The sequence below is a fragment of the Pseudalkalibacillus sp. NRS-1564 genome (assembly GCF_050467905.1).
In the GTDB taxonomy this organism is placed as follows: Bacteria; Bacillota; Bacilli; order Bacillales; family Guptibacillaceae; genus Guptibacillus; species Guptibacillus hwajinpoensis_B.
Genome location: NZ_JBITPM010000015.1, coordinates 1 through 57,671, shown reverse-complemented (window position 1 = coordinate 57,671; position 57,671 = coordinate 1). Strand labels below are relative to the sequence as shown.

51 protein-coding genes and 2 pseudogenes (1 of these 53 running past the window's edge) are annotated in these 57,671 nt (G+C 41.1%); 10 read left to right on the top strand and 43 right to left on the bottom strand.

Features of this window, described 5'->3' with window-relative positions; genetic code table 11:
- From ACIFPW_RS07765 to ACIFPW_RS07755, 3 genes are all read right to left on the bottom strand, one after another.
- Window positions 1-195 carry the beginning of an MgtC/SapB family protein gene (locus tag ACIFPW_RS07765; protein WP_194218586.1) on the bottom strand. It extends 480 nt beyond the left edge of the window, so only the first 195 of its 675 coding nucleotides appear in the window; it begins with the start codon at window positions 193-195; its stop codon lies off the left edge, out of view.
- A gap of 174 nt (window positions 196-369) precedes the next feature.
- A complete protein-coding gene (locus tag ACIFPW_RS07760) occupies window positions 370-1,182 on the bottom strand; it encodes a YitT family protein (protein ID WP_430243454.1) in 813 nt (270 codons plus the stop codon).
- A 349-nt stretch (window positions 1,183-1,531) separates the two neighbouring features.
- Window positions 1,532-1,867, bottom strand: coding sequence for a hypothetical protein (locus ACIFPW_RS07755; protein WP_430243274.1), 336 nt, complete (start codon window positions 1,865-1,867; stop codon window positions 1,532-1,534).
- A 314-nt stretch (window positions 1,868-2,181) separates the two neighbouring features.
- On the opposite strand from ACIFPW_RS07755, the gene asnB reads away from it, so the two are divergent.
- Window positions 2,182-4,002 carry an asparagine synthase (glutamine-hydrolyzing) gene (gene asnB, locus ACIFPW_RS07750; RefSeq protein ID WP_430243272.1) on the top strand — a complete coding sequence of 607 codons (1,821 nt, stop codon included), beginning with the start codon at window positions 2,182-2,184 and terminating at the stop codon, window positions 4,000-4,002.
- A gap of 302 nt (window positions 4,003-4,304) precedes the next feature.
- Window positions 4,305-5,726, top strand: coding sequence for a peptide MFS transporter (locus ACIFPW_RS07745; RefSeq protein ID WP_194218583.1), 1,422 nt, complete (start codon window positions 4,305-4,307; stop codon window positions 5,724-5,726).
- A 120-nt stretch (window positions 5,727-5,846) separates the two neighbouring features.
- Here the strand turns inward: ACIFPW_RS07745 and ACIFPW_RS07740 are convergent, their stop codons facing one another.
- Complete coding sequence (locus ACIFPW_RS07740; RefSeq protein ID WP_430243270.1) at window positions 5,847-6,581, bottom strand: GntR family transcriptional regulator; 735 nt, start codon at window positions 6,579-6,581, stop codon at window positions 5,847-5,849.
- A gap of 163 nt (window positions 6,582-6,744) precedes the next feature.
- Window positions 6,745-8,235: a plasmid pRiA4b ORF-3 family protein gene (locus ACIFPW_RS07735; protein ID WP_430243268.1), complete on the bottom strand. Its 1,491-nt coding sequence runs from the start codon at window positions 8,233-8,235 to the stop codon at window positions 6,745-6,747.
- Window positions 8,236-8,393: 158 nt separating this feature from the next.
- Here ACIFPW_RS07735 and ACIFPW_RS07730 point away from each other — a divergent pair, with 158 nt between their 5' ends.
- Entirely contained in the window at window positions 8,394-9,116 is a 723-nt protein-coding gene (locus ACIFPW_RS07730) for a hypothetical protein (RefSeq protein ID WP_430243266.1), read from the top strand.
- Window positions 9,117-9,229: 113 nt separating this feature from the next.
- Here the strand turns inward: ACIFPW_RS07730 and ACIFPW_RS07725 are convergent, their stop codons facing one another.
- The 7 genes and pseudogenes from ACIFPW_RS07725 to ACIFPW_RS07695 all read right to left on the bottom strand — a co-directional run bounded on the left by ACIFPW_RS07725 (window position 9,230) and on the right by ACIFPW_RS07695 (window position 15,309).
- The gene (locus tag ACIFPW_RS07725; RefSeq protein WP_430243265.1) at window positions 9,230-9,745 is read right to left on the bottom strand and encodes a hypothetical protein; all 516 of its coding nucleotides are present in this window, start codon (window positions 9,743-9,745) and stop codon (window positions 9,230-9,232) included.
- Entirely contained in the window at window positions 9,670-10,392 is a 723-nt protein-coding gene (locus ACIFPW_RS07720; RefSeq protein WP_430243263.1) for an FAD-dependent oxidoreductase, read from the bottom strand. Before ACIFPW_RS07720 ends, ACIFPW_RS07725 begins: the two co-directional genes overlap by 76 nt.
- An 11-nt stretch (window positions 10,393-10,403) precedes the next feature.
- A complete protein-coding gene (locus tag ACIFPW_RS07715) occupies window positions 10,404-11,006 on the bottom strand; it encodes a TetR/AcrR family transcriptional regulator (RefSeq protein WP_430243262.1) in 603 nt (200 codons plus the stop codon).
- Window positions 11,007-11,237: 231 nt separating this feature from the next.
- Window positions 11,238-11,768: a chromate transporter gene (locus ACIFPW_RS07710; RefSeq protein ID WP_159785525.1), complete on the bottom strand. Its 531-nt coding sequence runs from the start codon at window positions 11,766-11,768 to the stop codon at window positions 11,238-11,240.
- On the bottom strand, window positions 11,765-12,346 hold the full coding sequence (locus ACIFPW_RS07705) for a chromate transporter (protein WP_430243260.1): 582 nt from the start codon (window positions 12,344-12,346) through the stop codon (window positions 11,765-11,767). Before ACIFPW_RS07705 ends, ACIFPW_RS07710 begins: the two co-directional genes overlap by 4 nt.
- A gap of 32 nt (window positions 12,347-12,378) precedes the next feature.
- A complete protein-coding gene (locus tag ACIFPW_RS07700) occupies window positions 12,379-13,989 on the bottom strand; it encodes a gamma-glutamyltransferase family protein (protein WP_430243259.1) in 1,611 nt (536 codons plus the stop codon).
- Between the two features lie 205 nt (window positions 13,990-14,194).
- Window positions 14,195-15,309: pseudogene (locus tag ACIFPW_RS07695) on the bottom strand (NAD(P)/FAD-dependent oxidoreductase).
- Window positions 15,310-15,492: 183 nt separating this feature from the next.
- Here ACIFPW_RS07695 and ACIFPW_RS07690 point away from each other — a divergent pair.
- Both ACIFPW_RS07690 and ACIFPW_RS07685 read left to right on the top strand, forming a co-directional pair.
- Window positions 15,493-16,143: a cyclase family protein gene (locus ACIFPW_RS07690; protein WP_430243257.1), complete on the top strand. Its 651-nt coding sequence runs from the start codon at window positions 15,493-15,495 to the stop codon at window positions 16,141-16,143.
- Between the two features lie 117 nt (window positions 16,144-16,260).
- Window positions 16,261-16,911 (top strand): DUF1796 family putative cysteine peptidase, encoded by a 651-nt coding sequence (locus ACIFPW_RS07685; RefSeq protein WP_430243255.1) that lies wholly within the window; start codon window positions 16,261-16,263, stop codon window positions 16,909-16,911.
- Between the two features lie 111 nt (window positions 16,912-17,022).
- Here ACIFPW_RS07685 and ACIFPW_RS07680 read toward each other — a convergent pair whose 3' ends face one another.
- Both ACIFPW_RS07680 and ACIFPW_RS07675 read right to left on the bottom strand, forming a co-directional pair.
- Window positions 17,023-17,400 carry a hypothetical protein gene (locus ACIFPW_RS07680; protein WP_430243254.1) on the bottom strand — a complete coding sequence of 126 codons (378 nt, stop codon included), beginning with the start codon at window positions 17,398-17,400 and terminating at the stop codon, window positions 17,023-17,025.
- Window positions 17,401-17,610: 210 nt separating this feature from the next.
- Window positions 17,611-18,426, bottom strand: a complete 816-nt coding sequence (locus ACIFPW_RS07675) for an alpha/beta fold hydrolase (RefSeq protein WP_430243252.1) — start codon at window positions 18,424-18,426, stop codon at window positions 17,611-17,613.
- 290 nt (window positions 18,427-18,716) lie between these two features.
- On the opposite strand from ACIFPW_RS07675, the pseudogene ACIFPW_RS07670 reads away from it, so the two are divergent.
- Window positions 18,717-20,058: pseudogene (locus ACIFPW_RS07670) on the top strand (AMP-binding protein).
- 107 nt (window positions 20,059-20,165) lie between these two features.
- Here the strand turns inward: ACIFPW_RS07670 and ACIFPW_RS07665 are convergent.
- The 19 genes from ACIFPW_RS07665 to ACIFPW_RS07575 all read right to left on the bottom strand — a co-directional run bounded on the left by ACIFPW_RS07665 (window position 20,166) and on the right by ACIFPW_RS07575 (window position 42,978).
- Window positions 20,166-21,209 (bottom strand): Gfo/Idh/MocA family protein, encoded by a 1,044-nt coding sequence (locus tag ACIFPW_RS07665; protein ID WP_430243250.1) that lies wholly within the window; start codon window positions 21,207-21,209, stop codon window positions 20,166-20,168.
- A 3-nt stretch (window positions 21,210-21,212) separates the two neighbouring features.
- The gene (locus ACIFPW_RS07660; protein ID WP_430243248.1) at window positions 21,213-22,316 is read right to left on the bottom strand and encodes a Gfo/Idh/MocA family protein; all 1,104 of its coding nucleotides are present in this window, start codon (window positions 22,314-22,316) and stop codon (window positions 21,213-21,215) included.
- A gap of 25 nt (window positions 22,317-22,341) precedes the next feature.
- Window positions 22,342-23,163 (bottom strand): carbohydrate ABC transporter permease, encoded by an 822-nt coding sequence (locus tag ACIFPW_RS07655; protein WP_283153465.1) that lies wholly within the window; start codon window positions 23,161-23,163, stop codon window positions 22,342-22,344.
- On the bottom strand, window positions 23,163-24,101 hold the full coding sequence (locus ACIFPW_RS07650) for a carbohydrate ABC transporter permease (protein ID WP_430243246.1): 939 nt from the start codon (window positions 24,099-24,101) through the stop codon (window positions 23,163-23,165). Before ACIFPW_RS07650 ends, ACIFPW_RS07655 begins: the two co-directional genes overlap by 1 nt.
- A 55-nt stretch (window positions 24,102-24,156) precedes the next feature.
- Window positions 24,157-25,437, bottom strand: coding sequence for an extracellular solute-binding protein (locus tag ACIFPW_RS07645; protein ID WP_430243245.1), 1,281 nt, complete (start codon window positions 25,435-25,437; stop codon window positions 24,157-24,159).
- A gap of 42 nt (window positions 25,438-25,479) precedes the next feature.
- Complete coding sequence (locus ACIFPW_RS07640) at window positions 25,480-26,235, bottom strand: sugar phosphate isomerase/epimerase family protein (protein WP_430243243.1); 756 nt, start codon at window positions 26,233-26,235, stop codon at window positions 25,480-25,482.
- A gap of 200 nt (window positions 26,236-26,435) precedes the next feature.
- Window positions 26,436-27,440 carry a LacI family DNA-binding transcriptional regulator gene (locus tag ACIFPW_RS07635; RefSeq protein WP_430243241.1) on the bottom strand — a complete coding sequence of 335 codons (1,005 nt, stop codon included), beginning with the start codon at window positions 27,438-27,440 and terminating at the stop codon, window positions 26,436-26,438.
- A 301-nt stretch (window positions 27,441-27,741) separates the two neighbouring features.
- Complete coding sequence (locus ACIFPW_RS07630) at window positions 27,742-30,690, bottom strand: CDP-glycerol glycerophosphotransferase family protein (RefSeq protein ID WP_430243239.1); 2,949 nt, start codon at window positions 30,688-30,690, stop codon at window positions 27,742-27,744.
- A 502-nt stretch (window positions 30,691-31,192) separates the two neighbouring features.
- Window positions 31,193-32,251 (bottom strand): acyltransferase family protein, encoded by a 1,059-nt coding sequence (locus ACIFPW_RS07625; protein ID WP_430243237.1) that lies wholly within the window; start codon window positions 32,249-32,251, stop codon window positions 31,193-31,195.
- A gap of 280 nt (window positions 32,252-32,531) precedes the next feature.
- Entirely contained in the window at window positions 32,532-33,770 is a 1,239-nt protein-coding gene (locus ACIFPW_RS07620; protein WP_430243235.1) for a multidrug effflux MFS transporter, read from the bottom strand.
- Window positions 33,771-33,984: 214 nt separating this feature from the next.
- On the bottom strand, window positions 33,985-34,239 hold the full coding sequence (locus ACIFPW_RS07615; protein ID WP_430243234.1) for a hypothetical protein: 255 nt from the start codon (window positions 34,237-34,239) through the stop codon (window positions 33,985-33,987).
- A gap of 167 nt (window positions 34,240-34,406) precedes the next feature.
- On the bottom strand, window positions 34,407-35,492 hold the full coding sequence (locus ACIFPW_RS07610) for a plasmid pRiA4b ORF-3 family protein (RefSeq protein ID WP_430243232.1): 1,086 nt from the start codon (window positions 35,490-35,492) through the stop codon (window positions 34,407-34,409).
- 239 nt (window positions 35,493-35,731) lie between these two features.
- Window positions 35,732-35,923, bottom strand: a complete 192-nt coding sequence (locus ACIFPW_RS07605) for a hypothetical protein (protein WP_430243230.1) — start codon at window positions 35,921-35,923, stop codon at window positions 35,732-35,734.
- 24 nt (window positions 35,924-35,947) lie between these two features.
- On the bottom strand, window positions 35,948-36,484 hold the full coding sequence (locus ACIFPW_RS07600) for a DUF6241 domain-containing protein (protein ID WP_430243228.1): 537 nt from the start codon (window positions 36,482-36,484) through the stop codon (window positions 35,948-35,950).
- A gap of 15 nt (window positions 36,485-36,499) precedes the next feature.
- On the bottom strand, window positions 36,500-37,450 hold the full coding sequence (locus ACIFPW_RS07595) for a hypothetical protein (RefSeq protein WP_430243226.1): 951 nt from the start codon (window positions 37,448-37,450) through the stop codon (window positions 36,500-36,502).
- Complete coding sequence (locus tag ACIFPW_RS07590) at window positions 37,451-37,924, bottom strand: sigma-70 family RNA polymerase sigma factor (RefSeq protein WP_430243224.1); 474 nt, start codon at window positions 37,922-37,924, stop codon at window positions 37,451-37,453.
- A 316-nt stretch (window positions 37,925-38,240) separates the two neighbouring features.
- The gene (locus ACIFPW_RS07585; protein WP_430243223.1) at window positions 38,241-39,506 is read right to left on the bottom strand and encodes a LysM peptidoglycan-binding domain-containing protein; all 1,266 of its coding nucleotides are present in this window, start codon (window positions 39,504-39,506) and stop codon (window positions 38,241-38,243) included.
- A 127-nt stretch (window positions 39,507-39,633) separates the two neighbouring features.
- Window positions 39,634-41,085, bottom strand: a complete 1,452-nt coding sequence (locus ACIFPW_RS07580; protein WP_430243221.1) for a cell wall-binding repeat-containing protein — start codon at window positions 41,083-41,085, stop codon at window positions 39,634-39,636.
- A gap of 240 nt (window positions 41,086-41,325) precedes the next feature.
- On the bottom strand, window positions 41,326-42,978 hold the full coding sequence (locus tag ACIFPW_RS07575; RefSeq protein WP_430243452.1) for an alpha-keto acid decarboxylase family protein: 1,653 nt from the start codon (window positions 42,976-42,978) through the stop codon (window positions 41,326-41,328).
- Window positions 42,979-43,144: 166 nt separating this feature from the next.
- Here ACIFPW_RS07575 and ACIFPW_RS07570 point away from each other — a divergent pair, with 166 nt between their 5' ends.
- Window positions 43,145-43,630 (top strand): MarR family winged helix-turn-helix transcriptional regulator, encoded by a 486-nt coding sequence (locus ACIFPW_RS07570; protein ID WP_226615566.1) that lies wholly within the window; start codon window positions 43,145-43,147, stop codon window positions 43,628-43,630.
- A gap of 214 nt (window positions 43,631-43,844) precedes the next feature.
- Here ACIFPW_RS07570 and ACIFPW_RS07565 read toward each other — a convergent pair whose 3' ends face one another.
- Window positions 43,845-44,165 (bottom strand): hypothetical protein, encoded by a 321-nt coding sequence (locus tag ACIFPW_RS07565; RefSeq protein ID WP_226615567.1) that lies wholly within the window; start codon window positions 44,163-44,165, stop codon window positions 43,845-43,847.
- Between the two features lie 295 nt (window positions 44,166-44,460).
- Here ACIFPW_RS07565 and ACIFPW_RS07560 point away from each other — a divergent pair, with 295 nt between their 5' ends.
- Together ACIFPW_RS07560 and ACIFPW_RS07555 are read left to right on the top strand one after the other, a co-directional pair.
- Window positions 44,461-45,060 (top strand): hypothetical protein, encoded by a 600-nt coding sequence (locus ACIFPW_RS07560; RefSeq protein ID WP_430243218.1) that lies wholly within the window; start codon window positions 44,461-44,463, stop codon window positions 45,058-45,060.
- A 125-nt stretch (window positions 45,061-45,185) separates the two neighbouring features.
- Complete coding sequence (locus ACIFPW_RS07555; RefSeq protein WP_430243216.1) at window positions 45,186-45,524, top strand: hypothetical protein; 339 nt, start codon at window positions 45,186-45,188, stop codon at window positions 45,522-45,524.
- A 64-nt stretch (window positions 45,525-45,588) separates the two neighbouring features.
- Here the strand turns inward: ACIFPW_RS07555 and ACIFPW_RS07550 are convergent, their stop codons facing one another.
- From ACIFPW_RS07550 to ACIFPW_RS07510, 9 genes are all read right to left on the bottom strand, one after another.
- Entirely contained in the window at window positions 45,589-46,305 is a 717-nt protein-coding gene (locus tag ACIFPW_RS07550; RefSeq protein WP_283153450.1) for a MurR/RpiR family transcriptional regulator, read from the bottom strand.
- 323 nt (window positions 46,306-46,628) lie between these two features.
- The gene (locus ACIFPW_RS07545; RefSeq protein WP_430243215.1) at window positions 46,629-47,927 is read right to left on the bottom strand and encodes an MFS transporter; all 1,299 of its coding nucleotides are present in this window, start codon (window positions 47,925-47,927) and stop codon (window positions 46,629-46,631) included.
- A gap of 16 nt (window positions 47,928-47,943) precedes the next feature.
- Window positions 47,944-49,377: an FGGY-family carbohydrate kinase gene (locus ACIFPW_RS07540; RefSeq protein WP_430243213.1), complete on the bottom strand. Its 1,434-nt coding sequence runs from the start codon at window positions 49,375-49,377 to the stop codon at window positions 47,944-47,946.
- Between the two features lie 10 nt (window positions 49,378-49,387).
- Window positions 49,388-50,860 (bottom strand): FAD-binding oxidoreductase, encoded by a 1,473-nt coding sequence (locus tag ACIFPW_RS07535; RefSeq protein WP_226615572.1) that lies wholly within the window; start codon window positions 50,858-50,860, stop codon window positions 49,388-49,390.
- Between the two features lie 39 nt (window positions 50,861-50,899).
- The gene (locus ACIFPW_RS07530) at window positions 50,900-51,694 is read right to left on the bottom strand and encodes an SDR family oxidoreductase (protein ID WP_430243212.1); all 795 of its coding nucleotides are present in this window, start codon (window positions 51,692-51,694) and stop codon (window positions 50,900-50,902) included.
- Window positions 51,695-51,970: 276 nt separating this feature from the next.
- A complete protein-coding gene (locus ACIFPW_RS07525; protein WP_430243210.1) occupies window positions 51,971-53,023 on the bottom strand; it encodes a M14 family metallopeptidase in 1,053 nt (350 codons plus the stop codon).
- A 68-nt stretch (window positions 53,024-53,091) separates the two neighbouring features.
- The gene (locus tag ACIFPW_RS07520) at window positions 53,092-54,279 is read right to left on the bottom strand and encodes a M14 family zinc carboxypeptidase (protein ID WP_430243209.1); all 1,188 of its coding nucleotides are present in this window, start codon (window positions 54,277-54,279) and stop codon (window positions 53,092-53,094) included.
- Window positions 54,280-54,766: 487 nt separating this feature from the next.
- Entirely contained in the window at window positions 54,767-56,137 is a 1,371-nt protein-coding gene (locus tag ACIFPW_RS07515) for a DUF2207 family protein (RefSeq protein ID WP_430243207.1), read from the bottom strand.
- Window positions 56,100-56,399, bottom strand: a complete 300-nt coding sequence (locus ACIFPW_RS07510; protein ID WP_430243205.1) for a DUF2207 domain-containing protein — start codon at window positions 56,397-56,399, stop codon at window positions 56,100-56,102. Before ACIFPW_RS07510 ends, ACIFPW_RS07515 begins: the two co-directional genes overlap by 38 nt.
- 392 nt (window positions 56,400-56,791) lie before the next feature.
- On the opposite strand from ACIFPW_RS07510, the gene ACIFPW_RS07505 reads away from it, so the two are divergent.
- Window positions 56,792-57,634, top strand: coding sequence for an MFS transporter (locus ACIFPW_RS07505; RefSeq protein ID WP_430243203.1), 843 nt, complete (start codon window positions 56,792-56,794; stop codon window positions 57,632-57,634).
- The last annotated feature ends 37 nt before the right edge of the window (window positions 57,635-57,671 follow it).

Below are 57,671 nucleotides of genomic sequence, written 5' to 3'. Positions count from 1 at the left end.
ATCTGTTCGGATGTTGTCAGATATCTGAGAGTACGTTTCAGCGGATTCAATGGAAACAATCGTTAATAAGCAGCTGCTCACTGCAATAACCATACACGTTTTTAAACCTAGAGGCTTATGCTTTAACTCGCGTTCAATTCCAATCATGAGTCCTAGACAAGCTGATATACAAAGTTTAACGACGATAACTACCACGCGACACACCTGCCTTCAATAGATATTTCTATTATTTTACCAATAAAAGGAGCAAAGGATCAAAAGGAATTTACACTCACCCACGAAATAAACCAAATGCGTGAATCACACCACATAAAAAAGAGTCGCTAGAGGATCATCCCCTGCAACTCTCAAACGACTTTTATATCATCACTAATGTATATCTTTTTTCTTAAAGCGACCGCCTCTTACTTCTGCAATATCGGCCATCGCAAGGAAAGCCGAATCATCATGGTCAGCGACAATGTCTTTTAATTTCGCTTCTTCTAGTCGAGTGATCACACAGAAAATCACTTTCTTATCATCACCAGAAAAAGCACCCTCGCCGTGCAAATAGGTTACCCCTCTGCCTAAGCGGCTTAAAATAGCATCGCCGAGTTCTTTATGGTTATCACTAATAATCCAAACGGACTTTGATTCATCAAGACCTTTGATCGTAATATCGATCATTTTATAAGCAACATAGTAGGCGAGCAATGAATACATCGCGCGATCAAAGCTGAATACGAATCCTGCGCTACCAAGAATGAACAGGTTCGCGAACATGATAATTTCTCCAACAGAGAACGGAAGCTTTTTACTCGCAAGAATCGCAAGAATTTCTGTTCCATCAAGTGATCCACCAAAACGAATGACCATTCCGACCCCAATTCCGAGGACAACTCCGCCAAACAATGTGGCTAAGAGAGTGTCATCAGTAAAAGCCGGGACAGGATGCAATAGCGCAGTCGATATGGATAAAATCACGATACCGTACAGCGTTGAGAAAGCGAACGTCTTGCCAATTTGTTTGTAGCCTATATAAATAAACGGAAGGTTAAGAACGAATAAGAAAATTCCTAAGCTAATACCACTTAAATGGGAGAGCATAATGGAAATACCAACAATCCCTCCGTCAATAACCTGATTGGGTACTAGAAAAACTTCTAAACCAACAGCCATAATAACGGCACCTAATGTAATCATAAACGTTCTTCTCGCTTTTTCTTGAAGCGGTGTTTTTTTATGAATTTTCGTTTCATTAATTAACTCTTCTAACGGTTTACTTTCACTCAAAATATTGCCTCCTCTTTATCTATCAAAACATTGTACTTATTTAAAATAAGATAACACTAACTGCAGTACACGATGACTAGACAGTTTCGCTGAGAGCTTAATCCTCCCCATAATTGGGAGGGTTAAAAGAACAGCCCATCCGAAACGTTCAAGCTTGCTTTGCCATCATTATTTCGCTCAACTATGGGCATTCATCATTTTAAACTTATCAAGAAAATGACATAGTAGTTCGGCATCATTGCTATTAGTGAATGATTGTTTATAGAAGGTTGATGAGGTAATTAGAGTGAACAGCATATACATTCAGGAAGCCTCTCGCATCAGGAAAAGCTTCTATTTGCATCATGTTTTTTTGAGGATATGTAAGATGATCCTGAAAGTTCTGCTCACTCGTAAACGGAACAAAAGGGCCAACGACCTTTTGTTTCTGAAGAGAAACTGATGTCGGGGGAGGAATCAACTTTGCATCTGGGAGATAAGCAAATTCACTGATCGTCGGTTTGTCAGCAGAATGATAATCATATTGATTTAATTGCTGTGCTGGATATATAAACACGAGAAAACCAAATAACATCAGCAGTAGCACCTGTCTCATCTCAAACCCTCCTCTCCCTGTCATACTTATCCACATCTTATTAATTTTATCACTGCTTGAAATTAATTGTCCACAAGTAGACAACGCACGGTAGAAGTACTCGACAAAACTTGAGTTTATTCGGGCGGTGACAGGCACCATTATTTCCCACCTCTTCCTAAAGAGCAAGACTATTAAACCACTTATTTTCCAACTAAGGAAAATAAAACCATTTTTGCAGGCTCTTTCACATGTTGACCCTCCACAAATAAGAGGAATACGATTGGAAAGTACTTTAGAAATTCAAGCAATCTATTAAGAAAGAAGGAATTGTTATGTGTGGCATTACAGGTTGGATTAATTGGTCTGGTGACCTCTCAACGGAGCAAGATACGCTAAAGAAAATGGCAGATTCTATTGCTCACCGTGGACCTGATGAAGAAGGATTCTGGCTATCAGAACAGGCGGCACTCGCTCATCGTCGTTTGATCGTTATTGATCCTCGCGGCGGTAAACAGCCGATGACGTCATCAGATCAACAACTTGTTCTTACGTATAACGGGGAACTCTACAATTATCGAGAATTAACACAGGAACTACAGCAGAAAGGACATACGTTCACTTCTAATTCAGATACAGAAGTAGTCCTACACGCTTACATGGAATGGAAAGAAGAATGCGTGAAACATTTTAACGGCATCTTCGCATTTGCGATCTGGGATAAAAAGGAACAACAGCTTTTCCTTGGCCGTGACCACCTCGGTGTCAAGCCGCTTTTCTATTCAAAACAGGGCGATTCGCTCTTCTATGGCTCTGAAATGAAAGCGATTATCGCGCACCCATCCGTGCAGCCACAAGTCGACCGTAATGGCCTTGCTGAAGTTTTCGGAATGGGACCTATGCGAACACCTGGACAGGCTATTTTCAAAGGGATTGATGAAGTTCGTCCTGGGCATTACGTGATCGCAACAGCCGATTCCATCGAAGAGCACCGCTATTGGAAGTTAGAATCAAAGCCTCATACAGATGATGTTGATAAAACTACTGAAACAATTCGTGAGCTTTTAACAGATACTGTTCAACGTCAGCTCATCTCTGATATGCCTATTGTTTCAATGCTTTCAGGAGGACTTGATTCTAGTGCCCTAACAAGTCTTGCCGCTCAAGAATTCAAACAATCAGACAAAACGCTAGGAACCTATTCAATCGATTTCGACCAAAACGAAGATCACTTCCAAAAGGATTTCCTCAGACATGATATGGACGAGCCGTGGGTCAAACGGGTGTCTGACCATGTTGGAACAGACCATCATTCTGTCACGTTCGGAGCGGACCAGCTGCTTTCAAATCTCCTTGAACCAATGAGAGGACGAGATCTGCCCGGCGTCGGTGAAATCGAAACATCGCTCTATCTCCTTTTCACAGAAATGAAAAAGGATGCTACCGTGGCGCTTTCTGGTGAGTCTGCCGATGAGGTATTCTCAGGTTATCCATGGTTCCATCAGGAAAAATATCTGGATGCTGAAGTATATCCATGGCTCGTGAACCTAAAAGGCATTTCTTCCGTGCTTTCTGAAGAAACGAAAAAACAAATTCAGCCTGAGCAATACCAGAAAGAGCGTTTTGCAGAAGCTTATGAAGAAATTCCATTTCTTGAAGGCGAAAGTGAGTTTGAAGCGAAACAGCGTCAAATGTCTTACTTTTTCATCACACGATTCCTACCGTTTATGCTTGATCGCAAAGACCGAGCAAGTATGAAAACAGGCTTTGAAGTACGCGTACCTTTCTGTGATTATCGGATCGTTGAATACCTGTGGAACGTTCCAATTGATTACAAAAACGTCGATGACATCGAGAAAGGAATCCTACGTCGCGCTCTAAAAGGAACGCTTCCAGATGATGTCCTTTATCGTAAGAAAAGTGCGTATCCAAGTGATAAAGACCCAGTTTATCTTGAGGGCGTACAAAATTGGATGATCGACATTCTCGACAATCCAGATTCCCCTATTCTTTCATTAATTGATACGAAAAAAGTTCGTGCGATTGCTTCGAATGAGGCAGAAGGATTGAATACCGATCAAGTGAAAGGTCTCCTCGACTACTTGATTCAAATCAACGCATGGCTTGATGAATACGATATTGAGCTCGTCAGCTAACCAAATATCACCGGAGAACGACTAGGTCGTTCTCCTTATTTTTTTAATTCAACTGTAATCGTTAGAATGCTTCGTCTATTTTTCATAAGTCTTTACATTCCTTCTTAAATGCAATCAAATTAACGGTTTAAAGGCATTATTGAATCAAAAAACCTCCAATTATCGACAATGAATCCGTGATACCTTCTTCTGTTTTTTACAAATTTGCAAAGATTTCAAAAAGGTGCACTTTTTCATTAACGCTTTAAATTGACAAATAATTTGCTAAAATGGGGAAGTTATAAAAAATTGGAGGTTTGATTATGGACACCACCATAGACGAGAAGCCAACGAAAAAAGGGAAGCTAAAACACCCTCCTGGCTTGTATCTTTTGTTTATCACAGAAATGTGGGAACGCTATAGCTTTTATGGTATGCGTTCAATTCTCATTCTTTATTTAACCGCTGAGTTAATTAGCGGAGGACTGGGGATGGATCAAGATAAAGCACTACTGCTTTACGGTATGTACACTGGTCTTGTTTATTTCACACCATTAATTGGTGGTTATTTAACCGATAAATTCATCGGATTAAGAACGGCCATTACCATTGGTGGTATTACAATGGCCATCGGTGATTTTACACTGTTTGCTGTCCAAGAACAATGGGGCCTCTATACCGGGTTATTGTTACTGATTATCGGTAATGGGTTTTTCAAACCTAATATTTCCACTCTTGTTGGAGAGCTATACAGTAAGAACGATAAGCGAAAAGATTCAGCGTTCACCATTTTCTATATGGGAATTAACCTTGGTGGCTTGATTTCACCATTAATTGCCGGTCTTTTATACGCTAATGTTTTCTATACAAATACAGGCGGCGTTGAAACATTTGGATTTAAATATGCATTTCTAGCATCATCAATTGGGATGATTATCGGACAAATTACTTTTAATCTACTTTCTAAAAAATATCTTGGTAATATTGGAAGAACACCATCCAGTAACCGTGTAACACCAACGATTGAAGGAAAAGCTAAGCCGCTTACAAAAATCGAAAAGCAGCGTACTTCAGTCATTCTAATCCTAGCCATTTTCACCGTTACATTCTGGGCAGGATTCGAACAAGCAGGTGCTTCCTTTACGCTTTATACAAGGGATTTCATAGATAGAACGGTCTTTGGCTACGAAGTACCAGTATCCTTCTTCCAATCACTGAACCCCATGTTTGTATTATTGCTAGCACCAATCATTTCAGCCATTTGGCTAAAACTAGCAAAATCAAAACGCGGTGATTTTGCCATTCCTACAAAAATGGCATTCGGTTTAATCCTACTTGGTGTCGGATTCATGGTAATGGTTCCGGCGGTTATGATGACCGGTAGTGATGAAGGAAACATTGCAGTGAAAGCTAGCATGCTATTTATGGTTGTGACGTACTTCTTCCATACACTTGGCGAACTATCGCTTTCACCAATCGGACTTTCTCTAGTTAGTAAAATGTCTCCAGTGAAAATCGCTTCACTATTGATGGGTGTTTGGTTCCTAAGTAACGCTGCTGCTAACTACCTTGCAGGTTACATCGCTTCACTCACAACATCAGCGGGCTATCTTGAAATCTTCATTTATTTAGGTGTCGCTGCTCTAAGTTTAGGTGTGATCCTGCTCTTGCTTTCTAAGAAGCTACAAAAACTCATGCATCTTGAAGAATTTAATGAGGATCATGTTGCTAAGCAGATGAACTAAACCAATAAAATAGGCTAGTCAAAAAAGGGTTTGCTCTCCAAATGGAGAGCAAACCCTTTTTCATTTATCGTTCACAGTTATTACTATCAATAAGTGATGTATTTATTTCCTGACCTCACTCTACCTCTCAAGCTCAATATTATAGTGATATTGATCGCTCCGGTACTTCGTTCTCGTATATTCGATCGGATGATCATTTATACCAAGACTTAGACGCGTCATTTCCAGGAGCGCTTCACCAGGGCGAATACCAAGTGCGTCTGCTTCGTTGATCGTGGCGTTAATGGCCGTGATTCGCTCACTCGCTTTTTTGAGATAATAGTGATGTTGTTCAAGTACTTCATAATACATCGCCTGATTAAGATCAAATTTAATTAAAATCTCGCCAATTTCCTTTGGCCAGCACGTTCGTTCAAGAGCTATCGGCACCTCGTCTGCAAAACGAATACGTTCCACAAGAAGGATTGGCTCACCTTCCGTTACCTTCAGCATATCGTTCTCATGGTAAAGGTCATCACGAAATTCTGCTCTCAGCACCTTTGAATGGGGAGTTTGTCCACGTTCCAACACTTCTTCAGCGAAGCCCCTAAGCTTCCCAAGATTTCCGATCAAATTCTGTGGTTTGACTACTGTTCCGCGCCCCTGCTTTTTCTCTAACAAGCCATTCTGCACAAGAATCGAAATCGCCTGCCTGATTGTCGTTCGACTTACATCAAATTCTTTGATGAGATCCTGTTCAGTAGGAATCAACGTATTCGGCTTCCAGGCACCGGTTTGAATTCGTTTGATCAGAACATCTTTTATTTGAAGGTATAGTGCTTCACCTTTATTATGATTGAGTTTATCTGATGACATATAAGCCTCTCCTCTTGAGCCGCCAACTGTTTGGCTCGGTTCATACATTCATTATAGCTAAAAAGGAGCTCGCTTTAAAAGAGTAGTACCATTCTTGAGGCTAGGATCCCTTTCTGATATACCACCCGTTCGACAAAGAAGGACAAACATCGGGCGGTGCCTGTCACCGCCTAACCTCTTCCACATTAAGTAGACGATTAACACGCACTAATCTAATACCGAGTTTGGTTGTCAGAGCTGAGATCTTGAGTGCAATTCGTTCTGAATCCACACAGATTTCAGCTGGCAAGAAACCGAGTTTATTAAGCATTTCTACTAGTGCAGCCTGTAGCTGTTTTCCATAATCTACTCTCTCAAACACCTGATAATAAACGATCATAGCCCCTTCATCTTCAACCCCAAGAACAACATTCGGAAAAAACGGACGTTCTCCATCTCTTTCCTGAATCGCTTCTTCTTCAAAGTATGATGCAAACTCAAGACGCATTTTCACCTGTCTATATTTCTGAATCCGCCTCATTTCAATCTCGGAAATCAGCACCGCCTCTTCCTCTTCAGGTTGTATAACAGCATTCATCACGCCATTTACCCACTGACCTGATTCCAGCAACCGTGCACGCCACCGCCCATCATAACCTTCTAACAAGTAGGCGTCATTCTTCTCCGTCTCTTCTACCACGTGAATCGCCTGCTTTAAGATCTCACAAAACGTCCGTACTTCCTTTCGAGAGAAATGCCACGGATAATATCCGGATGACATACTTCTAAAAACCGGCCATTCCTGCCGACCACGAAAACGAAGCCCCAGCTTTTTAATCCACCGAAGATCCTCTGTCTTTAACTCATCGCGAGCCTGAAACGCCAGCAATAAGCTACGCTCATATTCAATTACAGTCTGAATATCATCACGGCCATCCCTTACCGCCATTTTATAAGCAAGACCGTCATTACCAAGGTGGACGCCAAGCCCAAAGTGCTGCCCATTCATCCCGAGCACCGAACAATAAGCAACTTCACCCGTTCCCGGTATTTCTACAATGAACATCTCGTTGCTATGAATCCACTTCCAAGGTTGAAGCTTTCTATAGGCCATCGTAAGTTCAAAAAGCTCTTTCCACAGATCATGCTCACCTACCTCACTCTCCCTAAAAACAGCAAGTTGCTCATTAATACGCTTCATCTCACCTGCAGAAAGCATTTTTCCTTGCTCATACTGATCTCGCTTCCCTTCTTCAGGTGCGCCTTTATAGACCATTAAACATGTTGGAAAAGTTGCACCCTTCCGACCGCTAAACGCTTTTTCCAGAAAAATCTCATGCCGCCAGTTCTCCTCCGAACCATAAACGTATGTTAATGAAACCTGCTCCTCATTTAAAACATCCGAAATCCGAACTTTACGTTCATCACGCATTTCCATTCCAGCGTTTTGAGAATCTACTTGTGTGGGACCAATGAATAATTCACTTTCTTCATCACTTAATGTAAATAAATCGCGATGATCCATAATAAAATAATGATGATGTGCGTTCGACCAATTAAAAGCAATTTGTATGTATTCATGTAGCTCACTAAGAAAGATCGAATCATCTACCTCAAGTCGTCTCCAAATCTTTGATTTCATCTCAACTAGGCTTACTTTTATTTGGAAAATCACCATCTCTCATCCTTTCCTTACACTCTTGTAAAATGACTTTTTTCACAGTATAGCATGTCCCTCCGAAACACAGACTCGCCATTTTATGTGATAAATGACCTATCCCAGCAATATACATAGGATAGTAGCTTACTAAGACATGTTCGGAGGAATGTGTGTTGAAAAAAGGCCTAATCCTTACCCTCTCCATTGGAGGCGTAATCGCAACCATCCTTGTCAGCGTTTTAATCGGAGTGTTAATTGGGAACGCGGATCTTGAAGAAAACTACACCGAGGATTTGAAGAAAATCAAAGCAGAGATTACTGAATCTGAAATGGCAGCGAAAGAAGAAGGTGAGAAGCTTCTATCGATTCAAAATGAAATGAGCAGTACAGAAGAGAAGCTTGCGACTGAAACTCAGAATCTAGAAGAAGCTAAAGTAAAAGCTGAGGAAGTAAAAAAGTTACTCGATGAGAAGGAAAATGTCTCTGCAGATATTGAAAAGCTAAAAAAAGAAAAAGAAAGCACGAAAAAAGAAATGAGCAAGCTTGAAGATGACATTAAAACGAAAAAGGATAAAGTGAGCACACTAGATAACACAATCAAAGCAAAGAAAAAGGATATTGATCAACTCGAAGAAACCATTGTAAAGAAAAACGAAGAACCTATTAAACTCAGCGCCGGCCAATATATTGTTGGCAGCGATATCCCAGAAGGTCGGTATCAAGTAACGAACGTTGGAGAAGGCACAAACTTCTTCGTTTATAACCCAAGTGGATTACCAACAGTAAACACCATACTAGGAGACAGCATTGTTGGAACGGGGGATTTCGTCTTCTTCACCAGTGATGGGGATGTGATCGAAACCCTGGGACCGGTGAAGTTAATTCCAGTCGAATAAACCACCACACAACCAAAAGGCCGCGCTCACATGAGCGCGGCCTTTTAGTTTCGACAATATGTGTGTTAATTCGGGCGGTGACAGGCACTCGCGACTTGCGAACTCTCGCGAACTCACTTCGGCAGCCGCACCGTACTAAAATTCACTAACTTCCTCACTCCCGGCCATACCGATACTCTCGTCAATACATCCCTTACAAAAATCCCCCACCAGGAAGAAGGCAAGAAGAAGCTCGCAAACCTTCTAGCCGACTTCTGAAGCTTATCGATATCCGGATAGAGAGACCGTTCATAATCCGTAAGCGCAGCTTCCAAATTATTGGGATGTTGATCAAGCGATTTTGCAAGCGTATATGCCCCCGCCATCGCCATGGAAGCACCCTGCCCGGCTAGTAATAAAATGCACTGACAGGAATCACCCACAAAAGTAATCCTGCCGTTTCGCCACTGAGGTAATCCTACTTGCGACACCTCATCGAAGTAAAAATCCTGTGCTTCTTTGCCTGCTTCGAGCAAATCAGGAACAATCCAATTCATATGATCAAAATATTCATTCAGTTGCTCCAGTGCTTTTTCCTTTTGCACATGCCCCTGTTGTTCTGGATAGCGATATAAGAAAAACGTCGCCACTTTATTGCCTCGAATCGGGTAGACAGAAACCTGGCGATTCGGTTCCGAATACGTATAAAAATTCTTATCAATTTTTCAAGAAAAGCAGGGTCTTCAACAATATAAGCCGCTGTATAATAACCCATATAGCGAATTGGCTCCTTCTCTTTCTTAAACGAAAGTGAGCGCACTTTCGATCGCATACCGTCCGCACCTACAACTAAATCACATGTAAGCTTTATACCATCTGAGAGAATCACATGTGCCTTTTCCGCATCCTGTTCAATTCGCTCTGGAGATACACCAAACCGAAACGTAACCTGTTCTCGAACCTTCTCATAAAGCACTGTCTCAAGGTCTCCCCGCATAAAATTGAAGTGCTTTTGGTTTAATAACTCACGTAGAGATTGATAGGAAATCCTGTATTTCTCCGAGCCATTTCCCTTCAAAAAAGAAAGAGAATCAATTGGATAATGAATATGGCTTAAATCATCGAGCATGCCCAGCTTTTCAGCCACGTCATAACCTGCTCCAAAGAAATCAATCATATAGCCTTCCGTTCGTATCGAAGGAGATTTCTCAACAATCGTGACTTGATCTCCTCTTTCACTCAAACAATAAGCAAGGGTTAATCCTGCAATACCGCCACCCACAATACATACGTCCATCACGATTCACCTCACTTTAAAATAAATGTAAGCTTACGACCCGTTTGCTCTAACACTTCTTCAAGACTGCGCTCCTCCTGGTAAAGGTAAATAAGCGTTTCAAACATCACTGAGCTATAAATAAGCTCAGCGGCAATTTCTACTTCGAAATGATCCCGAAGCTTACCTAGTCGCCTTATTTCCTTAAGAAGTTCAACCAGCTCTTCAATAAACATAAAATCGAGCTGCATCAAGCTCTGAAGGAATTCTGGTTTACTTTGATAAGCATTCAATGATGCCACAATCAATTCTCGAAAAAGTTTCTTCTCTAGCAAACTGAAGCCTTCCAAACGCTTCGTTAAATAATTTCGAACGGTAGCTTCAGCTGTCTCCTGAACTTCAAAACTTAGATCCTTCCTCTCTTCCATACCTGTAAATTCCGCTCGCATCACTTCAACGAGAAGCTCTGCTTTAGAAGGAAAGTAATTAAATAACGTTCCTGAACCGATCCCGGCCCTCCTAGCTACAAGCTCTGTTGATGTCGCTTCATATCCTTTTTCAAGAAAAAGACCTTTCGCTACCTCCATGATCGTCTTTCTCGTTGCCTGCTTCTTTTGTTCACGTAGTCCGCTCATCATAACCTCCTAACAGCCCAGTTAATTTATGACTGCGCTCATTTATGAGTACACTCATATTTTAAACCTACTCGTATGAAACTGCAACCTTGCATGGCAAGACTTCCTTCTTCTTAAATCCACATTAAAAAATGCGTTAGAACGATCCCTTCTAAAAAGGAATCGTTCTAACGCAAAACTCGACTTTATTCGCGCTAATTCGGGCGGTGACAGGCACTCGCGAACTCACCTCTACCCCAGAAACACTGCCCCATACGCCAGTGCCCCGACAATCACAAACGCCGGATGCACTTTCATCTTCTCCATCAGTACAAAACTAGCCACAATCAGAAAGATCGTTTGAACCAGCCCCGCACCTTCATACGAACTGGCAAAGAACTGAAACGCCATCACGCCAAGCAAGATCGCAATCGTCGGGCGAATGAGGGCCGTCATTTTCTTCACTTTTGGTGAGTTCTTAAACCGATTTAATAAACTCAGTAGGACAATCATCAGAACGAGCGAAGGTGCCACTGTCGCAAACACACCTACAAATGCGCCAAGAACCCCTCCCTGCTGAAACCCTATGTAACCTGCCATTTTCGTCGCAATTGGTCCAGGTAGGGCATTTGCCATCGCTAGCATTTCACTAAATTCATTCACACTCATCCAGCCGAATCGACCAACAACTTCATTTTCTACAAGCGGGATAGACGCAGGTCCGCCTCCGTAACCAACAATTCCAGGTATGAAAAACGCCACAAAGATATCCCAGTAAATCATGAGGACGGCCCCTTTCTCACCTGATCATCATCGGACTTCCCAGCATTACGAGTCGGCTTAAGTAACGCATAAAGCAGCAAACATCCTATTACAATCCCCGGATGTATCCCCGCAATTTCAATAAATAAAAAGGAAGCAACCGTCAACGCAATGGTTAAAATCCACCCTAAGTTGCCCTGTGCTTTTCTGAAAAAATCATACGTTAACACGGCTAGCATAACACCAACCACTGGAACAACGGCCTGCGTCATCCCCTGTACCCATACTTTTTCTCGAAACGTGGATAGAAACGTTAGTAAGAAAATCATAATTGCGATCGTCGGCACAATCGTTGCCAGCACGGCATTCAGCATCCCCGTAATTCCTGCCACTCGATGGCCAATATACCCCGCCATTTTCGTCGCAATTGGTCCTGGAAGTGAATTCCCCAATGCCAAAACATCTGCAAATTCATCATCGTTCATCCATTTGTATTTCTCAACTACCTCTTTATGTACCAGTGGAATAGAAGAAGGTCCTCCTCCGTACCCAAGCATTCCCACTCTAAAAAAAGCGAGAAAAAGATGCCACTGTTGCATGACCCACCACCTTCCGAAACCTCCCGCCCCTTTTAATAAGCGGCGATCGTTCCGTCTGTTCTTGATTCTGTGCCTCCAAATAAGGTCCCTGACTGCTGATCACGCCAGATAATTTGTCCGCGGCCGAACGCACCCTTTTCCAACTGAACTTCGATTTGATGACCTTTTCGGCTAAGCGCCTCGGCAAGATGAGGCGGGAAAGTCGACTCCACCCACACGCGCTTCCCTTCAACCCACTGCCACCTCGGCGCATCAAGGGCAGACTGCGGATTTAAATGAAAATCAATTAGATTCGTAATCACCTGTAAATGCCCCTGCGGCTGCATAAAGCCTCCCATCACGCCAAACGGGCCAACCGCGTTACCATCTTTACTGAGAAATCCAGGAATGATCGTGTGATACGTCCGCTTTCCACCTTTTAGCGCATTGTCATGCTCAGGATCCATCGAAAAATTATGCCCGCGATTTTGGAGCGCAATCCCGGTGCCAGGCACCACGAGTCCTGAACCAAAGCCCATATAATTACTCTGAATAAACGAGACCATGTTTCCTTCATCATCAGCCGTCGCTAAATAGACGGTACCGCCTTTTGGAGGCTGGCCAGGAGAGGGCAAAAGCGCTTCATCACCAATTAACTGACGGCGACTTTCACCGTAAGCAGGCGAGAGCAAATCCTGAAACGCGACTGACATTTCCTCTTCGTCAGTAATGTACTTCTGTCCATCCGCAAAAGCGAGCTTCATCGCTTCAATTTGCTTATGATAGGTATCGACGGAATCTTTATGATCAAAATCAAACCCATTTACGATATTCAGCGCAGACAACGCAATCAGTCCTTGCCCATTTGGCGGGATCTCCCAAACGTCATACCCGCGATATTGAACTGAGATCGGATCGACCCACTCAGGCGCAAATGACGAAAGATCTTTCTTCGTCAAATACCCATTATACGCTTTCGAAAAAGCATCAATCTTATCTGCAATTTCTCCCTGATAAAAAGAAGCGGCATCGGTTTCTGCGATTTGCCTTAACGTCTCCGCGTGACCCTTCGACTTCCAAACCTCGCCTACTTCAGGCGGACGACCGTCCGGCGCAAACGTTTCAAACCAGTGCTGAAACTCTTCTTTCTTTAACTCTTTTTCAAAATGCGCATAAGCATCCTTCCAAAACTTACTTAAAATTGGAGAAACCGGAAAACCTTCCTCAGCATAGTGAATCGCCGGCGCAAGTGCCTCTTTTAAGGAAAGCTTCCCAAATCGTTTCGACAAAGCAGCCCACGATGCCGGAACGCCTGGCACAGTAACAGGGATCCAACCGTATTTCGGAATTTCATTATACCCACGTTCTTTGACTGAATCAATGGAGATCGATTGTGGCGATGGTCCACTTCCATTCAAACCGTGCAATTCACCCTTCGTCCAAACAAGAGCAAACGCATCTCCGCCGATCCCGTTCGACGTCGGCTCCACTACCGTCAATACTGCCGCAGTCGCAATCGCCGCATCAATCGCATTCCCTCCCTTTTTCAACAGATCTAGTCCTGCCTGTGCCGCTAGCGGCTGGGAGGTGGCCACCATTCCATTGTTCGCTACTGTTGTCATGCGCTGAGAAGCATAGGGATAATGTAAGTAGTCAGTTGTCATTGTTATAAAAGCTCCTTTCGATTTATGTAGAGATGAATAAGCTAAGCACTATTTCCGAATCTCAAAAAATCCATAAAAAAAGAAACCTCTTCATACCTCAGAGATTTTCCCATTATATAAGAAGCTCCCTTGGATGAAAAGGTTTTCTTTAGAATATTTTTATTTTTCGGTCATTTATCAAATTCTTCTCCACAAACGAGACAGCTCACCCAAACGCACTCCCAGGATGATACTCTCCTAGATCCAACTCATTCCTCTCCCCAAGCGCCAACCGCGCAAGCTCAGCGCCAAGAAACGGTCCACTCGTTAATCCCGAAGCTCCAAGACCATTCGCCACCAGCAGTCCTCTCACGCTAGGAACCGCTCCTGCAATCGGAACATTCCCTGGCGTAAACGGCCTGAAGCCTACCTTCGTCTCCACATACGTACTATCCGATAGACCCGGAGCTACTTTCAACGCACGATCAATAATATGCTGAACCCCCCCATTGTAACGCGCAGATCAAAGCCAGCCTGATCTTCCTGTGTGGACCCGATGACAATTCGCCCATTTTCAAACGGAAGGAAATATTGAATAAAAGGCGGCATGACGATTGGCCATTTTCCTGTATCCGTTTCAGGCAGATCGAGATGCACAATCTGGGCTTTTTGAGGTGAAACGAGGAACTTCCTCCCAAGTGGCTGAAGCAGTTCACGCGCCCAAGCACCTCCAGTGACAATCACATTGTTCGCAAAATAGTTCTCGCCATTCACCTCGACTCCGTTGACCTTCGCATCATCCCATAAAAGTGAGGCATCCCCATGAATCACCTTCGCACCGTGATTTTTTGCTCCTCGAATGAGTGCATTTCGTAATGCTCCGCCATTCACACGTGCTGCCCCACTCACATGAACAGCGGCGTAATGATCTGAAAGCGGAGGAAACAGCGCATTTGTTTCAGCAGCTGAAAGCCGTGACACCTCTCCCATTTCAGGCGTATCCTTCCGTCGCTCCATCGCAAGCGCAAGCTTTCTCTCAAGCTTCGCCTCACCTGAATAAATGTTAATCGCGCCAACGCGAGCGTAGCCCGTATCTATTTCGCCATCTTTTCTCAACTCTTCAATTAATTCCGGATAATAACGCGCCCCAGCTTCAACGAGACGATAGAAAGCCCCTCCACGTCGATTCGTTAGCCATGGACATACAATCCCAGCCGCCGCTTCTGTCGCCTGTCCTGCATCTTTCCGATCAACGAGCATCACATCCGCTCCCTGCTTAGCCAGATGATAAGCCGTTGACGCTCCTAAAATACCAGATCCAATTACAATCATTGATTTCATATCTTACACCTTTTCGTCGTTTGTCTGATTAGGTATTTTACAGGAATGTCGGAGGAGACTCAAACATGGCATAACTTGTGATCAAACAAACTTCATGACAAACTGAAGAAAAGGAAAGACTGTAGACGTATCCTGCTATTCTCACCTTTAATCAAACGTTTGTTTAAGAAGGAGGAGTCCCAAATGAATTTCAAAAAAATCATTGATCTCTCGATTCCAGTTCATAACGATACGCCTGTTTTCCCAGGTGATCCGAAACCGAACATCTATCCTGTAGCGGAGCATGACAAAGACGGATATCAGGTGACCCAAATGAATATCGGCACACATACCGGCACACACCTTGATGCCCCTTTCCACTTCCAGAAAGATGGCGATCCCATCGATCAATCAAGTTTAACGAAGGTGATGGGACCCGGCCACGTCATTGATGTAACAGGCAAAGAGCCAGGCGAACAAATCACATTAAACGATGTAGCACACCAAATCGATAGCATCGTTCCAGGAACGATCGCTCTTTTCCATACAGGTTGGTCTAAACATATAGGAACACAGACTTATTTTAACTACCCTTACCTATCCGTCGACATTATTAATACACTACTAGAAAAAGGCGTCACCACTTTCTTTGTTGATGCGCTTAATGTTGATCAACCAGGTGGTTCAACATTTCCAGTTCATGAAGCCATAACCTCCAACAACGGTATTATCGGAGAGAATTTATGTAACCTCGACCAGATCGATTTTGAAAATCCGCTCATCATTGCGCTGCCGTTAAAACTTGAAGGATTGGATGGATCACCTGTGAGGGCAGTTGCGGTGGAAATGGAATAGAAATCTTCCTTTACTTCGATTTCAACATCCACTTATCAACATTTTAGGTACCAACACAAACCAACTCGATCAATAAAGCATCTACTAGTAGTAATTCATTTTATAGGAGGTGCTTTATTGAATTTAGACGAGGTTAAAAAACCGTATGATCTTATTGTGAGTTTGGGTAGTTCATGCAGTCCTGCAGGTCATCTTAGAAGAAATCACTTAAGGAAATTTTCAATGCCTTTTGACTGGATTGTTACTCCGAAACTATCTGACATTAATCGAGTGATTCAAAATCAGTTTAAGGATTTCATGTTACTAGAAAATTTACAACGCATAGATGGACAAGCAAACTTCCTCGACGATAACGAAGTTGCTCAAAATTCAAAAGCTTATTTTGTTCAAGATACGCATAATAATATGCTGTCTGTTCATGATTTCCCCATTCTTCCTAATAAAGAATGGAGCGATACCTATCCGGCCTATCGACAGAAGCTAGAGCGACGGATTGAACGATTTCTTCTGCGATTACAACAGGCTTCCTCCATTCTATTTATCAGATGGTCTGGTAACTATGCAGAAGCGATCGAAATGCAACAAACGTTAAAGAAATGCGTCAACGGATCATTTCATATTCTCTTGCTGACCCCTGATCCAAACCTCGAAATCGTTCAGGATACACACGTTCCAATGGAGGATATTTGTATTCTAAAAGTCCCTAACCAACCAGATAACACGTTAATGTGGGACAAGATATTAGATGGCATCTTATTAAAGCCATAACTTATTCTCGCAATAGGTCGATCATACACAAACAGAGCCCTTCTCTCCCCGAGAGCGGGCTCTGTTTCATTCGACAAATAGTTGTACAGTTCGGGCGGTGACAGGCACCTCTTAATCTAAATCGAACTCCTCAGCAATCTCCGCCATATGATAAGGCATCACTTCATCGTTCATAACGTTTTTAGCGTTTTTGAAGCGAGTGGGGTTTACTTTACGAACCTTCTCCGCACCCTTTCGGTCGTTTAATCCTCGATTCGCTTCATAACCTACATACGAAGGATATCGTGGCACTTCGATATCCTCTTTTCCACGTTCACTTCTCATAGTCGTTTTAGAAGCCTTCCCTCTCCATTGATCCGTTAAGTCAATTGCTGAGTCCGCCCCTTTAAGAATTGCTTTTCTAGCTCCTCTTCTTGATCTCGTAGAAAAAGTAAGCAATAGGAGAGCAGCAGTCACTATACTCCAAAAACCGTTTCTTTTCTTCCACATCACTAAGAACCTCCCAACAAATGGTATACCTACCTAATTATTTTGCTACAAATACCATCACATTATTCCCCTATCTTCCGATCACATCTTAATGGTTTCTACCCCAAATAAAAAGAGAGCCTCGATCAAACCGAGGCTCTCAAAATCATTCTATGAAATAAAATTCTTCCAAACATTAGATAGAGAATTCTCTCCATTAAGTATAAATATTTAAGTTCCCTGACGAACCTTCAATCTTACAAGATGCTTCTCCAACACTTTATTCACTTCCGGAGACTTCTCAAGCGCTACTGAATGACCCGTTCTCCCTATAACCTCGCATCGTCCATTCTCAACTGCTTTCGCAATGTTCTCGGACAGTTTAATCGTATACGCATGATCTTGCTCGCCTGCAACAGCAAGAACCGGCACGGTTACGCCTTCCAGCTCCTCAAGCACACTCTTTCGATGAATAACCTGGTGAGCCGCATCCCCTATGGATGGCTCAAGTTTTTTCATATAATCTCTCCAGTAGTTACGCTCTCTTTCGAATTCCATCGACCCAAGCGATGCATCACCAAACATGATGTACATCAGCGTATCCACAACTTCCTCCGCCCCATTCTTCTGAAGCTGTGTAACAAGCGGCTGGAACTCCTCTTTCTTGTACTCTGCTTCACCAGAACTTCCAAGAACAACGCACGAATGAAGAAGATCCGGCCTTCTAGCCGCAAGTCTTAGGGCTATGAAACCACCCATCGAATTACCGATAAAATGACACTTCTCAATCCCAAGACTTTCAATCAACGCAGCAGCATCATTTGTAAGCGTATCCATATCGAGGTTTGCTAAAGAAGACCTCCCGCTATTCCCTTGACCGCGGTGGTCATAGCAAATGACTCTATAATCTTTCGAAAAATGCTCCACCTGATGTTGAAACATATCAGAGTTAAAGAATAACGAATGACTAAATATCAAAACCGGTGCATCCTTTGGACCATAATCTTCATAATAGAGCGGTGTTTCGTTCACTTCGATAAACGACACGGTAAACCATCTCCTTTAATATGAATTTTGTTATGGTATAACTCCTACAAAGTTCGCTACTAAACAGCATATCCCTCTTTTATAACTGCCTAATATCAAAACAATAGTGAAGAGAGAAACATTCGACAAATTCTTTCATATATCGGGCAGTGACAGGCACCGTCCTCCACACCACGACCAAAGACACAATTCCGCTAATTCTCATTGACCACGCTTCCATAAAAAGGTACCTTTAATATGACACTTATCCTCGCTGTCGTTTTTTTTGTATCATACAAGGAGGCTACCGTATGGCAATTTATTCTGAACGAGAAACTTGGAGCACCGCTCAAATGCACGCCCATCAATTAGAAGGATTAAATCGAACAATCAGACACGCCTACCATAACATCCCTTTCTACCACGAGACTTTTAAGAACATACATATAACCCCAGATGATATCCAGTCACTCGACGATCTGCAACGACTTCCATTTACAAAGAAACATCACCTAAGAGAAAATTACCCTTTCAAGATGCTCGCCTGTCCTATGGACGAAGTTGTCCGCATCCATGCTTCATCTGGGACGAGCGGTAAACCAACCGTAGTCGCCTATACAAATAATGATATTCAAAATTGGGCTGATATTGTTGCAAGATCGATCACACTCGCAGGCGGACAAAAGGGAGACATCCTTCATAACGCCTACGGATATGGACTGTTCACAGGTGGCCTCGGTCTCCATGCAGGCTCAGAGCGACTTGGCTGCGCAACAGTCCCGATATCAGGCGGAAATACAGCTAATCAAATTACCCTAATTCAAGATTTTAAGCCCAGAATCATTTGCTCCACTCCATCCTATCTCCTTAACATTGGAGAAGCGATGATGATGCAAGGCATTGATCCAGCTTCAACCTCATTACAATTCGCCATTCTTGGCGCTGAGCCTTGGTCGGAAGAAATGAGATTTCAGATCGAAAAATTATTTCACCTGAAAGCAACGGACATTTATGGATTAAGTGAAGTAATGGGACCGGGCATTGCAATGGAATGTGCAGAATGTCAGAATGGCCTCCACATCGCAGACGATCATTTTATCGCTGAAATCATTAACCCTGATACTCTCGATCAAGTCGACGAGGGACAATACGGCGAACTGGTTTTCACTAGCCTTACAAAAGAAGCTCTTCCAATAATAAGATACCGAACAGGCGACATTGCATCCATTACGAGAGAAAAGTGTCTTTGCGGCAGAACAACCACAAGAATGAGCCGTGTAAAAGGACGTATTGATGATATGCTCATTATCAGAGGAGTTAACGTTTTTCCTTCTGAAATCGAACGGTATATTTGTAATCTAGAAGAACTCGTCCCGCACTATCAAATCCACTTGCAGAAAAAAAGGCCACTTAGATCACGTAACCTTGCATGTCGAAGTAGAGCAGGAGTTTTATAAAAAGCTAGAAATGAATTTTAACCATCCTATGGCGGTGAAGCTTGTTGAGAGTCTTGGAAAAACTCTTAAAATCAAAACGCTTATATCAGTGGATATCCAATTGAAAGAGCCACACTCAATACCTCGCTCCGAAGGAAAAGCAAAGCGAGTGCTAGATGCCCGTACAAAAATTATTCCTAAAACTTCTATCCATTAATTCAAAACAGGCTGACAATTCCTCTCGTCAGCCTGTTCGACATTTAGCGACATAGTTCGGGTGGTGACAGGCACCGCGCAACCGCGCACCAACATACCACCTACCCCCTAAATAACCGCCCGCTCACCCTCTACCTCAACCACTCGCTTCGTTTCATTCGCTTCCAGTGCAGCTAGAATCACCTGCAACGATTTCATTCCTTCTTCACCACTGACGGCTGGTACAGTATCGTTCGCAATGCAATCCACGAAATTCTCAACCACGTGCGTCGTTTGCTGTCCCCCCGCTTCATTCGTTTGGATTTTCTGAAGCTCATAATTCACGACATCACCGTTTTTGTACTGAACAACCAGTGAATGCTCCGGATCATCCTCTAGGCGAAGCACCGCATTTTCCCCATAGATTATGGTTGAATTATCACCGCCAGAAACGTAAGACCAGCTTGCTGTGAGTGTGCCAATCACTCCCGTCTCCATTTTAAGAATGCGCACCGCGTTATCATCCACATCCGTGTTATCCTTCGCCTTTGTTTCTACAAACGCGCCTACCTCCACAATTTCTCCAAGCAAATAGCGCATCAGATCTGATTTATGTACGCCAAGGTCTCCCATCGCTCCGATAAACGCTCGCTCTTTATCGAAGAACCAGCTACCCGCTCCATCAATACTCCACCGTTCAGGTCCAGGATGACCGAACGTTGTGCGGAAGCTGTAGACCTTTCCAATCTCGCCGCCTTCGATCAATTCCTTCGCTTTCACGTGTGACGCGACGAATCGCTGATTATGAGCAATCATTAGCTTTTTTCCATTTATCTCCGCTGCCTCATTCATTGCTTTCGCTTCCTCAATTGAAGTCGCCATCGGCTTTTCACAAAGAACGTGCTTACCTGCTTTCAAGGCCGCAATCGATACAGGTGCGTGCAACGCGTTTGGTAAACACACGCTCACTGCATCTATTTCATCATCTTCAAGTAACGTGAGATAATCAGTATATGCTGTGCCGCCATACACGCTCACCATTTCCTCTGCGCGCTCTTTCACCACATCACAAACCGCTACAATTCCCACATTTTCCTCTGCATTGTACTCCGGCAAATGACGCCGTCTCGCAATACTTCCACAACCGATAACCGCTACTTTCATTTTTTTCATTCCCTATCCCTCCATCGTCTCAGATAAACTGTCACTTGGCATTGCATCAGGTTGCTTGCACTTACTCGTCATCTCATAATGCTTACCTTTCACTGAGGATTCATGTATACCATGCATCGTTTCTAGTACATGATAAGCAAGTTCACCATTTGCCCGTGGTTTCCGCTCTTCTCGCAAAGCGTTCACCATGTCCACCACTCCAAGCCCACGGCTATTTTCAATCGATCCATGCGTAAGCGAAACTTCCTTCCATTCAACTTCTCCCGCATTTCTTACTAGTACCGGACCGCCGAATGTATTCGGATCAGGTACACTTAACGATCCATTCGTACCGTAGATTTCTAGAAAAGGAGTTTTCGCTCCCCATACATCAAAGCTCGTGATGATCGTACCGATCGCACCATTTTCAAAATCCAAAATGCCTGCAACGTGCGTCGGCGTTTCAACCTTAATCGTCTCTCCAGACTTCGGTTCGCTTATAATCACCCGTTCAGGCGAAGTGATCCGCGCTGATCCTGTAAGTCGACGAATCGGGCCAATTAAATGTATGAGAGCAGTTAAGTAATAAGGACCCATATCAAACATCGGCCCCGCTCCCTCTCGATAGAAAAAGGCTGGATCAGGGTGCCAGCTTTCCGGTCCATGACCCAGCATGAAGGCGGTCGCAGCAACTGGTTCCCCGATTGCGCCATCCTCGATTAGTTTCTTGCACGTCTGAAGTCCACCACCGAGAAATGTATCAGGCGCAACACTTACTAAAAGACCTTTTTCCCTCGCCTTCGCTAGCACCTTTTGCCCGTCTTCAAGCTTTATCGCTAGCGGTTTCTCAGAATACACATGCTTTCCTGCTTCTAATATGCGTAAACTAACTTCCGCGTGTGCCGCAGGAATCGTTAAATTAAGAACAAGCTCTATGGTCGGATCTTCCAAAAGGACATCCACATCCAGAACACGAGGAATCTCATATTTCTCTGCTTTCTCAACTGCTTTTTCGTGATTCAGATCAGCTACTGCAACCACTTCAAGATTCGCATACTCGCGAAGATTCGTTAAATAAATGTCGCTAATGTTGCCACAGCCGATGACACCAATTTTCATTTTCTCCATACTCTCCCACTCCTTTCCAAGTTCCCTAACCTTTCACTGCACCACCCGTTAGTCCTTTTACTACTTTTTCTTGTGAGAACAAGTACACAACGAGCATTGGAAGACTCGCAAGTGTTAATGCCGCCATCAAACCAGGGACATTTACTGAAAACTCTCCATAGAAATCTTGCAATCCTAATGGTAGGGTCATGTTCTCAGGGCTAGACACGAGAACGAGCGCAAAGATAAATTCATTCCACAAATGAATAAAATTATAAATAAAAACCGTCATAAGAGCCGGCGTTAACATCGGCAGAATTATGCGCCAAAAAATACCGAAATGAGAACAACCATCAATCTTAGCAGCTTCTTCTAATGACTTCGGAATTTCTTGCATAAATTGCGTTAAAATAAAGATCGAAATGGGTAAACTGAAAGCAATATAAGGTCCAAGTAAAGCTAGCAATGAATCATACAACCCCATATTTTGAGACAGCTTAAAGATCGGGATAAGCGTGGCATGAATTGGTAGCATCATTCCAGATATGAAAAGAAGAAACAAACCACGGTTAAACTTGAAATTCATTCTACTTAATGGATAACTTGCTAGAGCAGCAATTAACATAACCGCCACAACTGCCACAACCGAAACTAGGATACTGTTTAAAAAATAACGAGTTAGCCCCATCTGGAATACATCCGCGTAGTTACCCCACTCGATCGAGGTAAAAATGGCAAATGGTCTTTCAAAGAAAGTGCTCTGATCTTTTAATGAGGTCGAAATCATATAAACAAATGGATAACCTGTGAAAACCAAAAGTAATAATCCGATTAGATACAAAGGCATCTTCCTGAGTGATTGCACCATTAGAAAGCCCCTTTCTTCTTGCGGTTATAATCAACGATTTGGATAAGTACAGTAACAACGAGCGCAATGAGAAACATTAGAAACGCAATCGCACTTGCATAGCCCATGTTGAAGTTAATAAAAGCCTGCTTGAACATATAAGTGCCCATCAGCTCTGTTGCGTGATTCGGTCCACCACCAGTCATAATATAGAAAATATCAAAAGCCTTTAAGGATCCAACAATCGCTAGAATAGACGAACTCACAATGGTTGGCATAAGCAAAGGTAACGTGATGTGGAAGAACTTCTGCCAGGAATTCGCTCCATCGATTTGGGCAGATTCATAGAGTTCCTCTCCTATCCCGACCATAGCTGCCTTAAATAGGATCATATAAAAAGGTGAGAACTGCCAAACGACTACTAATAAGATCGCAATCAACGATGTGTTTTCATCACTAAGCCATGCTACATTTTCAAAGCCAAGTAAATTCACAATCTGATTAATAATCCCGTTGATTGGGTCAAACATATACACCCATAAGAGGCCGATCGCAACCGTAGACATTAAGAATGGAAGAAAATAAACGCTACTAAACAAGCGAATGCCTCGTATAGGCGCAAAAAGCATCAGCGCCATGATCATGCCGAGTGGAATTTGGACAAAGACAGACGTCAGAACAACCCATGCATTGTTCGTAAGCGAAGTCCAAAAGACGGCATCGTGAAATAATTGAACGTAATTATCGAGGCCAATAAACGTTTTGTCATTCGTTCCATCCCAGCTGTAGAAGCTATAACCTAATGTCGATAAAATGGGGTAAATCACATAGACAAGATAAACAATAAGGGCTGGCGCTGTGAATAAACCAATTGTGACCGCTTTTCTCATATTGCGCTTCTTCGTTCCGTGAGCCACTCTCGCCGTCTCGCTTCTTCTCGCCACTTCAGCTGTTTCCATATGTAAAGCTCTCCCTTCTGTAGATAAGAAAGAGGGGACTCATCCCCTCCTTCACTTATTCAAGAAGCTCTTCTGCCTTGGCTTCCATTTTGTTAGCTGCTTCTTCTGGCGTCATTGATAGACCGAATAGTGCCTGCGTCGTATCTTTATGAAGTTCAGCAAGCTCTGGAGGAAGTGTCTGGTCATAAGGCATTTGAATATGAGAAGCATTCTGAGCTACATCATAGAACTGCTTTACAAATTCATCCTCAGGAACAACATCTTTTACAGCTGACAGCGTTCCCGTGCGATCCGTGAATTTCTGTGCTGTTTCTTTACTCGTTAACGCTTGAATAAACTCAGTTGCTAAATCAGGATTTTTAGATTCTTTTGCAACTGACCAAACCGGTCCAGTGGCACCACCGACTTGCGTTTCATTTCCTTCCCCACCTGAAATCGTCGGGAATACGAAGAAACCAAGTTTCTCCTCGAACTGTGGAGCTTCTTCTCTCACGTTATTTAAGAAAGAAATCGTCATATCCATCATCGCAGCTTGCCCTGAGTACATGAGCTGTCGACCGCGACCTTCATCGTAAGGAATACCGTTAAATCCAGCATTAAATGCATCCATCTTTACGAGATCTTGAATATACTCACCCGCTTCAACATAAGCAGGGTCATCAAAACCGCGTCCTTCGCGATTAAATGCGCTCTCGAATAAATCTGGTCCACCAATTCGACTGGCAAAATTCATTAAATAGTACGCTCCTGGCCATTTCGTTTTATTCGTTAACGCAAGTGGCGTCACATCATTCTTTTTCAGCGTCTTAATCACTTCAGTAAATTCCTCATACGTCTTTGGTTCTTCAAGGTCATACTCTTCAAAGATTTCTTTGTTGTAAAAAATCACATCGAGAGATAAACCTAATGGAACCCCGTACACCTTTTCATCGAATGTCCCGTTATTTAATGCCATTTCTAAGTAATGATCTTGATCGATATTTCCAGTAATATCCTGCACGTTTCCCTGATCAACGAAATGCTTCAACCAGCCGCCACCCCAGCTCTGAAAGATATCTGGAGGATTTCCACCTGACATCGAGACAGCTAATTTCTGTTTGTAAGCATCGTTTGGTGTTTGAAGCAACTTCACCTTCACACCATCATGTTCTTCTTCAAACTGCTTCGCTACTTCCTGAAAAAGCTTTTCCCGTTCACCCGTTTCAATGTGCCAAACTTCAATTACCTTCTCATCCCCGTTGCCAGAATCAGAACTTCCTGATGCTCCCTGGTTCCCCCCACACGCCGCTAACAGCAACAACATCAAAACCGATAATAAAGCCGTTACTTTCTTCATGCTTTACCCCCTAATTTGTAGTAATGACTAGATAGCAACTGATCAAGAATGCTTACTAAGGAAATAGTTCATACTCATTTCAATACTTTCCAGAGGAGAGCGCTTACATTTATCTTGTTCAACAATCCACCAGTCAACGTTAGACACATCGCCTTGATTGAGGACTCCATTAAGGTCAACCCCTCCTGTGCCGAGCTCAGCGAAGAATTGCTCCCCATCCGTGGTCATGTCTTTCAAATGAACAAGAGGCGTGCGATCTTGATATCGCTTCATCCACTCTACAGGATTTTCCGCAGCCCGAGTGAGCCAATAAATATCAAACTCCGCCTTCACCCATTCTGGGTTCGTTTCATCTAAAATGGTCTCAAGCGCCGTTTTACCATTCGACAGCCTCTCTAATTCAAAATCATGATTGTGATAACATAACGTGATCCCTTCTTTCGAGCACTCTCGTCCAATGTCATTCAAGCTTCGAATGAGCTCCGAATATCCTTCCTCGGTTCGCATTTCAGGTGCAATAAACGGACAAACAAGCTTGGTACTTCCAATTTCATGCTGATACGCAATCACACTACTTAAATCTTCCAATAGTTTATCGAGAGGAATGTGGCTAGAAGCTGCCATCAATCCAAGCTCATCCATTACTTTCTTCAATTCTTTTGCAGACATATCGTAATACCCTGCGAACTCCACACCTTGATAACCGATGTCCGAAACCTTTTTCAAAGTACCAATAAAGTCCTTTTCACTTTCCTCTCGTAACGTATACATCTGTACTGCAACAGGTATATTTGCCATTTACTATCTCTCCTTTAATAGTTGATTAGTTTAAATCAGCCGATAGTCAGTTCTTCACCTCCTGGAAATAGTAGACTTCACAAATGTAATGGATTACATTTGTGAATATAATTGTTTGCTGAAGAGCTTATAAATAAGGGTTTCTCCACCTCTTATAAAGTAAACGATTACATTTCAGTGAAACAGAATAGTCATCAAGACTAAACCTGCTTTTTATAACCGCATGACTCTCTGATAATAAGTTTCGTATCAAGTACGTGCTGCTTTTTCGTTAAGGTTTCACCATTAATTTGCTTCAAAAGGAGTTCCATAGATCTTTGTCCCATTTCCATAAAAGGTTGCGCTACTGTCGTAAGCGACGGCTCAAAGATATCTGAGAACTGAATGTTATCAAAACCAACAACTGCAATGTCTTCCGGTACTCGAAGCCCGTGAGCTTTTACCGCTTTAACGGCCCCCATCGCCATGCTATCATTTGCAGCAAATATAGCTGTAGGAGGGGTTTCCAATGCAAGAAACTTATTCATCTGATTGTAACCAGAATCGTACTTATGATCTCCCTCTTGAATAAGTACACCATCGACTCCTATGCCGTGCTCAAGAAGCGCCTGTCGATAACCTTTTAACCGATCCCGACTTAACGAAATATCTAACGGACCTGTAATCATTCCAACTCGTTGATGGCCAAGCTGCAGTAAATGCTCCACAGCATTACGTGCACTACTAATATTATCAATGGCTACAGTAGGAACGTTGAGACCTGCAATAAAGTCAGATGTAAGCACAACAGGATATTTGTCAGCAATGTCGGTAATAACGTTGTTATCCAACCTCGTTGTTAATAATATCACCCCATCTACCTGTTTCTGCTTCAACTCTTCAAGATAACTGTAAGCTTTATCCGGATCTTGATAGGTATTTCCAAGAAGCACTTTGTAACCCGATTGATGGGCGATCAAGTCAATTCCGGCAATCATTTGCGGAAAAACATTATTCTCAATAGAAGGAACCATCACGAGGATCGTCTTTGTTTCAGTCCTTCTAAAATAACGAGCCAGAACATTTGGCTGATAGTTTAATTCTTCAATTGCCTGAAGCACCTTCATTCGCGTTTTTTCTTTTACAGCATCAGGATTTTGAATTACCCTGGACACAGTAGCTGTTGATACATTCGCAAGCTTTGCTACATCTGTCATATTCGCCATTTCAATTATCTCCCTAGTGTTTAAAATAGTATCTTTATTTTAAACTATAAATGGCTGATAGTGAGAATTCAAGCAAAATGTAATGGATTACATTTAGTGAACGGATTATCCATTACCTGCAACTGATGTTTATTATAGAGAATAAATAGGCAAACTTCAATAGATTTCAGAAAATTTATTTAATTAAATTAATTAGAATGCACTTACGATACTTAGATCCCCCTCTCCTCGGATCTAAAATTCATTCTAAACAAATCCACAAAAAAGAGCCCAACGTAACCTAACCATTGGACTCTCAAAATTAATGTGACCTTAACGTTGCGAGAAGTTTGCCACCTACTTGATTAACAATAGGGTATTTTTTATACCTTCTCCACATTGCGGAGACAGCATCGCTGCTCTTCAACACTTCTTTGAGCGTTTTTCTTCTTGTTACTTCTTTCTCTTTTTTCTTAATTTCAGAAAAGATCCTTGAGCTGTTACCATCATCAATATAGTTAAAGTACTCAAATCGCTTGCTGCTAATTTCAGGTTTTTCAGCGAAATTCGTGCTCGCATACTCTTCGAATTTTGAAACTAACGCTGCGGAAGAGTATGCGACATCTCCAAATAATTCTTTGTTAAGATCCATATAACTTCCCTGCAATTCATTATACTTACTCAAATCAAAATGGAAAAATAGCACTGGCTTCTTTTGATAATACATTTCCCAGGCGACACTGGAATAATCCGTAATTAACATACTGGAGCGCATCAGGAGATCATTAATCTTTTCCTCACCGAATTGAATGACTCTTACATGCTCATTTTCACTAGTAAAATGGGCGACATAGGGCATGAATTTAGGATGAACATAGAAATTGAGAAGCAAATTATTTTTCCTTAGCGTGTCATGTAGCTCATTAGAGTTTAGCAGAGCATTATAAGCTTTATAGTAATCGGATAGCACAAATTCGCCTTCTTCTACTTCATCAAGCCAATTCCGCCAGGTCGGCATAAGAAAGACCTCTTTTTTCCCGCTATCGGTTGGCTCTTGGGAACGGTCTTCTACTACATCCCATCTTGATAAGCCCGTCACAATAATGTTCTTCGCTTTATATCCAAAGTGGTCCATGACGATTTGCTTTTCAAAATCGGAGGACACAACGAATAAATCAGCTGAATTCGCTGAACCAACCTTAAACGTATTTTCTACCTTCTTCAGTCCCAACACACCGTGCTGTAGAAAGACGTAGCGCTTACTATTCACATAATCACGAATCGGTCCACGAGCCACCCTCCAGGCATAACCGTGTCCCTTCGCTTCAGATGAAACAATCACTTTGGAAGATAGGATTAAAAAAAGGTGTTTAATGCTCATGAAATAAACGACTCGTTCCTTATAAGGAATTAAATTGCGTTCATCTTCAGACCCTTTTTTAATAACATAGTAAACCTTCTTACCTTTATGTTCTTCAAAGCAATATTTAAAGAAGTAATAGGCATTATCTTGCGCTGTTTCTGAATATTTCTCATGAATTAACCAGGTAGGTTTCCAAAACGCATTCCAGTAGAAAAGGATATACAAATAGTACGCAATGTACTCATTCATTTTGTACTTTATGCTCTCATATTCGCCTTTATAGCGATAAGTGATACTAACCCCACCATTAATCGTGATATAGGGATAGATCATGTAGCCATTGGATTGATTTAAAGTGTATTTCCCCATCCGATGTTTCAATTGCTTATGAATAAGTAAATTATCACTAACTACTCTAATTAATCTCGTCTCGTGATTATTTACTTTTACTGAAATAAAAAAGTCCCAATAAAACTGTTCAAATTCAACTTCATTTAATTGAATGCGGAAACTTACTTTTTGTTTATTAGCGGACGTTTCCACCACTTTATGATAAGGTACACTTACTCGTTTACTCTTATCACTACGTAGCCTTAGGACGAGCTCCTCCACTTCGAAGCTTTTTATTCTCTTCATTGAAACCGTAGCCGTCAACTGCAGTTCACCATTTTGTTTAAGATTCAAACGATGAAGAGAAACGTTACCAGGATACTTACTTTTTAAATATTGCTCCTCAGTACTAACGTAAAATGAAAATTCATGATCATTTGTTAAATAAGGTGAAAGATAAAGATCATCCGTTATAGGAAGATGACCGACATGCCGTTCGAGGTGGTTGAGAGGGTTATTATACTCACCGACTCTTCTTACCTCAACTAGGTTAGCGTGCCGAATTTCAACAAAAAGATCCCAGCGGCTTGTGTTAGTAAATAATTCATTGAATTGGCTTATAGACACGCCGATTTCTTCCACCGAACCATGTAAATGACGGGACACCTCCAAATTCACGATCTCATCTCTTTTACGTTTCTTCAAATAAAATTGAATTTCATTCGCATATTCGATGAAATTCGTAGAAACATCAAATAAGATGCGATCGTGCGTAACACGTAAGTTCTGAGCATGAAGCTGCCCCTTCACTATTTTTGTAGATGAAGGTTGCACGATTGGGGTCACTTGACTATTCTCAAAAATTAACGAATAAACTTCAAGAGTGTTTCCACGCTTAAAATGAAGTTGAAGCTCACCTTCTCCATTCACATAGTCATTCTTGTTTTCATTATGAATTGTTAAAGATTTATCTTCTGGATGATAAGATGAAGGGATCTTTCGAGAAGTTAAATCGTTCGTGTGAACCATTACTGGTGAAGAAGGAAAGTACTGATCGATATGTAGAATGAGGCGGTTGTCTTCTTCTTCCATGGAGATGACCTGACTTTGGAAGTCAACAACTTCATAACTAACTTTTTCTAGCTCACTTATACTCCCTATATGCAAGGAAAGTTCATTCCGATCCGTAAGATAAGGAATCCAAGAGTGCTGCTCCATTTCAACAATCGGTTTCAAATACCTGTGTGGTCTAGAAGCTATGGGAGCTTGATAGACACCAATTCTCTTTCTATCCATGCTTTTACTTCGACCATTTATTACAAAGAAATCCCATTTTCCTGAGTTTAATCCACTTAAATCCTCTTTAAATAACCTGAAATTGATAAAAGAACCTACTCTTTCTTGTTTAAAGTCCGGCCATATATATTCTTCATTTTTACGATTTATTAGACATAGATTGAGAGATTCTAGATCAAGAATTTCTTCATTTTTTATCTGGAAGCTTAACATCTCTCCATCCCATCGCACATCGTTCACTGCAATATTTCTTCTCTCAACTTGATGACGTTTAACAAGCATTTATCTCTTCCTTTGTACCATTAATTTTCCTTTTAATTAGGCAAAAACAGCTATTTATTTTCACACTCAACTAGACGCATCATAGATCTTTATCCATAACAATAGCCTGAACGTAATTTACAAATTCTTTACAAAGAATAAATCAAAAAATACCTCGTTTTCTATTTTCAAAACAAAAGATCGTTTGATTGAAATAACGGTAAAAAACTCTACTCCCTTAAAAGAGATGTAAAGTCGAATGATTGGATAGTCGTTTTCGGATTCCATTTATACCCATTGAAAACCAATGATAACCAACACATAACGTTAATATTACCACTTATAGATTCGTTTTCAAGCATATCTGACTAAAAACTAGTCAATTAGTCATGCATGTGTCTATTCTCATAGATTGAGATCCGCTTCTTATCACACTAATTTTAACGGAGATATTGATACAAAAAAACCCATCACCTAAATATGATGGGTTCTTTACGTTCATTGGAATGGATTAATCAAACGTTTAATTAATTCCAAGTTCCTGTTGATTCAGCATCTTTGTTTTAACAACAGGGCCTTTTATCCCCTCGATGTTGATGACAATTAACCTTACTAGCTTACTAATGAAAACCGACGTTCCAAGCACTAGGGTGAAGATAAGTACAATATATTCTTTTTGCCATACTGCATCTGGCAAAATACTTGAATACGCGAAAATCATGAATGGAAAGATAAAATAGAGGCCTATTGTGTTTTCCCCAATGGAGTGCAAGAAAATATCCAACAGCACCACTTTTCTAACTGATCGATAAATCCCCACCAAGGTTATCGTTATCACAGGCACCGTTATCATAAGAAACCATTCTGCCTGATAGATAGAGCCATTCATCAAATAGTAGGTAACCTCGAAAAGAATTAATCCAATCAATGGTACAAGTCCGAATCGATTGAATTTCTCTAGAAAGTTCTGTACAGAATCCCAGTGCCGAGCTAAGTAACCTCCAAGAACAAAGAAGAAAAGCCATTTCAAAAGCAAACCGTCTTGGGCCAGAAATGCATTACCTTCCGTTAAGACTGGAGATACGAAATAGTAATGAACCAGTCCAGTAATAACTAATAGAATCGACCAACCAGCTTTAGTTTGAACAAGCTTCAGTAAAGGGAGAAATAGAAGAAATTGTAGAACGACTGAAATAAAAGACAAGTGATAGAATGAATCCCCCATGGCAAAAGTAAGAATAGAATCTTTCCAACCGGTAAACATCTCTACGTTCATGGCTACTTTTGCAAGAACAAGATAGAAAAGGCTCCAGAGAACGAATAGAAGAATAACCTTAGAAACTTCAAAAGCACCTAATCGCTTCTCCTTCTTCGGCGATGGTTTAAATAGATATAAGCTAACGATCACTGCAAACATCGCAATCCCAAATTGACTGAGTTGATAAGTAATAGAGCTAACCTCATTCAATGACTGTCCTTCTCCAAAGAAAAGCATTTCCAAAACATGAACGAGTATTAGAAATAAACAAGTAATCGCACTTAGAAAAATGATTTCGCTTTGACCTTGATTCGTTCTCTGCATGAGCTCACATCCCGTTGTGGTTTGACTTGATACCTCTATTATAAGGATGTGACTCTCGCTGTGGAGGGATAATGGCTATTCTTTACAAAACATTAATAGAGCTGACATGATCCTTACAATGCCTTCATCCGCACTAAATAATATTCTCGAAAGAGCAAGAATAGCCTTCGACAAATATCGGGGAGTGACAGGCACCGCGAGCCGACCGCGAGCCGCAACCGCACCACCGACAGCAAAAATAAGACTGCTAAGCTACGCTTAGCAGTCTTACCCCATTCCATCAACTTGCTTCTTTCGCAACAAGATACACTTTCTTGTTCCTTTTAACAAGAAAGACATATGCTCCTACGGCAATCAGTTCACATGCTGCAATCACAAGAGCCATTGATAAACCACCTTCCCCTAATCCTACAATTGGGGCAACAATAGCACCGAGAAGAAATGGTAATAAACCAAGTAATGCTGAAGCACTTCCGGCATGCTCAGCTTGATTTTCAAGTGCTAGTGAAAATACGGATGTATTCACCACACCTACACTTGAGACGGTGAAAAACAAAAGAATGCAAACATAGATAACAGGTGCATCCATTGCAATCACCATTAGCAATAAAATACTGCTGATCATAGCTTGCGATAGACCGTAAACAAGCAGGCGACTCTCCCCAATTTTTCCGGCGAGTCTTCCTGTAGTTTGGGTCGCGATGATTAGTCCAACGCCGTTCAACGCAAAAACAAGACTAAACATTTGAGCAGATAGTCCATACACTTCTTGAAGCACGAATGTGGAACCTGAAATGTACGCAAACATCGCACTCATCACAAATCCTTGTACGAGCACATAACCGAAAAAGACTTTATCTTTAAAAAGAAGTCCGTACGTCTGAAGAACCTCTTTGAACCCTCCTGTTTTTCGCTTATTAACAGGCAGTGTTTCTTTTAATCCAAATAGAACCGCAAAAAACATAATGGCGCCGATTACAGTTAATACGCCAAAAACACCACGCCATGATAAAAATTGGAGAAGCTGTCCGCCTGCAACTGGCGCAGCTATTGGTGCAATTCCATTCACAAGCATAAGTAGCGCAAAGTACTTCGTCATCTCTGTTCCTGAGAACTTATCACGTAGACTCGCTCTTGAAATCACCATTCCGGCTGCACCTGAAAGTCCCTGAAGTAAACGAAGGGCAATGAATGGCCAGATCGACGTCACAAACAGACAAAGTAACGAAGCGATCGTATAAATAGTTAGTGAAATGATGAGTGGCTTACGCCTTCCCTGTATATCACTAAATGGTCCAACCACGATTTGCCCCAGCGCTAAACCAATTAAACAAGCTGTTAAACTTAGCTGTGCCATAGACGCATTGGTTTGCAAATCATCAGCCAACGTAGGAAGTGCCGGTAAATACATATCAATTGTTAAAGGACCAAACGCACTAAGAGCACCAAGTATAAAAATAAAGAAATAAATGGATTTCTTTGAGCCGCTTGAGGTCGCTGTTAATTCTTCTTGTTTCATAATTGCTCTCCCCTCAATATCTTATAACAGAACAATCATAAACCCTCCAGTAACTGGAGGGTCAAGTTTTTTATTATCTTGAAGAAGAATTTAGTGGGAAGAGTAACTGAAAAGAGCTAATGAATTTGTGAGTTCAGCGTATCCTTAACCCCTACTTATTTAGAACCGACTCACTCCTTTTACCCCTTAGCACTCATATATGAACTAACCTTCTTCATTCTCGCCGATCTTTTATCATACGTTTTAGTTCTTCTGTTTCACTTAGCTGTTGCTCCTGGTAAGTCATGATCTGAGACAGTCCAAGCAGAATAACCCCAAAGAATAAGCTACTCCCAATAACGTTCAAACCACCAAACCAGGATTGAGATACATTCCACACAATGATGCCAGTGATTACTCCAAAAATAAGAATCATCCAACCCACTAAGAAGGCGGCCACTTTAATCCCACTGTCTCTCTTTGTATTCATGATAGCACCTCTTTTTTGTTATTATTTTAACACGAACTGGTAATTAACTGGATGTGAATAACAACCTTCTAACACGAAAGAAGGCACTAAGGACTCGTTTCTATCAAACTAAAAAGCACCCCTGGAAGTGACCCAGAGATGCTTTAATATACCTTTTCGAATTGTCATTATTTCTTCAACAACCGATTAATAACATCTTTATCAAACGACTTATACCCCTGGGATATAGCCCAGTCCATCATATCCTTACGATCAGGATGATTCACATCATTAACAATTTGGAGGAATTCTTCAAATCCACCTTCTCCACCTACATCTTCAGGAGGAGCATTCCCTTCCCCATCAAGGCAGACAGAATAATTTAAATCTGAATTTTGAATGATTCGTTCTACCTCAATTTCATGCACCCAGTAATCTCCATAATCGTAGGTATACACCATGCTAGCAGGCAGATAATCCGAAAGTTTCTTTCCTCCCTCTAATGCCATTGGCGTTTCTCCTTGAAAGTCAAAAGCATGCTTACTACTGACTAAGTTCATCAGTGGACGATTATTATGTTTATCTGCTTCCAAAGGATAAATCATGAAATCATGAAGATGAGCATTCATCCACCCAAAAGTGGTTTGTAAAATTCTATGGAAACTCGAAAAGGTTGTATTCGTCGGTACTCTTAACCTTCGCCATACATTATAATCCCTGAGTTGCAGCGTTACCTTCAGAACTACCGCCTCTATACTAAAAATCTCCCCACCTGAAAGCTCTTCTAAGTCTTTGTACAATTCCTCATTTGGTACAATGTAGCTATTCTTTCCGTTTCCATACAACGTATTGCTAACCCATTGACTCAATTCTTCTTGGATAATTGTATCAGGGTCAATCATATCTTCACCGAATTCCACGTTTTCACAAGCTTTGTTTAATCTCGCAACCGTCGTGGGATTTTTAGTTTTGGCATAAGTCGTCTGTCCTGCGTTCTGAACGACTTGATTAATAATCTCTTTCTTAATCCCTTCTGCCGCATACACTCGTTCAATTCCTTTAAGCAATAGCTGATCCAATTGCTTAAAGTCTTTCGCTTTTACACCATATAGTACAATTGCATAGCGATTTTGATCATTAACGAGAACCACTACCTTTTTCCGTCCAAGCTTAATGACGTTAGCATGCCAAGAATGTAAAGGTTCCTCATCTACATCTATCGCTACGTCGCCTTTCACTTCATCTAATAGTTTTTTGGTGCATTGAATTAGCATGTAAGAGCTCCTTTTTAAAGTTCATTTAGAAAAAGACCCACTCAGTCAGTAAATCTCGCTTCATGTATTCATTCTCTAACTCCAGAAGTGTTTCGTCAAATGGCGAATGACTTATATCGTTATGAATGAAACTAGTATTCCGCTCTAACTCCCCCTGTAACTCAAACCAGTCCACTGCTTTACATAAAATAAAACAGCGGGAGTTAAACAAACGTTTGTTTAACTCCCGCACCATTCATTTAATCGTCTTCTGAAACCCTCTTAACCTCTTGAAGCAACGGCTCATACAGGTCTGAACCTTTTTTTACATAATGAAGTTCCTTCACCCCAGGTACCTTTAGGTGTATTGCTCCACTTTCCTTGTTGTACCACAACCTTAATCCATCGAGAAAAACGGACTTTTCTGTTTCGGAAACTTCTAGTTTCATCATTTATCTCTCAATCCTTTCTTTAGTTTAGTAGTGCTCATCAACAAATACCTGCTCTTCATCAGCAGACAATAACCGACTCGCCTTTCCGACTGACCCGTTATTCAAGCTCCAGAGCTCGTTATGAACGTAGACCGCATTTTCAAAATTTCCGTTTTTCCATTTCATTAACGCTTGCTCATATAAATCGTAATGTTCATATTCTCCCTTACCTTCGACTTGATCCAGAATGGCGAGCATGTCGTCAATACGCTCATCGGTCATTTCAACAAGCGTCCATTTTTCATCAGCAAAAACTTTCTGATGTGTCATGCCGTGAAGAGTGTTCATAAAATGTTGTTCACTCGGTATATCATTATTCGCTGTTGAATCCGATCCATCATCAATATAGCGTTCATGATCAATCTCATCTGCCGCTTCTGCTGAGCCCTCATCAGATGCTTCAGTTACGCCTTTGTCTTCTAGTAAAGTTGTATTCATATCTGAGATAAACCAATAGCCAAGTCCAAGAGCCAAAAGGACGATTGATACGATTGAAATCAGTATTGTTTTAGTGGATGGCATGTTTGGGACAACTCCTTAGTATGATTGTTCGTTCAATTTATCTTTTCGTGCTAGATCTATGATTCCAGCCAGGTTAACGATACTTTGCTTAAGGACGACATATTGTTGTTCAATTTCTCTCGCTTTCTCAATGCTATCGTCTTCAAGAGATGCGGAGTCGTTTGCAAGAGTGTCCGCTTTTGTATAGATTTTATCTATCTCGCTTTTTAATGCCGGAAGTTCATCCGAATAGTTCATCGCTAGTTCCATCCGATCTCTCACTAACGCACTCCGATCATGGATTTCTTTAATACCATCAACGTTCACAACCCACCTAAAATCAACTTCATTATTATAGACTCCCACGACAGGAGGCGATAAAAGTTCGACTTCTATGTCAGCTGCCTTTTCATTGATATATCCCATAACGACGCCCATATATTGATCTTCTGTCGGAAGAGGTTGATCGTCAACTTCAGGGTCTCTTTGCCCCCAATTAATACTCGAAATATATCCAGTATCTTTCGAAAAACTATAACCATTCTCGTATTCAATATTGGACGGAATTTCTGAATCCTCCAATGAAATGCGATTTTCTTCTGGCAACTCCCATTTCAATAAATAGTCATAAATTTTTTGGTAATGCTCATCAGGAAATTTCCTTTTATCAAATTCAGCTTGTTCATTCTCCATTTTTTTCTCTACTTCATCATCACCAACAGATAAATCTGGTTGTTCTTGTTCTTCTTTTTCCAGCCCTTGTTCTGTTCCAAAATAATTAGCAACTCCATTAGACCCAAGAATAAATACCAAAAGTAAACAAGTAACGAAAGATAGAGCTGGGACCAATCGTCTTGGTTTCCGCTTGGAAGAACGACTATGAATTACGGTGTAATAAATCCGCTCCTTCTCCCTCTCACTCACCTCGCCCTTCTTCAATACCGTTCCATCCATATCCTTACGAAGATTTTTCAGCTTGTCTTCCATCTAATCAACCTCCTTATAAAGCTCACGAAGTTGCAATTTAGCACGCCTTAATCTTGTTTTAACCGTCTCTGTTTTAATACCTGTTAATTCTTCTATTTCCTGAAGACTTAAATCCTCATAATAGAACAATATAACCACTTCTCGATATTTCACCGAAAGCGAAAGAACCTTCTGAGAAATCTCTTCCCCTTCGCTCTTTTGAACGAGTATCTCATCAAGACCAGCCGCCACCTCCACCTTTTCATCCCCACGAAAAGGAACCATCGACCTGAACCACTTACTCTTCAAATAATCTTTGCATCGATTGACCGTAATTTTAAACAACCAGGTTTTATAGCTACTTTCTCCCCTGAAATGATCTATATTTTTAAAACAAGAAATAAATACTTCTTGCGTAATATCATCCGCTACCGCCCAATTTTTCACATATGTATAAGCAAGCCGCTTAATCTGCTCGGCAAAGTCATCAATCAACTCCCTAACGATTTCATTTCTCTCAAACTCATTGTCTGTTTTTTTCTCCCCCCAACTAGCTCCCCCCTGGATTCACCTGTATGATAGACGACTTACCTTTCGTTATCGGTTCAAAAATATACCATCTTTAGCAGTTTACGACCAGAATTAATATCAAATTTTATCTAGCTAAAGATATTCAACACAAAAAAGAACCGCAGGAAGTTCGGGGGTTCCTGGGGTTCTTGAGTTGATATTTCGTTTTCAAGTACTGACATTCTTTCAACCAAATGATCAGCTCTTCAAAGAACGAATGATACAATTTTGAATAGCTCTTTTATTTTCGCACAAGCATATTCTTCTTCACATACGCCCAGTTCTGCGGAAACGAAAAGCGAAGCCTCCAGTAAGTCGTACCCAGCAAACCATAAACTTGCATTTGTTTGTATTTGGCTGTGACGCTTTGGATATCTTCATACCAAACTGAGTGCGACGTATTTGCAAAGGTGTAGCGGTAGTTTGGCGCCTGTGCGGTTTGGTTGTATTGAATGGGAATCCACGCATTGACTGCTCGATTCTGGGCTATTTGCGCAGAAATCATTTGAGCTGGTTTAGACTGAATCGGCACCGTCCAATCATATCCATACAGGCTCATCGCCATCATCACTTTACGAGCATCGATCTCCCCAGTGGCGTAAGTTAATACCTGTTCGATCCACCACACAGGTGAGATCGGGTCAGCTGGACCAATCGCATATCCGTAGTCAATCGTCATAATGGAAACTATGTCCACAACCTCACCAACCGCCCTGTAGTCAAGAAAACCGACTAAACGGTTTGTAGGTATGTCGCTGCTTTTGGCATGCGCATTGAGCTGGAGTGTTAGATTGCCCAGCCCTTTCTTTAACTCCATTAAAAAGGAGGTAAAATCATTTCTTCTCTCAGGTGGAACGAATTCGAAATCAATACTAATTCCTGCATAGCCTTTTTCTTTTACTTTCGCAACGAGATTTCGAACGAGTGTTGCTCTTCTTTCTTTATTTTGAAGAACCGTAGCGGCTAACTCCGCACTAAACATTTGCACGTCATAATTACTGATGACAAGTAATGGCTTAATGTTCAACTGTTTCGCTTGCCGCAAGATTAGATCATCATCGATTGTAATAAGCTCGCCTTCAGCCGTGAATGAGTAAGTGAAGATAGCTAAATAGGTTATAGAATCTGCTAATTCATTCAACGTTTCTAAGTAAGGTGAGCTTTCTATTGCATCAAAGAAGACGAGGGTTTCCATAGGATATTTCTGCATAGTAGGAATCTGAATTCTTGCTCCAATTGGAATCGTTGTCGGATTAATCGTAGGATTAGCAGAAACGATCGCTTGCACGGATGTTTTATATTTTTGAGAAAGGTTCCAAAACGTATCTCCTTCTTTAATTTGATAATATCGCTCTGGTAACTCCTGATCGGGGATATACAAGTTCAAGCCAGGTACAAGCCGATCAGAAACGAGACCGTTCACTGTCTTCAAAGTGGAGATTGGGACACCATAGGTCATTGAAATACGCCATAGATTATCCCCCATTATTACTGTGTGGATCGCCATTGAATCTCCTCCCAATTATGCAGCAGACTATACTGTTAGTGTATTTTGGGAAGGAGAAGTTCATGAATCATCCTATATTTCGACATAACTTTTCATACTTCGGGCGGTGACAGGCACCATTCAACCATCAATCCAACGAAAGAATATCATCCTCTACACCAGGTCCAACAGCACTTGTTCCACCTAAAATAATATAATCAGTCGTTTGCTCTTCTTTGAAGAATTTATAAGTAGACTCTGGTAGTTGATTTTTCTTAGTTAGAATCGTAGGTGCACCAAACTTGGCTGCTAAGACAGACCCAGTCAAAGCATCAGCAAATCCTTCACCCGTCGCTACAAAGACGCCGTATGTTGGTAGTTTCAGCTTCTTCGTAACAGCTATTGATGTTTCATAACGATCATTTCCTTGTATCCTTGTTGGCGATGGAAGTTGTTTTTTCACTTTCTCACTAATCGCATTCGGGCCGCCAATCACGTACGTTTTCGTATAACTTGCCATCGCATCCTTTGTTGCTTTTGATAATTCATTTGTATCCGTTAGAAAGATTGGGTGACCGTACATAGCTGCATATGGAGCCATGGAAAGAGCATCAGGGAAGTTCCCACCATCGACTACGACTGCCGTTCGATTTGGTAGAAGCGTATCTGCGATCGCCGCTGCCGTTTCGTAACGATTCTCTCCTTGAATTCGATTAACGGTTAACTTCATATCTTTTTTTAATTCATTTTCTACTGCTGACGATATAGCATTCGGTCCACCAAGTATCGTAACCTTTTTCACGCCGAACTCTTTCATTAAATTCCTTACGCGCTTATCAAGCTTGGCTTTTGGAGTTAGAAGGATCGGTGCATCCATTTGGAATGCTAGAGGAGCCCCTGCTAGTGCATCTGGAAAAGTAGAACCGGTAGCAAGAACCACATTATCTGCTCCATTTGGCCACCCTGCTCTAGCAATCTCAATCGCCGTTTCATAGCGATCGTCACCTGAGATGCGATCAATATACTCCATATTCATGGCAGATAAAGCATACATGCTATCTGAACCACCGCCATTTAAATCAAGAGCTCCTATATAATAAGTTCCTTCTGGAATCACGTATAGTTGAACTTGAACGCCGTCGTAAATCTCATAAGCATCTGGAGTCAACCCGTCCCCATTTCCATCGACAAGAAGAAAGCCGAGGTCAATCCCACGCTGTGAAGCGCCTGAAACAACCAATTCTATCGGATTTTTCACTTCAAGTTGATAGATGTCAACATCATCCCATTCAAACGTGCCATACACCGTATCATCGAGATTTAATAGATTCGCTCGATCGAAAGTATCATTCGGTTCATTCTCCCAATAATCCGTTAGTGTTTTCACCTTGTTAGGATCACTCGTTAGCTTGTCTTTTACCTGTGATTCAATTTTCTTTAAATCTTCTTTCGAAAAAGCAGTTCCTTTGTCCTGTTCCAGCTTCTTAATTTCATTCTTCCACTCATTATGACTATAACTAGCTGCATAACCTTTTCCCGGCAACGTTAATCCGCTTAATACTAGAAGACTAGCAACTAGATAAAATACCACTTTCCTCATTCAACCATCCCCCGCTTTTCCCAAATAGTGTCATAAATACCACTTAATTATATAGGCACTAGGAACCAGAAACCATGAGAGGTTCTGTCGAAGCTTAGGAAATATTAAGGATAAATATAAGTAATTTATGTCTACCTTTGTCAGTAAGATGAGCTACTAAAATATGAAAAAAAGAGCCCGAATCATCAATAACAATGATTCGAACTCTCTTATCATTCATTCCTTACGTTTTTCATTCCATCAATTATTCTGCGCCGCAAACATCTTCGTTAACTTTGAAAGAAGCTCAGGCGTATCGTCACGATGCATGACAACTTCGATAAAGCAAAGCTTCTCATCTTCTGCATTAGCACTAGCGAGCACCTGATCAAGCTCTTCCTCCGTCTCTGCTTTAAACGTCGTGAAGTGCTCCTCCGATCCAAACGCATGCGGAAGTTTTTGATAATCCCAAGTCGCAATATCGTTATAAACTTGCTCAGGTCCATGAATCGCGCGTTCAACCGTATAACCATCATTATTAATAAGGAAAATGATTGGCTTTAAACGATGACGCATGATCGTCGATAGTTCCTGTGCCGTTAGCTGGAATGAGCCATCGCCGACAAACAAAAGATTTCGTCGCTCAGTATCTGCGAGTTGAGAGCCAAGTAAAGCCGGCAATGTGTAACCAATTGAACCCCAGAGCGGTTGACCGATAAAACGCGCTCCCTCAGGTAGAGACATCGTCGCTGCACCGAAGAAAGACGTTCCTTGCTCAGCTAAAAGGACATCGTTTTTCTTCAAGAATTTACTCATTCGCTCATAAAACCACTTCTGCGTGATTTCATTTGAACTTGAAGAAACCTCATCCTCTGCAAATCGCGTTGGCTCCGCTTCTCCCTCATATCGATCCAGACGAGCAGCTAGTTCATCCATCGCCTGAATCATTGAAATAGGAGCGTATTTTGCTTCCTTCCGCTTCACGCCATACGGGTTAACCTCGACAACCTGTTCTTCCGTAAATTGATGAGAGAAACCACCCGTAATCGAGTCACTAAGCTTTACACCAATCTGGAAAATAACATCGGCTTCGTCTACTCGTTTTTGTACCTCCGGAGAGCTCAGTTCACCATTATAAACACCGATGAATTGAGGATGAGATTCTGGGAAGACTCCTTTTCCCATGCTTAACGTCGCAACAGGGTAACCTGTTTTTTCTGCAAAACGAAGCAATGCTTCACGTGCTCCGAAACGGTCCACTTCATAATCAGCTAAAATGACTGGCTGAGTCGCTTCATTTGCTTCTCTCGTAATCTCACGCACCATTTCATCCAGCACTTCCTCATTTCCTTCAAACGATAAATTTAATGGTGAAGCTGGTCTGTTAACCGGCTTATTGTACACATCAATTGGAAGATTAATATGTACCGGACGCTTTTCCATCCAGCATGTTTGCAGGACGCGGTCGATTTCCTGCGCCGCATTTTCTTCCGTTAAAGTCGTTTGCGCCACCGTTACTTCTTCATACATTCTCGCAAAGCGATCGAACTTCCCATCACCAAGCGTATGGTGAACAAGCGATCCATTTTTCATCACAGCCGTTGTTGGTGTGCCTGTTATTTTTACCACCGGCACGCGTTCAGCATATGCGCCAGCAATTCCGTTCACTGCACTGAGTTCTCCAACGCCAAACGTTGTAACAAGTGCACCCGCACCATTCATTCTTGCATATCCATCCGCAGCATAAGCTGCATTCAGTTCATTAGCATTTCCGACCCACTCCATTTTTCCATCCTCAAGAATCGTATCAAGAAACGCAAGATTATAATCTCCGGGTACGCCAAACATATGGCGAATCCCTAATTCAGATAAACGATCTAATAAATAATTTCCTACTGTATATGTTTGTTGCATCATTGAACACTCCTTAAATAACGTCAACTATGTTGACTTAATAAAAGGATATCAAACAGAATGATATAGGTCAAACTTGTTGACTCTTTATTGGTGGCAAAAAGGACGCAGTGGTATACTAGGAAATACAATCAATGCGATATGTTCAAAGCTTCAGGGGGTAGTGATGAAGGAAAAAACGAACGAACAAATGAATGAAGTGTTAGCCATGTTTTACTTCGCCTACAAAACGTTTACAGAAGAACCGGATATTATGATTGAAGAGTACGGCATCCAACGCGTTCACCACCGCATTCTTTTTTTCATCGCACGTTTTCCTGGACTTAGTGTGAATGAATTATTATCACTGTTAGAAGTAAGCAAACAGGCGCTTCATCGACCAATGAAAACTTTAATCGAAAAAGAACTTGTCACAACATCAGAAGCGGAACACGACCGTCGTGTTAAACAGCTGTTTCTAACGGATAAAGGCAAACATTTAGAGGAAAAGCTGAGCAACACACAAAAACAGCACCTCACTTCCATTTTTCAAGAACTAAAGCCCGAACAGGTCGATGCCTGGCAAACGATTATGGAGAAATTATCGGTCGAGCGGGATGGGTTTGAAGCGTGGAAAGATAAATTAAGAAATCATTCAGAGGAGTCTAAATGATTTCGTTTTGAGTAAATGGCTTCATAGATAACGGAAAACGAGGAGGTTTATAATGTTGTTATAAACCTCCTCGTTTTTATTAATGAGACATCTATTACATACCATATGATCCAAAAAATGACGCAGTTCACTTAATCAAACGTTTGTTTAAGTGAACCGCGTCATTTCATATGTTATAAAGCGCCGCTTATACAGCTTATCTTTTACAGGTAGATTACTCAGACTCTCCCCCACTAATCCTCGCAATCACTTCTTCAATAAAAAACACCGTTCTCGTTTTTTCAAAAGGAAGCAGGCTGTTATCCTGATTAAATTTCGATAAATAGAAAATATAGACCGCCATCGATTTTAACGTATTCACGCACTCTTCTAGAATCAGCATGATATCTGTACCGTGTTGCTTTGTTTCTGTAAATAAAATTTCAAACGATGAAAATTTTCCTGTAACGGAAAGAACGATCAGTAACGTGTCTTCATCTGCCAGTCGGCTCGCAAAGTCTTCACTTTGGGCTAAGGTGATATTCTTATCAGACACTATAGTTAACTTATGCCCAAAATACTCCGGATCGTATAGAAAGCAATAGGAGAAAAAACACTCAACAGAAAAAATCCATTCCTCAAAACGACAATAAATCAGATATAGCACAACCAGTACTAATGTCCCTACTTCGCTAACCAAACAAAAAATCTCTCAGTTACATTCCAAGAAAAGGATATCTATTGTATCTTTTAATAAGAGCCCTATAACAACCATATGAAGCTGGAGGATCACAATGAGATTAATTATTAGTCTACTCATGGTTTTATCTATATTTTTAGGAGGCTGTCAAATGAGTGAAGAAAATCAAACAACGGATCCAGAGAAAGTAGATACAGAGAAACTGCCGAATGTAAAAGCATTTGAAGATGAATTTACTAAGGGGTTCATTCAATCAATTAACGAAACAGAAGAAGGATTTTATCCTTTTCTTTCTGAAACTGGTGCTTATAGTATGAAATTTCCTCAAGAGGGCGTTATAGATGAAAGAGGATATTATGTACAAGACGGTACTGAAAAATATAGTATTGGTCTAAAAGATAATAATGTCAGTACCAGAATCAATATTAAATACTATCAATTTATGAAAGATGAATTTATGGAGTCTAGCTTGCAAACGCTTGAAGAAAATTTTGACCTCCCTCTTCAATTTCAAGAAAAAAAACTTGATGGACGCACTATACAAAGAGCTTTTTATGAAGATGAAGATGGTTACTTTGGAGTAGTCGCCATGGTTCAGAACACAGAAAATAATGGAGCTATTGAAGTGACAACACTTTCAGAGTGTAGTAAGGGTAATGCCGACAGTGACTGTAATCAAGTTAAGAAAGATTACAAAACCACTATCTATCATTGGCTAGAATCCATTAAATTTATTACGGAAAGTGAGTAAACTTATGACGATTCAACTATCAAATTCTCGCGAGTTTCGTCTAAGAATAACAGAATTGGAGTATAGCAATCTCTCCGATAAAGAGTTCACTCAAGAAGTACAACAAATTTATAAGGTGGATTTTTTTGAAAGAACTACATTCATTAACAGTAAGAGAACGAATTCTTGAATCCACAAGTCTATTACATAAGCAAAAGCGGCTTCAGTATGCCATTGACGACATTCACCATATCGACGAACAGTTTCTAAATTTGGTACGGACTATTATCATTAGCGAAGATCAGCAAGGCGAAATCGTTAAAGCAATGGTAGAGGAAACCGAGCGTTATACAATGACAAACCGCACTCTGCTAACAGCTTTAGAAAATCAGTCTGAACAGGCTGTCAAATCTTTAGACAGGCAAGCAGATGATCTAAAGGTTCAGAGTCTAACGATTACTTATGAAGATACTCCTTCTGCTTAACTTGTACACAAAAAGCGTCTCACCTCATTCCCCTATGAAGTAAGACGCTTTTCTAATACCGTATTCACCGTGCCCCTCCCCCACTAATCCTCGCAATGACTTCTTCAATAAAAATAAAAAACACCGTTCTCGTTTTTTCAAAAGGAAGCAGGCTGTTATCCTGATTAAACTTCGATAAATAGAAAATATAGTCCGCCATCGAATTTAACGTGTTCACATACTCTTCTAGAATCAGCATGATATCTGCACCGTTTTGCTTTGTTTCTGTAAATAAATTTTCAAACGATGAGAATTTCCCTGTAACGGAAAGCACGATCAGAAGCGTATCTTCATCTGCCAGTCGGCTCGCAAAGTCTTCACTTTGCGCTACGGTAATATTTTTATTTGTGACAACTGTCAGCTTGTACGCAAAGTACTCTGCACTAATAAAAGATGGGCCAAGACCGTAGATGATCACCCTCTTATACTTTTGAAAAACAGAAACAAAATCATCAATAAGGGCAGGATCGAAGTTTTCTAGGAACTGCATTAAGCGCTCAATTTCGTTTGATTTTTTTTGTTTTTCAAGGTTGATTTGCTGCCCGCTAAAGTAAAGCTTATATTGCTTAAAGTTATCGAAGCCTAATTTTCGTACGAGCTTCGACACTTTTGAGGGAGAGACTTCACATAGCTCTGCGGCATCGATGATTTTCAATTTATCGTTTGTAGCAACGACATCCGATAATTTGCCGTGAACTACTTCTTCTAATTTAGTTAAATTAGCCGTATCTAATTTGATCATTTATTTGCCATCCCCTTCCTTTCTTGCTCCAGTCCCTAGGCCCTACCGATAAGACTGGTGGCTAACTACAAATGTTCGTTATATCCTATTAACATTGATGACATAAGTCAGCTAATACGCTTTTCAATCTCTTTCAACTGATAGTTGGAACCTAATTTCATTCCAACTCGTTTTTCTTTTCCCTATAAGTCTATCCCCTTAAGCTTTTAATTTCTACTATCACTAAGCAAACTATATGAATAAAATTACTATAAAATAAACAATCGTAATTTCCTCATCGAAAATTACGATTGCCTGTCTATTATTGGAATAGATTCCGCTTCTTATACTGCGCTTTGGTGTGACTCTTGCTCAGTATATTTCACGTTTCGATTAACTGTCGTTTTAAAGATTAGCGTAATGATGATACCTAATACACCAGCTACTGCACTAAAGATGAAGTATGCATTGTAACCCCCTGCATCTCCAAAGGATGAAAGCATCAAGCTCATAACGAGCGGTAATAGAATATCTGGTAAGTAACCAATAAATGAAACTAAACCAATTGATAGACCAAGTACTTCGTCATCAATGTCACAATCGCCTAGTAGCGCCCAATAAAGACCTCGGATCGTATAGACAGATAAACCACTTAAGATAATCAATGCACTAAAGTAAAAATTCGGCAAAGTTGTTGGTAATATTGCAACCGCTGTCAAAAAGAGTGTCGCTAATCCCAAGGCTATTATAAGGATACTGCTTTTCCCAAATTTATCTCCTAAAAACCCTCCGACAACACCACCAATTGGCCGCATCCAAAGCATTGTCACTGTGATGGTCCCTACAATTGATGCATTCATTCCAACATTCGTTTCTAAAAACCCTCCAAAATAATACACGGTCCACGTCACAATGTAACTCATAAAAATGATGCCACCAAGTAACCAGACAAATTTGTTAGCAAAAACTTTTTTCAAAGTCGCTAAATTTAGGGATGGTCCTTTTTTCACATCTTTTTCTGTTTTCTTAGTAGAGTTATCTTCAACATCCACAAAAATCATAATCAGAACAGAAACTGCAATCAGTACGCCTGAATACAGATAGATAACATTCACCAACGCGTCTTGTTTATCCGCTACAGCTGTACTTGTTCCAAGTACTCTTGAAAAGATAAACACTGCGATACTCGCTAGTGTTGCTTCAACAACACCTCGACCGCCATCCAAAATCCCAAAAAAGCGTCCTTCTTCTTCTTTTTTTGAAATGAGCTTCACAAGTTTTAAATGGGCTGCCCAGAAGGTTAAAACAGAGAAGATCCCCCAAATTGCAAAGATGAGAATGACAACTGGATAGCTTGGCACTTGAGCAAACCAAATGCCAGCTAATCCTACAAAAAATAAAGAAACAGAAATGAGTTTCTTAGCGGAAAACCGATCCGAAATCCACCCACTTGGAAAGTAACCGATTATAAACGCGACACCTAAAACGGAAAAAATGCTATTTAATTGCGATAAACTCATCCCATACACTTCTAATATCGTCCCTTGATAATTTGTTCGAAGGTAAATGAGTGGAAAAATAGCACCTGCCGCTAACACTATAAGCATAAATTGAAAATATCGTTTCAGATTATTGGATTTCATAAGGATCATCCATTTCTTATTTAAAAATCGGATAAGAAAGTTTGAAAATTTCATCCGTATGCTTTCTCACATGCTGTACAACCGTTTCGTTTAAGGTCTTATAAAAATTGTGATTCTCCGCATTCGGCTCAAACGTTTTTTCCGTTTTCACCATTTGCTCAATCGCTTCAGAAAAATCATCATAAACACCTAAGTACTTCGAAGCGCTAATGGCTGCCCCTAAACAGGCACTACTGCTTCCCTTCCGCCGATGCACGGATAACCCAAATAAATCGGACAGGATTTGCATGATGACATCACTCTTGGAACCCCCACCGATCACGACTAATTCATTCAGCTCCACATCAATTTCATCTAACATCTCATCAATATTGTTTTTAATATTAAATGCAATCGCTTCCAGGATTGAACGATAAATATGGTACCTGGAATGTCTTTGATCGAAGCCTAGCATTAATCCTTTTCGATACGGCTTATCAGGTGAAGCTAACCAATCTAGGATCGTAATCAACCCATCACTACCAACAGGAACTTCTTCCGCCTTACGATTCAAGAACTCTTCTTCCGAGATCCCTAACTTTTCTGCTTCCGTTACAAGCTCTTCACCGATTAACTTCTTAAACCAGCTAACCGTCCATAATCCACGTCGAATACCGTTAGATTCATAGACGTATTTAAAAGGAATGGATGCAAAGGTTGGAAAAAAGTTTTTCGCGTCCTCATAATAGTTGTCTCTTAATAACATGGAAGAAATAAAGGTACCCAATGAAATCATGATTGAACTGTCGTTCTGAATACCTGATCCAAGCACTTCCACCGCTTTATCGTTCGAAGTAGCAACGACTGGAATGCCTTCGCTTAAACCAAATTCCTTTGCAAGCTCATTACGAATGGAACCGAGCTTTTCACCTGGTTTCACAAGGTTAAACAGCATATCTCTTCGTAAGCCATTCGCTTCAATTACGGCGTCATCCGTCGACCAATCTAACGTTTCACGGTCAATCGGCCAAAATACTTCCTGATTACCAGCCGTATCGTTGTATTCTCCCGTCAGCTGTAATCCTAAATAGCCAGAAGTTGTTGTCACATACTGTACGCGATCGTCTTTGTGCTCATACGGTTTTGATAATCTAGCATCCATCCAGCTAATCGCTGGATGGGCTAAATCACCGTCTTTATTAAGTAAAACGCGACAGCATCGGATTGTACATAACCCGATTGCTTCGATTTCTTTCGGATTACCGTCAAAATTCGCTAAACAGTTTTTCACACCGTAATAAACACTACCCCATAAGTCATCGTCTGGGTGAATGACGACGCCTGGTTCAGGTGTTAAGGTTTCCCTTAACGCCTGTGAACCATAAGCGACTTCATTCCCTTCTAAATCAAAGATCACTACTTTTGTACTTTGTGATCCATTATCAATCCCCATGATGTATCGATTCGCCATGATTTGCCTCCTAGCCTCTAATATACTTTTTCACTTCGCTAGGTTGAGGGAAAATCGTTCCGTGATTCATGATGCCTTTTGGATCAAACGCTTCTTTCAACTTCTCAAGCATATAGTATGCAGAACCGTGCTCTTCTTTTGTCCATTCAGAACGATACTTCCCAATACCATGGTGGTGACACATAGATCCGCCAAGCTTCAACGTTTCTTCAATAATGATTTGATGAATCGGGTGGTGATAAATGCGCATTTCATCTTCTGGTGCACAGTTAATTGTGTAGTTGTAAACAAAATACATATTTGTTCCGTTCAGATAGCTATGAGAAGAGTGACCGCCAAGCATCGTTAGCTCATCTGCACGATCAAACTCATTTTTAATCCGTTCGATAACATTGTTATAAAGTTTCGGAATACTTTCCCAGTCAGCCGACACTTCTGTTGTAAACCCATCATGAGTATTGTGATCAATCATATCTTGAATTTCGCGCTCAATACGGCTTTCATCCCAGTTCAAGTTATTGAACCAGTTTTCAATTAGCGACGAATCTACTTTTTCAACAATTCCTGACTGGAACTTTTCAACTGCTTCTTCAATACCTGCGTTAGTCGCTTCCACGATTCCTTTTGGACCTTCCGCCATGAAAATCAAAACGCACTTATCATTATAAAAATGTTTAAAATGCTGTCTTGCATCTTCTTCAGAATAAACGCGCGCCACAGATGGACGGTAACCATTCACCATGACTTCACGTAGCACTTTGATCCCAGTTTCAACATCTTTAATCAAGTAGCCGTGGAACGCATTATTCTCTGGATTGTGCTTAAAGATTTTCACTGTTACTTCTGTGATATAACAAAGTGCACCTTCGTTCCCAATTGCGATGTGGCGAATATCCGGGCCACCAGAACGTCTAGGAACATTCTTAATCCTTGAAACTTGTCCTTCTGGGAATACACACTCAAGACCAACAACCATATCTTCAATCGCACCATACAAAGTGGAAAGCTGACCAATACTTCTTGTGGAAACAAGGCCACCATATTGAGCAACTGGCTTGGACTGCGGTGAGTGACCAGTCGTATAGCCCAATTTACGTAGCTCATCTTCAAGCGTTTGAAGCTTCACCCCAGACTGAACCGTAGCCTGCATGTTGTACGTATCCATTTTAATAATTTCATTCATCTTAGAACCGTCAATAACGAGCGTCGTTTCTTTCCAGTTCTCAAGTCCACCCTCAGTGCCTGTTTTCCCACTTCTAGGGATCACGTTAATATTATTTTCATTACAGAACATGAGAAGCGTTTTAACTTCTTCCGTTGAATGAGGAAACACGATCGCAAGTGGTGCTGGAACATCAAGTACATTTTTCGTTTTTGCGTATTTCTTATAGCGATCAGCTGATGCATCGTAGAGCGCCTCTTCATTTGTTACGATTTGATCCTCAGAAAGTAGAGATTTTAATTCTTCTAATAGGTTTTTCATAATTGATTCTCCTTTTTTATTATGATGTTTTAATAGAATTTATCGTACGAGGTAACCACCATCGACATTAAGTAAAGTTCCATTTACATAGTTAGAAGCGTCAGATGCCAAGAAAACAACCGCTCCCATAAGATCCTGAATGTTCCCCCAGCGATTTGCCGGAATGTGATCCAATACGCGTTGATTGCTTTCAGGATTTTCTCGCGTGTTCTTTGTCACGTCCGTTGCAAAGTACCCAGGCGCAATGCCATTCACTTGAATGTTATATTGAGCGAGTTCATCGCAATACGCTTTTGTAAATCCAGCCAAACCATGCTTTGTGGCTGCATAAGCTGGCGACCATTGTCCACCAAGATAAGAGAACAGTGAGCACGTATTAATGATTTTTCCGCTTTGTTGTGGAATCATATGTTTTGCTGCTTCGTGAGACAGTTCAAATGGAGCATTTAAGTTTACCGACACCATTTTATCCCACTGTAGTCTAGAGAACTTCGTAACGTCAGGTTCATTGATGTTAATGCCCGCATTATTGACGAGAATATCAATCTTTCCAAAAACACTTAAACATTTATCAATAATCTGCTTACAGACGCCTTCTTCAGTTAAGTTTCCAAGCATTAAATGATATTGAACGCCCTCTGCTTCAATTAATTTCTTCGTTCTATCGTCATCTTCTTCCATACTAACCGCAAAAATATTAGCTCCTGCCTTCGCTAAGGCAAGCGCAAATCCTTGTCCTAGCCCTGAATTGCCCCCAGTAATAATGGCAACTTTTCCTTTAAGATTAAAAAAATCCATATTAAAATCAGTGATCTTATTTTGTTCCGGGTTCATACTAAGTTGTGCCACCCTTCAGATAATTTTATCTTTTCTTTAACTAGGTTCATTCTAATCCTCCACAAAATTAAAATCAAGCGTTTTCAGAAAAATTTCTCTTTTTATTCTTTTTTACTTATAAATCAAGGAAAATTTTCTTGATTTATAAGTGAAATTCATTACCCTCTCACCTCTTTTTTCATTTAAACAAGAAAAAAGAGACAAACCTATTAAATCCCTAATAGGTTTGTCTCTTTCATTTAAACTGCCTTTTTTTTATAGCGTAATTTTTTCTTACTCCCCATCATAATTACTTTCGGGAAGAGTATCCCAGAATGTAGTATCTGCTGAATCAATCGAATCATCTGCCAGTGCATTTAGACTCGCTTTCATTGCCGTAACCGCTTGCTGAATTAAATAACCATTGCTCTTCTGCCCGAGAACATAGTCATCGCGATAATGATCGGCCATGCCTCGCATTTCAAAGAGAAGCGTGGCAATGCCATATTCCATCGCAAGTCCGTTTCGGCTAATTGTTGGCGCACTTCCTCCTGGATACTTCGAAAGTAGGCCATATCCTTTGGCTTCAACCGCGTTATAAACAACGGATCCAAGTTCTTTAGACTGCTCAACTACTTCTGGATCAACATCTTCGTTTGTAGGATAAAGAATAGAACCAGACACAAGTTCGCCCGTGTCGCCTAACGTTGTTTGTGTCCCCTGATGATGAAGGTCAATCATATAATCCGGCGAATATTTTTGTAGCACATTCTCGTGTAGCGCCTGTGTTTCAGGCTGCTCGCGATCCACATGATCACGGTTAAGATCAACCTCGTTGGCGTTATAGCGTGTATGCGTACCAGAAACATAGTCTTCTAAGGAAAAATTCACATCACCTTCTGCCCCATCGACATTAAGTCGCGGTGCAATCAGCACATTCACGTTCTCAAGGATATTCTGCACGTTGTTTCCATTCGACGATAAATACTTAATCATCTCAAGAGCGCCTTCCGTCGTTAACGTTTCATTTCCGTGCTGCTGTGTTAAGAATAGAATTGTTGGATTATCTGGGTTCATGGTACCAAACTTAGCAAGGTAAAGATCTCTCCCTTTAACCGACTGACCGTACACTTCAAGCTCCAACGCTACAGAGCGCTTATCGACTTTTTCTAAAAAGCTCACCATTTCTTCATAAGAATGCAGTCGCTCATTTTTTATCGTTTCATTGCCACCATAGTTCGGTCCATTCGGTCCGTTATCTCCTGCTAAAGCCGTATTCCCTGTTAAAAAGGAACCAGACACAAGCATCGTTCCAGCTACTGTTAATGTAAGAATTTGTTTCTTCATATTTATCCTCCTATAATTCATCAATGATTAATTGTGTTTCCGCTTACAAACCTCTGTATCTAAATGGACTATCGTTTTGTTAGTGGGATGCTATCATAATCTTCAGGGTCAATTTCATAAACATCTTTGCTCACTACGCTGTCAATAATGCCATTAAGTCCAATTTCAACGGCCTTAATCAGCCTTCCTTTTTCCTTCTGACCATAGCTTTGCGTTTGACCAGTTACTTCAAACAGCACTGCGCCGCTTCCATTAAGTGCAAAGGAACCAAGTGCAGTACCAGGCAAATCAAGATTCTGCGGATACAGGCTGATATGATCAAATGGGGAATTCCCTCGTTCTTGCAGCGCGTTATAAGCAGCAACATTTAACCGCTTTGAAAAATCGCCATCATATGTATCAGCATACTCGCTGTATTTCGAGCCTTCTTCACTTTCAGGATCAGGAACAAAATCCCCTGAAATCGATAGCGTCACTTTATCATCAGTACCTTCAACAAAATATTCGCCTTGATGATGCAAATCAACGAACACATCGACTACTCCATACTCACTCAACAACCCTTTGTAAACATCACGAACCGTTTGGGATTCAGGAGTAATGTACCAGCCTGGATTTGAAGAGTTATTTGGAAAATCTTCAGGTTGTGGCTCATAGTTAAGATTTGGATTAAAATCTCGGTTCACATCAAATCCGGGATTCGAAGCATAATCCCAATATTGGTTCGTATACGTGTAGTAATTCCAGGATGGCGACGCACTAGCGAGCTGAGGGAAATCTTCCACAACTTCACTCCACGACATATCATTTCCCCGTCGGTTTAACTCTGTCGCATCCGGGTTCACCATCGGCATAGCGACAATCGTCACTTCATTCCTGATTTTCTTTGCTTCTGACGAATTCGAGCCAAGCTTTTGAAGTAAATTCAACAATGCTGCGGTACCCGTTTTTTCATTTCCATGGATTTCGCTTTGCACTAAAATGACTTTGTCACCCGATCCAACTGTCGCCTTATAAATTTCACGGCCTTGATTGGAGTAACCTGCAACCTCCACATTAACCTGTCCCTGACTGCTTTTATCAATTTGCTGAAGTTTTTTACTTAGCTCCGCATGACTAATAAAACCAGAGATCGAGTATTCTTGGCTTTGCGCTTGCACTGGTTTGGCGTTCGGCGCTGCCATCGTAGGGCTAGCAAATACTGATGTCAATATCAGCGTGCTACACAACATCGTTACCTTTTTCTTTCGATTCATCTCATTCCTCCTCCGTTTTTAAAGACTCTACCACTCCGTCATTCTCGATTTCCATCTCCTTCCCTTTTAAATCTGGCGAAAACGAAACGTTTGGACTAAGGGTTATGGGGAAAATAGGTCGATTTACATGGGGGATTTTAACATCGTTATAAAAAAGAAAAGGACATTTGACGGTGATTGTGATTTCTTCAACACCAAGCAAATTTCAATGCTTTCATCACCGTGTTCTTCTTCGTTGTCATTAGGATTTGCTATCATATTGTTAATAGAAATATTCCGATTTTACGATTTCAGGTAGCTAAAAAGTGATGCCCATCTTTCTTTTGTCTTTCATCACATAAAGCAGATAAACGAAAGTTAATAAATGAATTTCAAAAATCCACAAAAAAACCAGGTAAACTAATCAATTAACAGATTAGCCCCTGGTTTTTCTATATAATCTTGTAAGTTAATTTTAATAAACGATTTCTTTTTCAGTGGGCTTTTTCTAAAACGCCCCTGAACCTCCTCCCCCACCTCCTACGCCTGATCCACCGCCACCGCTAGAACCAGCTGCTGATACGGCAGTATGTTGATCTGCTTTCTCAAAGCCTGACTGAAACGTTTCAGCTAAAAGTAGGTAAATCATCCAATCATTATTTTGTGACGTAGAAGCAAATTGAGCGGACATCTTTCGCTTCCCTGCTCCAATTTGGTATAGAAGAGCCGGAACTTGCTCATCCTGATCCCACTCTTTCCATTGATCGCTGACCTTTAGCGGCGTCACTGTTTCCATAATTCTTCTTCCCTTTTCATTTAACGGTCGGTAGGCGATGGGAAAGATGAGAAAGAAAAGGAAAAGCAAACTAACCAGAAGCATCCAGAGAAACAGTTCATGATAAGCAAACAAGAAGATGCTTATGAAGGATCCAAGTGCGGCTAATCCTGAAATCCAACGGGTTTTCACTGCTTTTTCAGTCAGATCATACTGCTTATACTCTCTCCGTACCGCTTCTTTCCAGCCTGAAAAGCTTCTTTGATATTTCTCATGATTTTTCTTCTCTTCCACATAGCTTTCCAGATCCTTCACGTGAAAGATATGACTTGAAGCAATATCATCAAATAGCCATTCGATTAATCTAGTTTCATGCTTAAAATCAGTATCTCTATTCACTAGTTCAAACTCTTCATCTGATATCTTTTTGATATTTTCTTTTCGAACAAGTTCAAGTAACGAAGCAATAACCGCTGATGCTTTAAGATTACCTCCTGTAAACAATAGAATCGCAGGCAAGCTCATTTCTGTATCTGGAAAGCGACCATTTCCGCTAATCTGCCGTTCAATCTCAATCCCAGTCAACCTCTTTCTTCTGATTGCTTGAACGAGCAATCCAATTACAATTAGAAGCAATCCACCAACAATAACAGGAGCAACCCCACCCCAACGCTCTCTCGCCTCCCTTTCGGCAGTTACTTCCGCGTCCGTTTTCTCTTGATCAGCAAGAATGTCATCAAGCATTGGCATTTCAGCTGTCAAAGTTGCTTCTGAAAAAAGTGAGGCATCATATGCAACGCGAATATCGCCGTTTTCCTCACTCGATACTTCCCCGAGATTGAAAACGACTGTCCCCTCATCAATCGTTTCAACAGCATCATAAGCTTCATCATATCCGTACGCTGCCTTCACATCAGCAGGTATGGGAGGTACAACCGTTATCGTCATATTTTCGTATGTCGTTTCATTGCTTTCGTCAAAAAAAGGATAATAAAACTGGGCGACGTCTTCGAATCGTTCCACGCCATTAGTAATCGTATAGGTGATGTCGACAGTCACGGTTTCATCAGAGCCACCCACGGTATACTTTATAAACATCTCCATCTTTCTCTACCTTAAGTTCCTTCCCATTTTCAGTAGCTTGGAAGTTCTTAATTGTCGTCTTTTCTTTCGAGATAAGTCTCCTTGTAATGCCGTTAAAATCTCCATCAAATTCATACGTGTGACTTTCTTTTACATCTACCTGACCGTCCTCGTGTAGTTGGGCAGTGATATCGGTCGCTTCAATTGAAAATTCAACCGCCCATACATTTACAGGAATGAGTAAGATAAAAAGAAAGAAGCCTAAAAATAGCACCTTTTTCATAGACGTAACCTTCTTTCCTGTACATTTACACTTTTATATACGGATAAAATAGGTAAAAGTTACAAATTCATTACGTTCAGCTTAGAAATCGTTTTAACATTAAACCATTATTTTTCACAATAACATCAATGCAAACGGTTGCGTAAATGTAAAAGGTTAGTATATACTATTCAAAGAAAACGCTTTACCATATTAATGATGCATTCCTTTACTACTTCACGATCCTAGTGAGGTATAAAGCTTATAACTAAAGCGTTATCACGATTAATTCACTTTACAGAAGGCTGATCGGAACCATTCGTGAGTACAGCATTTATTTTTTAATTCTCATGCAAGCGATTGCATAATCTATGTTCATTTATTTATACGCCATACATATACAGGAGGAAATTATGTTACAAGAACAAGTTGCCACAACGAATGAAAAAAGATATCAAAAAGAATTACCGGCTCTCCCCCTCACTACAATCTGGTTAATTAGCTTCGGATTTTTAGGGGTCCAGATGGCCTTTTCATTACAAAGCGCGAATATGGGGCGCATTTTCCAAACCCTTGGGGCAGATCCTCATAATCTCGGTTTGTTCTTTATCCTACCTCCGCTTGCAGGATTAGTTGTCCAACCTTTAGTTGGTTATTTTTCCGATAGGACCTGGATTCCAGGGCTTGGTCGACGAATTCCTTATCTACTCGTTGGAGCTGTAGTTGCTGTCATTGTCATGTGTCTCTTGCCCAATTCGGGTAGTTTCGGATTTACTGCAGTAACAGCCATGACGTTTGGAGCCATTGCCATTCTATTTATGGATGTTTCATCAAACATGGCCATGCAGCCATTTAAGATGATGGTTGGGGACATGGTGAACAAAGAACAAAAAGGATTTGTGTATTCGATCCAAAGCTTTTTATCAAATAGTGGTGCTGTGTTAGCTAGTATTTTCCCGTTTCTATTAACGATTATCGGCGTTTCGAACAGCGCCCCAAAAGGCGTTGTACCACAATCTGTCGTCCTTTCATTTTATGTTGGTGCAGGCGTCCTCATCATCTGTAGTTTAATAACAGTATGGAAAGTAAAAGAGTATACTCCAGATGAGTTCGCAGTTTATCACGGTATTTCGAAAGAATCGACGAAAGAAAAGGTAAACATTTTTAAATTACTTGGAAGCGCTCCAAAAGTATTTTGGACCGTTACACTCGTTCAATTATTCTGCTGGATGGGTTTTCTGTTTATTGCAATATAGAAGTGCAGACCTTTGCAACAGAAAAATGCAGAGTCCT

Coding starts and splice junctions, on each gene's coding strand:
- ACIFPW_RS07665 (WP_430243250.1), bottom strand. CDS start 21,209: ATGAAAAAAATGAAAGTAGCGGTTATCGGTTGTGGAAGTATTGCGAGA.
- ACIFPW_RS07505 (WP_430243203.1), top strand. CDS start 56,792: ATGTTACAAGAACAAGTTGCCACAACGAATGAAAAAAGATATCAAAAA.
- ACIFPW_RS07545 (WP_430243215.1), bottom strand. CDS start 47,927: ATGAAATCCAATAATCTGAAACGATATTTTCAATTTATGCTTATAGTG.
- ACIFPW_RS07755 (WP_430243274.1), bottom strand. CDS start 1,867: ATGAGACAGGTGCTACTGCTGATGTTATTTGGTTTTCTCGTGTTTATA.
- ACIFPW_RS07575 (WP_430243452.1), bottom strand. CDS start 42,978: ATGCAACAAACATATACAGTAGGAAATTATTTATTAGATCGTTTATCT.
- asnB (WP_430243272.1), top strand. CDS start 2,182: ATGTGTGGCATTACAGGTTGGATTAATTGGTCTGGTGACCTCTCAACG.
- ACIFPW_RS07560 (WP_430243218.1), top strand. CDS start 44,461: ATGAGTGAAGAAAATCAAACAACGGATCCAGAGAAAGTAGATACAGAG.
- ACIFPW_RS07605 (WP_430243230.1), bottom strand. CDS start 35,923: ATGATGAAACTAGAAGTTTCCGAAACAGAAAAGTCCGTTTTTCTCGAT.
- ACIFPW_RS07630 (WP_430243239.1), bottom strand. CDS start 30,690: ATGCTTGTTAAACGTCATCAAGTTGAGAGAAGAAATATTGCAGTGAAC.
- ACIFPW_RS07595 (WP_430243226.1), bottom strand. CDS start 37,450: ATGGAAGACAAGCTGAAAAATCTTCGTAAGGATATGGATGGAACGGTA.
- ACIFPW_RS07700 (WP_430243259.1), bottom strand. CDS start 13,989: ATGACAACTGACTACTTACATTATCCCTATGCTTCTCAGCGCATGACA.
- ACIFPW_RS07740 (WP_430243270.1), bottom strand. CDS start 6,581: ATGTCATCAGATAAACTCAATCATAATAAAGGTGAAGCACTATACCTT.
- ACIFPW_RS07610 (WP_430243232.1), bottom strand. CDS start 35,492: ATGCTAATTCAATGCACCAAAAAACTATTAGATGAAGTGAAAGGCGAC.
- ACIFPW_RS07510 (WP_430243205.1), bottom strand. CDS start 56,399: ATGAAAAAGGTGCTATTTTTAGGCTTCTTTCTTTTTATCTTACTCATT.
- ACIFPW_RS07705 (WP_430243260.1), bottom strand. CDS start 12,346: ATGCAACAGTGGCATCTTTTTCTCGCTTTTTTTAGAGTGGGAATGCTT.
- ACIFPW_RS07745 (WP_194218583.1), top strand. CDS start 4,305: ATGGACACCACCATAGACGAGAAGCCAACGAAAAAAGGGAAGCTAAAA.
- ACIFPW_RS07540 (WP_430243213.1), bottom strand. CDS start 49,377: ATGGCGAATCGATACATCATGGGGATTGATAATGGATCACAAAGTACA.
- ACIFPW_RS07620 (WP_430243235.1), bottom strand. CDS start 33,770: ATGAAACAAGAAGAATTAACAGCGACCTCAAGCGGCTCAAAGAAATCC.
- ACIFPW_RS07580 (WP_430243221.1), bottom strand. CDS start 41,085: ATGAGGAAAGTGGTATTTTATCTAGTTGCTAGTCTTCTAGTATTAAGC.
- ACIFPW_RS07600 (WP_430243228.1), bottom strand. CDS start 36,484: ATGCCATCCACTAAAACAATACTGATTTCAATCGTATCAATCGTCCTT.
- ACIFPW_RS07525 (WP_430243210.1), bottom strand. CDS start 53,023: ATGAAGAAACAAATTCTTACATTAACAGTAGCTGGAACGATGCTTGTG.
- ACIFPW_RS07625 (WP_430243237.1), bottom strand. CDS start 32,251: ATGCAGAGAACGAATCAAGGTCAAAGCGAAATCATTTTTCTAAGTGCG.
- ACIFPW_RS07615 (WP_430243234.1), bottom strand. CDS start 34,239: ATGAATACAAAGAGAGACAGTGGGATTAAAGTGGCCGCCTTCTTAGTG.
- ACIFPW_RS07585 (WP_430243223.1), bottom strand. CDS start 39,506: ATGGCGATCCACACAGTAATAATGGGGGATAATCTATGGCGTATTTCA.
- ACIFPW_RS07760 (WP_430243454.1), bottom strand. CDS start 1,182: ATGATTACATTAGGTGCCGTTATTATGGCTGTTGGTTTAGAAGTTTTT.
- ACIFPW_RS07550 (WP_283153450.1), bottom strand. CDS start 46,305: ATGATCAAATTAGATACGGCTAATTTAACTAAATTAGAAGAAGTAGTT.
- ACIFPW_RS07715 (WP_430243262.1), bottom strand. CDS start 11,006: ATGAGCGGACTACGTGAACAAAAGAAGCAGGCAACGAGAAAGACGATC.
- ACIFPW_RS07520 (WP_430243209.1), bottom strand. CDS start 54,279: ATGAATCGAAAGAAAAAGGTAACGATGTTGTGTAGCACGCTGATATTG.
- ACIFPW_RS07650 (WP_430243246.1), bottom strand. CDS start 24,101: ATGGAAACAGCTGAAGTGGCGAGAAGAAGCGAGACGGCGAGAGTGGCT.
- ACIFPW_RS07690 (WP_430243257.1), top strand. CDS start 15,493: ATGAATTTCAAAAAAATCATTGATCTCTCGATTCCAGTTCATAACGAT.
- ACIFPW_RS07640 (WP_430243243.1), bottom strand. CDS start 26,235: ATGGCAAATATACCTGTTGCAGTACAGATGTATACGTTACGAGAGGAA.
- ACIFPW_RS07680 (WP_430243254.1), bottom strand. CDS start 17,400: ATGTGGAAGAAAAGAAACGGTTTTTGGAGTATAGTGACTGCTGCTCTC.
- ACIFPW_RS07720 (WP_430243263.1), bottom strand. CDS start 10,392: ATGGACGTATGTATTGTGGGTGGCGGTATTGCAGGATTAACCCTTGCT.
- ACIFPW_RS07710 (WP_159785525.1), bottom strand. CDS start 11,768: ATGATTTACTGGGATATCTTTGTGGCGTTTTTCATACCTGGAATTGTT.
- ACIFPW_RS07645 (WP_430243245.1), bottom strand. CDS start 25,437: ATGAAGAAAGTAACGGCTTTATTATCGGTTTTGATGTTGTTGCTGTTA.
- ACIFPW_RS07655 (WP_283153465.1), bottom strand. CDS start 23,163: ATGGTGCAATCACTCAGGAAGATGCCTTTGTATCTAATCGGATTATTA.
- ACIFPW_RS07530 (WP_430243212.1), bottom strand. CDS start 51,694: ATGAACCCGGAACAAAATAAGATCACTGATTTTAATATGGATTTTTTT.
- ACIFPW_RS07660 (WP_430243248.1), bottom strand. CDS start 22,316: ATGGAGAAAATGAAAATTGGTGTCATCGGCTGTGGCAACATTAGCGAC.
- ACIFPW_RS07535 (WP_226615572.1), bottom strand. CDS start 50,860: ATGAAAAACCTATTAGAAGAATTAAAATCTCTACTTTCTGAGGATCAA.
- ACIFPW_RS07635 (WP_430243241.1), bottom strand. CDS start 27,440: ATGGCGAATATGACAGATGTAGCAAAGCTTGCGAATGTATCAACAGCT.
- ACIFPW_RS07515 (WP_430243207.1), bottom strand. CDS start 56,137: ATGGAGATGTTTATAAAGTATACCGTGGGTGGCTCTGATGAAACCGTG.
- ACIFPW_RS07570 (WP_226615566.1), top strand. CDS start 43,145: ATGAAGGAAAAAACGAACGAACAAATGAATGAAGTGTTAGCCATGTTT.